Origin of the sequence: Bacillus sp. FJAT-29937 (genome assembly GCF_001509555.1) — a bacterium.
Taxonomy (GTDB): domain Bacteria; phylum Bacillota; class Bacilli; order Bacillales; family Cytobacillaceae; genus Cytobacillus.
Genome location: NZ_LMAS01000008.1, coordinates 170646 through 215365 on the forward strand (window position 1 = coordinate 170646; position 44720 = coordinate 215365).

The following is a 44720-nucleotide window of genomic DNA, read 5'->3' on the forward strand; positions in this document are numbered from 1 at the left end:
GAAGAATATACACGCCAAAATAGAGAAAGGTGAATTTGAGTACGCTCAAATTCACCTTTCTCATTATTTGAAGCTAGTTATGTCCCAGCCTCTTCTATTCGAAAATCTTCCCTGGATTCAATATACCATTTGGATCCAAAACCTGTTTTATATCCTTCATAACATCCAATGCTTCCCCGTGTTGAAGGGACTGGTATTTCTTTTTTCCTAATCCAACCCCATGTTCTCCTGTACAAGTTCCTCCACAAGCCAAAGCATAATGGACGATCTTTTCATTAAATTGATTTGCTCGTTCCATATCTAGAGGATTATCGGTGTCAATTAATACACCTGCGTGAAAGTTTCCATCACCGATGTGACCGATGATGTCACCTTGTAATCCTGATTCATCTATACATTTCCGGGTATATTCAACCGCATCTGCTAGTACGGACAGTGGAACACAAACATCCGTATTCATGACCTGTTTCCCAGGGTTCTCGTGAATGAGCGCATATAAAGAATTATGTCTTACTTCCCATAATTTTGCTCTGCCTAATGAATCAGTTTCAAATTCAAATTCAAAACAGCCAAATTCATTAAATATTTCTTTCGTTAGTTGAACGTCCGATTCGACACTACCTTTAGAACCGTGGAATTCTAGAAAGAGAGAAGCACCCTCTGAATAATTTGTACCATATACTTTATTCATATATTGGATTGTTTCCCCTTCAACCAACTCAACTCTAGCTATCGGAACACCAACGGATAACATGGCGGTAGCAGCTTGAATGGCCTCGTTTACAGATAGGAATGTGGCACGTGCTGCGGTAATGACTTCTGAAATCCCATGAACCTGAAGCGTTAATTCAGAAAAAATACCCAATGTTCCTTCTGAGCCAACAAATAGTTCTGTTAAGTTATATCCAGATGATGATTTTTTCGCTTTTCCGCCAGTTCGAATCACTCGACCATTAGATAGAACGACTTCCAAATCTCTTACATTATCCTTCATCGCACCATATCGAACAGTAGTAGTTCCGCTTGCATTAGTAGAAGCCATTCCTCCTAGTGTAGCATCAGCTCCTGGATCAACTGAAAAAAATAACCCATACTTTCCGAGTTCCTTATTTAATTGCAGTCTTGTAACTCCAGGTTGAACACGAACTAGAAAATCATCTGGATTTACCTCTAGTATTTTATTCATTTCTTGAAGATCTAGAGAGATTCCTCCTTTTAAAGGAATCGCAGCCCCTTCAAGCCCTGATCCCACTCCGAAAGGGGTAACAGGAATTTTATGCTCATTTGCAAATTGCATAATGGTCACAATCTCTTCTGTATTTCTTGGAAAAACGACAACATCAGGAAAGCTTGCTTCATGAAAAGATTCATCTTTACTATGATTTAAACGAACGGTTTCATTTGTACTGATGCGATCATTAGGAACAATTTGTTTTAATTTCTCAGCAAGCGTCATGTTTATCTCCTCACATTATGATACTTCAATCCTAAATTCATATATTCCAACTATTATTTAACCGCTTTAATAGAGTGTAAAAAACGTTCAATTCCATCAAGGCCTTTGACTAAATCTTCCATTGATTGGGCATATGAAATTCGAATATAACCTTCACCAAAATCAGAGAAAGAGCTTCCAGGTATAACCGCAACTTTTTCCTGATCAAGGAGATTCATCGCAAAATCCATTGATGATAGCCCAGTGCTTTTAATCGATGGAAAAATATAAAATGCTCCTTTTGGTTCAATGACATCTAGGCCCATTTCTTTTAGTCTTCTAAAGGCGAGATCTCTTCGATTTTTATACTCATGTTTCATTGCTAATACTTCTTCTGTATATACACCTTGCTTTAATGCCTCAACTGCAGCATATTGGCTAATGGAACTTGGACAAATTGAATTAAAAGAATGTATTTTATAAAATTGATCAATTAAGTAAGACGGAGCAAAAGCAAAACCTATGCGCCAGCCTGTCATAGAATGAGATTTTGAGAGACCGTTAATGATAATCGTTTTATCCTTTAAATTTGGAATAGATCCGATTGAAAAATGCTTTTCATCATAAAGCAGCTCACTATATACTTCATCAGCTACAATAAATATTTTTTTATCTTCTAGCACTTTGCCAATTTCACGCACTTCTTTTTCAGACAAAATCGTTCCAAGCGGATTGCTTGGATAAGGGAGAAGGACACAACGAGTTTTTTCGGTAATATGCTCTTCTATTAACGAGGCAGTTATTTTAAAATCGCTATTTGTTGTATCAACATAGACAGGGATTGCATTACATAACTTGATTAAAGGTTCATACCCAGGATAAATAGGAACAGGTAAGATGACTTCAGATCCTTCTTCAAGAATTGTGCGAAAAGCAAGGTCAAGAGCCTCGCTTGCCCCCGTTGTGACGATGACTTCATCTTCGGGATGGTACGATAAATTATAATTTTCACGAACATAATCACATGCTGCTACACGTAATTCATATAGTCCAGCTGTTTCTGTGTAGGCATTTTGATTTTCAATAATGGCTTTTACTCCAGCCTCTTTTACATATTCGGGGGTAGGGAAATTTGGTTGGCCAAATGTCAAATTTATGATGTCAGGTGAACGATCGACTTTATTTGCAATTTTACGAATACCTGACATTTCGATATCTACTACATTTTTATTTAGAAGATTAATCATTTTTACTCATCCCTTCCGTAATTTGGCTCCTTTTGGATTATGAGGCCTAAGGTGAATTCTTTTAGATCAATAGCTAAAAGGAAAAGTATTTTATAAGAGATAACCACCACCCTTAATTTGTGTTGTTTTATAAGAATTTAAGCTTTAATGCCCCATTTTCCACGAAATTTTGTTTCCTGTATTTATCACTTCATCAATAATTCCCTTTAATGATTCATCTTCCAAATTCGAGATATTCATTTTTATACTGACAGCGCCGATCACCCCGCCGTAATGATTTAATATTGGAGAAGCGATAAAAGATATACCGTCATTTTGCACGTCTTGAACCAATTCATATCCGTCTATTTTTATTCTATTTAATCGTTGAAAAAATGCTGTTCTTTCACCTTCTGGAACGGATTCGTTCACTACTTTTTCTACAAAGTCAGATGGCATATGTGCTAGCATCGTTAGATTAGCTGCACCCTCGTGTAACGGTGTTCTAAGACCTAAATTGTCATGCACTCGAATGGTTTGCTGTATACAGTCAATTCTTTCAATAATGATAGATTCCGTTCCTATTGGCTTGCTCAAATATACGGTTGCTTCAACAGTCCTCATTAAATTTTCTAATTCAGGTCGTAACACGCTGACATAATCAAGCGTGTCGTAAACAATTAAACCGTATTCAAGCCACATATTACCAAGTCCATAAAGCTTACTTTTCGGATCTTGTTGTATCATTTCATGTTTGATCATCGCATTTAGGTTACGATGCATGGAACTGGTGGGAAGTTTACATTCTTTGGCCAGTTCAGTGATAGTAAATTGGTTCGGATAATGTTGAATTAGAACTTTTACTATATGCATGGCGCGATCAATTGATTGCATTTAAATCTCTACCTTTCTATTAGGAAGTAGCATGATGGGGAGACATGATTATAACTTCAAAAGAATGGGGATATCAGAAAATTAGCAATTGACAATAATCTTATTTTTCATTATATTAGAACTAATTCCCGATAGCAAGAATAAAATTCCATTACGCGGAAAGGTTGGGTAAAGGTGATAGAAACTGTGGAATAGCAAAGGGACAGGCGGACCAACATGTCTAACTGCCCTGGTAGTGAGAGTATAGGTAGTTTCGCAATCAATAGATTACTTAATTAGTAGTAGATATGTAGTTTTTTAGAACGCATCACGCCCGGAGGAGGTTATTGCATGGTATTAGGCAATAGTTTATCCATTGTCAATGCTTCAAAGTATTATAAGAGGTTTAAAGCAGTTGACGATGTGAATTTAGAAGTAAATCAAGGGGAGTTTCTTACGATACTAGGTCCCAGTGGATCCGGGAAGACCTCATTACTTAAACTAATTGCTGGATTTGAACAATTAAATCAAGGGGCAATTATATTAAATGATCAAGATATTTCGAAGAGAAAACCGTACGAGAGAGATATCGGGATGTTATTTCAAAATTATGCCCTATTCCCTCATATGACGATTTTTGACAATATAGCTTATCCCCTTCGCCTTCGTAAGGTACCAAAGGCGGAAATCAACGAAAGGGTAGAAGCTGTTCTGAAGCTTGTTCATCTAGAACAATTTGGATCAAGATATCCTGAGCAATTAAGTGGAGGTCAACAACAAAGGGTAGCTTTGGCAAGAGCCATTGTCTTTAACCCGCCACTTCTTCTATTGGATGAGCCGCTGGGAGCACTTGATAAACAATTACGTAAGAAAATGCAATTGGAAATAAAGCATATTCAAGAACAAGTCGGAATCACGACAGTTAGTGTGACACATGATCAGGAAGAAGCATTAACCATGTCAGATAAAATTTGTGTCATGAACAACGGAAGAATCGAACAGGTAGATACTCCTGAAAACTTGTACAAGCGGCCAAAGAATCGCTTTGTAGCTGAATTTATCGGTGAAATTAACCTAATTAAGGGCAATGTTGTGAGCGTGGACGAAGAAAGAGCAAAAGTAAAAGTAAATGATAGTTTTGTAGTAGATGTCGAGATAGATTCTATAGTAAAGAAGAATCATTCGATGCTGATTGCTCTCCGTCCAGAAAATATTCAGATAGCTAAAGAAGAGTCCGAATTTCATAACACGATTAAGGCCAAAGTGATTGAATCTATCTATGTAGGTGAGGCCTTTAATATTAAGACAAGAACGGAAACAGGAGAGGAAATTACTGCAAAAATCCCTGCATATGTCTCAGAATTACCATTAAAAGATAAAGAAATTATTTTAGGATGGAATTATAAAGATGCTTGTCTAATTCATGATGATACACCAGCATAATCAAAAAAATAAAGGATGAAAAAGGGGATATGATTCATGCCAAAGAAAATAGTCGTTTTCCTATTTACTATGTTAGTGGCTGTTATTGTGGCTGGCTGTGGAAACGGGGCAACAAATGGGAAAGAAAGTAAAGAACTAATCGTTGTTGATTGGGGAGGCCCTTATACGGAAATTCACCAGGAAGTTGTATTCAAGCCATTTGAAGAAAAGTATGATGTCAAAGTTAAGGTAGTAACACCGCCTGATGTAGGAAAATTAAAATCGATGGTGGAAAGTGGAAATGTTGAATGGGACGTTGTTAGTGTAGGTGATGATTTTGCCATTAGAGGCGGTAGAGAAGGTCTATTAGAGAAATTAGACTTTGATGTGATTAAAACAGATGGACTTCCTAAAGAGCTTGTCCACGATTATGCAGTGCCTGAGAATACATTTTCAACAGCGATTTCCTTTAACACGGATACATTTCCTGTAGGAAAGCATCCAACAACATGGGCAGAATTTTTTGATACAACAAAGTTTCCAGGTGATCGTGGACTATATAATGATCCAATGTGGACTTTAGAAGCAGCGTTATTAGCTGATGGAGTAGAACCGGAAAATTTATATCCATTAGATGTGGACCGTGCATTTAAAAAGCTTGATGAAATCAAAGATCAAGTGAAGGTTTGGTGGACAGCGGGTGCACAACCACCAGAAATTTTAGCCACAAATCAAGTTCCATTAACGAGTTCTTGGGCTGGCCGTGTGATAGCAGCCAAAACTGATGGGGCACCAGTTGATGTAGATTTCAATCAAGGACTACTTCTATCAAACTCTTGGGCAGTACCTAAAGGAGCACCAAATAAAGACTTAGCAATGAAATTTATTGCCTTTTCTTTAGAACCTGAACAACAAGCAGCTCTTTCCAATAAATACGACAACGCACCTGCTAATGCGAATGCAATAGAGTTGTTAACTGACGAATCAAAAGTCCGATTAGGTTTAGATGACTCCTCAGATAAACTGCAAAAACAGATATATATTAATACTAATTGGTGGGTTGACAACTACGAAAAGGTTAATGAACGCTTTAGAACATGGCTTCTAGAATAAATGGAGGTTGAAATATGATCGAAGTTAAAACTGAGACATGGGTACCTGAAAAACAGGTATCCTTCTCCCGCCGTTTAGCAAGAATATCAGGATTACAATGGCTTCTTTTGATTATCCCATTGGCATATATCTTAATTTTAATGTTCTTTTCGATGATCGACTTCTTTAAACTTAGTTTTTTTAATGCGGATGGATTTACATTAGAGTATATCAAATCCTTTTTTTCTACCCCTGTTTATTTGAAAGTATTATGGCTGACGTTAAAAATTTCCCTGCTTGTTACGGTATTTGCATTAGTAATTGCCTATCCGCTTGCCTATTCATTAGTGATAACAAAGTCAGCACTATGGAAAAAAATTATCTTTTCTGCTGTGTTAATTCCATTTTGGATAAGTTTACTAGTTCGTACATTTGCTTGGACCATTTTACTTCGGAAAAATGGAGTCATTAATATCATTTTAATGAAACTAGGGATCATCGACCAGCCGCTAGAGCTTATTTATAATACGACCGGTGTCGTCATCGCAATGACCCATATTCTTCTTCCATACATGGTTTTAAGTCTCTATTCTGTTATGGCAGGAATTGATCAAAGATTGCTTCAGGCAGCACAAGGGATGGGAGCACGTCCTTGGAAGGCATTTTTTCAAGTCTTTTTCCCCTTATCGATTCCAGGGCTGCTATCTGGTTCTCTATTAGTCTTTGTCATGGGAATTGGATATTTTATTACACCTGCTTTATTGGGCGGACCAAATACAATCATGATTTCGATGTTAATCGAAAGTAATATCAACACAACATTGAATTGGCACTTAGCCTCAGTTCTAGCACTAGTATTATTTGTTGCAACGATCCTTTTACTATTGATTGCTCTTCTGGTAACAGGAAAGAATCCTGTATTGAAGGAGTTGGAATAAAATGTGGCTTAAAATATTGGTAGGCATTATTGTCATTGCTCTAATTTCCCCTATTTTAGTCGTGATTCCGATGTCTTTTTCTTCGGCTAGTTACTTTGAATTTCCAATTCCGGGTTACTCTTTGAAATGGTATCTTAACTTTTTCAATAACGAAGAATGGGTAATAGGGTTAATAAGAAGTCTAGTCATCGCATTTTTCACTGCGATATTATCTACTATCTTAGGAATTATGGCTTCTCTTGCTGTTTCGAGAATAAACTTTTGGGGTAAGAAGCTGTTTATGTCATTGATGGTTGCTCCAATGATCATTCCAGTCATCATTACAGGGGTTGCACTCTATCATTCCTTTGCTCCTCTTAAACTGACGAATAACTTTGTCGGCTTAGTATTAGCCCATACCATTTTAGCAATTCCAATTGTTTTTGTTACAGTAACAGCTAGTTTGAAAGGGATGGACCGTAACCTTGAATTGGCTGCGATGGGGCTAGGCTCAACCCCATTTGGAGCATTCTTTAAAGTTACCCTTCCATTAATTCGACCAGGTGTGCTATCAGGTGCGTTATTTGCCTTTATTATTTCCTTCGATGAAGTTGTTGTCACAATCTTCTTAGGCGGACCAAATACAAAAACATTGCCAATCGCTATGTGGGAAAATCTGCGTATCCAAGTAGATCCAACGATGGCAGCTGTCTCTTCTATTCTAATCGTCATAACGATTGCATTGTTTGGTACAGGGGAACTTATTACAGCACGTAAAGCCCGTAAAGTAAGCAAAAATTTATAGGATTCGAATATTTGCCTAGTTGAGGTGGGGAATCACCGAACTAGGCAATTCTTGAAAAAAAGCTTTTTATTCTCCAAGACACAAATTCAAGAATCTCTTTGGCCAATTTTAATAAGGGAGAATTGTCATGAAAAGATATGTTAATAGAGTTGCAATCATTGGTACTGGTTTTGTTGGTTCAAGCTATGCTTATGCATTAGTGAATCAAGCAATTGCAGAGGAAGTTGTACTAATTGATATGAATCGCGAGAAGGCAGAAGGAGAAGCGATGGACTTAAACCATGGGAAATTGTATTCTTCTTCGCCAACAAAGGTTTGGGCAGGTGATTACAGCGATTGTAAAGATGCGGATATTGTTTGCATAACAGCTGGAGTCAGCCAAAGTGAAGAGGTTACTAGATTTACTGTAGTCGAAAAAAACACTAAGATTGTCAAAACAATTGTAGAACAAGTGATGAATTCCGGGTTCAATGGAATCTTTCTAATTGCGTCAAATCCAGTTGATATCATTACATATGCCACATGGAAATTTTCAGGTCTCCCGAAAGAAAGAGTGATCGGCTCTGGAACTATGCTAGATACAGCGAGATATCTCTTTATGTTGGGTGAGTATTTTAACATCGATTCTAGAAATATAAATGGATATATTATTGGCGAGCATGGTGACTCTCAGCTGCCTGCTTTAAGCACTGCAACAATTGGCGGAAGATCAATCATCGACATTGTAAATGCTGACAGTAAATATTCAATTGAAGATCTTAAACAGATTGCTGTGGATGTACGTGATGCAGCAATTCATGTTGGGGATCGTAAAGGTGCAACCTACTATGGAATTGGTATGTGCTTAGCAAGACTTACAAAAGCAATATTCAAAAACGAGAATGTAATACTGCCTGTATCTGCTTACTTAGATGGCGAATATGGATTTAACGATGTATATGTCGGTGTACCAGCGGTTATTAACAGGCAAGGTTTAAAAAACATTGTTGAATTGAATTTAAATGAAGATGAAAAAGAAAAACTAAATGCTTCCGTTTCAATTTTAAAAAATACGATGGAACCAGTAATCAATAGTTTAATCGCTGAAAAGCAGGTTAAGTAAAATTTGCTTAGAAAACCTATATTTATAGAGATGATGGCAACGAATTATCGTATGACAGTGTAAAATAGCAGTTTAGTATTTTCTTATAGCAGAATTATATTTCAATATACAGAAAAATATTTCGGAGGTATTATTATGTTCAAAAATATTATTGCTAAAAGACCAGCGGAAACGTTAGTGAATGGGTTGACTACTTCTGATCTAGGTAAACCAATATTTGAAAAGGCACTTGTGCAGCATGATGCTTATATTGAAGCCCTTAAAGCATGTGGGGTTGAGATCACAGTTCTTCCGGAAAATAGTGAGTTTCCTGATTCAACTTTTGTCGAGGACACTGCTGTTTTAACAAAGGATTTTGCGGTCGTGACCAATCCCGGAGCAGAAAGCCGCAATAAGGAAATTGTTGAAATGGAACCAGTATTGAAGCGTTTTTATGAAAAATTTTATCATATTGAAGCGCCTGGCACCCTTGAAGGAGGCGACATTTTACAAATTGAGGATCATTTTTATATTGGAGTGTCGACTAGGACTAACTTAGAAGGAGCAGAACAATTAAAGAAAATTCTTGAATTTGAAAACTATAAAGCGACTATCGTAGAGCTAGAGAAGTTTTTCCACCTAAAAACTGGGGTGACCTATATAGGGAATGGCACAGTATTAGTAGCAGGAGAATTTATCAATCATGAAGCATTTAATTCTTATAACAAAATAATCGTACCAGCAGAAGAAGAATACGCGGCAAACTGTATTCGTGTAAATGATTACGTTATCATTCCTTCAGGCTATCCAGAAACGAAGAAAAAAATTGAAGATGCTGGCTATCAAACGATTGAAGTGGACACTTCTGAATTCCGTAAAATAGATGGTGGCCTCAGCTGCTTGTCATTAAGATTCTAATACTAACAATTGTATTTCCATTTCACGATGGAGCCAGGGATAAAAATCCTGTGGCTCCCTTTTCTATGTTTATCCTTAAAGGTTTAATATTTCCATTTTGTCGTTAATCCAAAATTTTGAAACAAAAAAGGAAGGATCTTTTCGATCGCTTTCGTGTATTCTAATTATTGAATTCTTAGTTCCGTATCAAAATCAAAAAAATGGACCTTATTCATATTAAAAGCAAGCCTAATTCTATCTCCGCGTTTAATAATAGCATCTGCATCAAGACGTGCGACAAAGCCTTGACCCTCTAAGCTCGCATTAATCATTAATTCAGCACCAGTTAGCTCGGAACCATCAACTTGAGTCACAATAACGGATCCATTTTCAATGAAAGTAGAATGACGATGAATATGTTCAGGACGAACTCCAAGGATGATATTTTTGCCTAAATAGCCTCTTTCAAGAAGAAGTTTCATTTTTCCTTCAGGTACAGGAAGGATTGTGCTGCCTGCTCTAAATCCATTCTTTTCAAGAACACCAGTGATAAAATTCATCGCGGGAGACCCAATAAATCCTCCTGCAAAAACATTTTCAGGAAGATCATATACCTCTTTAGGGGTTCCGACTTGTTGAATGACTCCATCTTTCATGACAACAATTCTAGTTGCCATCGCCATGGCTTCTGTCTGGTCATGAGTCACATAAATGGTTGTCGTTTGTAATCGCTCGTGCAGTTTGATAATCTCTGAACGCATTTGAACGCGCAGTTTTGCATCGAGATTAGATAACGGCTCGTCCATGAGAAATACCTTGGGATCACGAACAATCGCCCTTCCTAAAGCAACACGCTGACATTGTCCTCCAGATAGAACGTTTGGCTTTTGATCTAAATATGCCTCAATACCAAGAATATGGGCTGCCTCAATTACCCGGCGGTTAATTTCCGCTTTTGAATATTTCCGGCGCTTTAGTCCAAATGCCATATTTTCATAAACGCTCAAATGGGAGTATAATGCGTAATGCTGAAAAACCATTGCCATATCCCGATCCTTTGGAGGGACGTCATTCACCCTTTTTCCATCAATATAAAAATTCCCCTGGGAAATCTCCTCAAGTCCAGCAATCATACGCAAAGTTGTAGATTTTCCACACCCTGAAGGCCCTACGAAAACGATAAACTCCTTATCATAAATAGTAAGGCTAAAATCTTTAACAGCCTTAATTTTATTATTATAGACTTTGGAAATATGCTCGAGTTTTAATTCAGCCATTTTTAAGCCCCTTATGTAAAGATTCATTTCTATTGTAACATTTACATTTAGATCCGATATGCGGCAACTATGAATAAAAAGTCATCAGCTTATTTCAATTATGAAAAATATGGTATAATCGTGGGAAAAGTATTTAGTAAAAACAATCTATTTTTACAATAATCTTATTATTATTCAATCATAATCGAAGGTGCACTTTTCAGAAGGTTCTTGCATTTAATATAATCGATTTATACTAATTTAGCAAAAAAGGGGGAGGAATTATGGCGATCGCATTTCAGAAAAAAGAGGAATGCTTTAAGTTTTTTGATAGCAAGGGAAATCCGATTAAGCGGAAGACTGAGATCCGTTATGATCCGATCACTGGGGAATCATCCCGTTTAATTTATGATTCTGGATTAGTGTTTACACCGCCAGACTACACAGAAATGGCAAAACAAAATGGAGGTGCTAAATGTCCCTTTTGCCAGGAAAACTTATTGAAAATGACTCCGGTTTTTCCGAAAGAAATTATTGAAAATGGGCGAATTATTAAAGGAGAAGCGGTAGGCTTTCCTAATCTGTTTCCTTATAGCAAGCATAACGGAGTTGTTATTTTCTCTGGTCAGCATTATGTTCGCTTGGAGGAATTTACATCTGAAACAATTACGAATGCATTTTTGGCTGCACAGGGTTATTTAACTAGAATAATTGAGTCTGATCCTGAAGCACGCTATGTATCTATTAATTGGAATTATTTACCCTACTCTGGTGGGAGTGTTCTTCACCCTCATATTCAGGTTTGTGCATCAGATTCACCGACAAACTATCAAGCTCTGCTCGAGGAAAAAACAAAAGCCTACGAAGGCATGAAAGACTTATTTACCAATCTTTATGAAACGGAAAAGGCAGTGGGTGAAAGATGGATCGGAGAAAAGGGAAATGTAGCTTGGATGCATGCCTACGCTCCGAAAGGTCAAAATGATTTTGTCGCTATATTTCCCGAAAAATATTCAATAAATGACCTCAAAGATCAAGATTGGACAGATTTTGCAGTTGGATTGAAGGTGATCTTCCAAGCTTTGACAGAACAAGGATTTGCTAGCTTTAACTTGGCATTAAATATTTCGTTAAATGAAGATTTAAAGCAAGCCATTCATGTCCGTCTCATACCGCGTTTTACCGTTGGCATGATGGACACAAGCGACATAAACTTCTATCAGGCCCTCCACCATGAACCGCTTACATACAAAGTCCCAGAAGAGGTAGCAGCTAGAGCCCGAGAAATTTTCAAGAAAAGTATATAATAATATAAAAAGCATGGATGCGAGCGGTTAATAGCCCAAAAGATTCATGCTTTTTTTGTCTGTTATGGCAGACAGAAGTGAATCTTGTCGATTTTTAGCGAAAAAGGGTTATAATAAGTATTATAATTTAATGTGAGGAACTCTAATGAACAAAGAGAAAATAGATTCGTTGCCGCAGCATGAAGAAAAGCGGGCACTTATCGCCTATTTACTATCCTTTTATATCACCTTAGCATTGTATGATATTTTTTATTATTTTCTATATCCCAAGTTTATTTTGCATACTGAACCTGGCCTAATCGGTCCATTTAGCTACTGGAATTATGTAATTTTCATAAGCCTTATTCCGATATCCTATTTATTAGTGAGAAGAAATAAGCTTCATGTAATAAAGTACTTGTATATTCTTGTTTATTTGGGAATGACGGCTTTAGGTGACATAATCATGTTTTTGGGGGAGGCAGGCGAATATCGAAGCGGAAATGTTGCGGAATTAACTTTGCTGTTGTTTTCTCCAATATTTATCAATAAACGATTTTATTGGACGGTGACCATCGTTTCGTTGTTCAGATATTTAATTGTAGGCATTATTATAGGGTCAGCTGATGTTGTTATCCCGATGGCCATTATTAGTATTTTATCCGTTATCGCCTATATTTTCGTGGAACGCTTTTCGTCTTATATTCATGCATTGACTTCCATGCACGAGGAAATGAGGCATAAGGAAAAGCTAGCATTTATTGGACAGATGGCAGCCTCAATAGGACATGAAATAAGGAATCCGCTAGCATCCCTAAAAGGTTTTACTCAGCTGCAAAAAGAAAAGTACGAAGATGACCAACAGTATTTTTCCATTATGGAGCAGGAAATTGACCGAATTAATTCGATCGTAAATGATTTATTGGTCCTTGGTAAACCAAGAGCCGTTCAGTTTCAAAGAAAAAACATCAATGATATTCTTACCTATGTCATTTCTATAACCGAGCAGCTGGCTAGTCAAAAGGGGATATCACTTAAATCAGAGCTTGATGAAAATATCCCTCCAGTTGTTTGTGATGAAAATCAGCTGAAGCAGGCATTTATTAATCTTCTCAAAAATGGTGTTGATTCTATGAGCGATGGAGGCTTGCTAAAGGTGAATTCCCATTATCATGCAGGCAATACATTATCAATCAGCTTTATCGATCAAGGATGTGGAATTGAACCATCCCAAATGGACAGGCTATTTGCTCCATTTTACACGACTAAGTTAGATGGAACCGGTTTAGGGCTTATGGTGACCAAAAAAATAGTAGATGACCACCATGGCCAAATAAAGGTTGAAAGTGAATTGAAAAAAGGAACAAAGGTAGACTTGATATTGCCGGTTGGGCAATAGGAACTATAAATTTTGCCTTAAAAACAAAAGCCTGTGCAGGGAAATTCCATTGCGCAGGCTTTTTGATTTAGTATTTTTTCGTTGGGTGATGACTATATAAAATAAACAGCAAAATGAGCATCACAATATCTAATCTAGCATTGGCGGCAAATTGGAAAAAACCAGCGTGCAAAGTTGGAATCTTTGTTAAAATAATGGCGACAATCATAATTCCTATTAAAGGCAATGTTGCATTTGCTACACTTCTATTTAATAAAATCAAAACGCCGCAGGCTAATTCCACGATGGCTACGATATACATGACTGAAATTGGATAAGGCAGTCCTAAGTTTACAAAATAAGTCCCCATCTCAGGATTAATAAATTTTATTATTCCAGCAATGATGAATACGTAGGCAACAGAATATCGAATTAATTGGTCCGTTGATATGGATTTTTTAATGGCCAACCCCTCCTTTATACAACTGTATGCCGTTTTCCGGACAAACAGTATATGAAAAACTCCGTGTAGTCACAAAATTGTTGGAAGATGTATCGTAGGGTATGAACATGAAGTATGGTACACTTTTTATAATCAGGATCAAAAACAGGGGTGTCAAAATTGAAAACAGTATTAGTCATTGGCGGGGGAATCACTGGATTATCTGCCATATATGAGTTACATAAATGGAAAAAAGCCAATCAATCTGATGTTAGGCTAATTCTTGCAGAGGCGTCTTCAGAACTCGGCGGGAAAATCCGCACGGTTAAAGATCATAGCTTTATTATGGAGGCGGGAGCTGACTCAATAGTCTCGCGGAAAGTTAATACGATGTCATTTATTAAAGAACTTGGTTTAGAAAATGAAGTGGTCTATAATGCATCCGGACGGTCATTTCTTTATACCGAGAATGAGCTTAAGCAGATTCCGGCAGATGCCGTATTTGGAATTCCGACAAGTGTAGAGTCCTTAGCAAAGACTACGCTTGTGTCTGCTGAGGGAAAAGTAGAAGCACTGAAGGATTTATATACAAAAAACGATACATTTACGAAAAATGATTCCATTGGTGATTTCCTGGAATATTTCCTAGGGAAGGAATTAGTTCAAAAGCAAATTGGCCCAGTACTATCAGGTGTATATTCAGGGAAATTAACCGACCTTACAATCGCCTCAACACTTCCATATGTTTTGGACTATAAAAACGAATACGGCAGCATTATTAAAGGGTTTGAAGCGAATAAGGAAAAATTTCAAAGCGGGGGAGGAAAGAAGTTTTTTTCCTTTAAAAGCGGCTTAGGGAAGCTTATTGATGCTTATGAAGAAAAACTTGAGGATGCTGAAATATTAAAAAACACAAAGATAAATAAAATAGAGAAAAGCGGGGAGCGATATCAAGCCCTACTGCATAATCAAGAGGTTATTGAAGCAGATTATGTTGTCCTAAGTATACCGAGTAATGAAGCTCAGAAGTTATTTAATGATTCAGAGCTGGAAAGCAGCTTCTCCCAATTTAGAAATAGCTCCCTCATTAGTGTATATGTTGGTTTTGATGTACCAGATAGTATTCTTCCTGAAGATGGGACAGGCTTTATTACTTCAGATAGTAACGATGTATTATGCAATGCCTGCACATGGACGAGCCGGAAGTGGGAGCACACGTCGAAAACGAAAAGTCTGCTCGTCAGACTTTTTTATAAAAGCAGTATTCCTGAATTTCCTTCATTATCAGAAATGGATAAAGATCAATTGCTCGAAACAGCACTTTCAGATATTCACAAGAGCCTTGGAATCACAGCTAAGCCTGTCACATGCGAGATTACAAAATGGACAGACAGTATGCCGAATTATTTAATCAGCCATCCGCATACAATAGAAAATTTAGAGAAAAAACTGTCAGCATCCTATCCAGGAATCATGCTTGCAGGCTGTTCTTATTACGGTGTGGGTATTCCAGATTGCATTGAAAATGGGTCAAATATAGCAGAGACAATTATTCGTAAACTTCAATAAGATTGGTTTTTAAAAAGAACAGCCTTGGCAGCTGTTCTTTTTTGACCTTACAAAGATGATCTTTCTAATTGAAAGAATTAATGTTCTGTCCGAACAAAGCATAAATTGACAGGATTCCATTTCCTGCTAATGTTAATATGAATTCAAGGGAGTGAGACGATGGCTTGGATTGAATCTATCCAAAAGGCGATAGACTATATGGAGGATCATTTACATGAGGATATTACAATTGATGAGATAGCTAAACAAGCAAATGCCTCAGCATTTCACTTTCAGCGAACTTTCACGATCTTAACAGATATATCTGTTGGTGAATATCTAAGACGAAGGCGACTAACTTTAGCAGCTCAGGACCTTTCCAGAACAAACTGCAAAATTATTGATCTAGCCTATAAATATGGCTACGACACTCCTGAAGCTTTCACAAAGGCATTTCGCCGACAGCATGGTGTTTCACCAACTGAAGCGCGAAAATATATGGGAAAGCTGAAATTCTATGAACGCTTGATCATACAGGTAATTCTGAAAGGAGCAGAACCGATGAAGTATAATGTATTAGAAAGAGATGGTTTTCAGGTGGTTGGCATTAAGAGGGAGTTTTCTATTGTCAATGGGGAAAATTTGTTAGGCATTCCTAAACTGTGGGATGAGGTTCTTAATGATGGAACATGTGAAAAAGTAGCACGTCTGAACAATGGGCAAATCAAAGGAGTGCTAGGTGTGTGTGCTGATAAAATAGGGGATGGGCCATCTGGGGCAATTGATTATTGGGTGGCAGCTGAATACGATGGAAATGCAGCTGAAGGTTTTTTAACATTGGATATTCCAGCTGCCAAATGGGTTGTATTTGAAGTACATGGACCGATGCCTGAGGCGATGCAGAAGACATGGAAGAAAATCTACTCGGAGTGGTTCCCTACAAGCGGCTATGAGCATGCAGAAGGTGTACCACAATTAGAAGTATACCCTGATGATGATGCATCTAGTTCTGATTATTATTCAGAAATCTGGATTCCAGTAAAATAGGGAAGTAAGAGCAGGAGCTATTCACATTTGAAAAGCTCCTGCTCTTATTATTAAGTATTTTGTGTTTGACTTATAGAATAATAATTGATTAAATCATCTAACACAGCATCTAGATCAGCAAAGGTGAATCCAAGCTCTTCTGCCTTACTTGTATTTATAGACCAAGAGCCTTCAAAAGAATAAGGAGAGGCATTTTCCTTCGTTAGTTTATCCGTAATTTTTGCCTTTAGATTTAATTGCGACTCGATTTTCCCTAGCAGTTCCTTTAGTGAAATATCCTTTTTACAGCCAGGATTGATAGGGCCAGTGAAAGAGTATGTCCCTATATCATATAAAAATTGGGCAGCATCATCAGATAAGATAAAGCTATATCTGGCTTCAGGATTGGAAAGGCCAATTTCTTCATTGTTAATGATTTTATCTATATGGAACTTTAGCCTATTTGTAAAGTCGTCCTTGCCGATAACGATTGGAAAACGGACAGCTGCGACCTCGATCTCATTCTGAGAGAATAATAGAGCCTCAGCTGAACGCTTTGCTTCTTGATAGCCGGAATATCCACTATATTCTTCTCTCGGACGTAGCTCAAAAAGAAACTCGTACGGATTAAAATTCTCTTCGATATGATTAACGCCAAAATCATATACAGCTTGTGTCGATGTGAAAATATATCTCTGTACTTTCCCTGTTAAAGCGTCCAATATATATTGTGCTTCCAGAGGGGATTGACATGTTTGGTCATAGACAATATCCCACCTGCGGCCCGCAAGTGCTGCGTCAATCGACTCTTTGTTTCTCCTATCCAATTTTAATCTTTCCACCTGATCTCCAAAGGGGTCCGGTGTTATTCCTCTTGTGGCAATTGTAACCTTACCGCCATTCTGCAAAAGCTTCGTAACTAATTTCTTGCCAAAAAACTGGGTTCCCCCTAGAACTAATACTCTTCTATTCAAGTAGCTACCTCTTTTCTATTATGGATATTAATTAATACTAGATATAATGGAAAATTCCTTCATTTAGTATAAATACATTTTAAGCAATCGTGGAAGGGGATTCTTTATGTTCTTGAGTCTTCTCCTGTAAAACATATAAATTTCGTCCGGCGCCTATGCCAGCTATCATGTAAATAATCGTAATGATAATAAGCAGGATTAACGGAATCGTCCAAGTATGAAAGAGATCAAAAATGAAACCAATCAAAAATGGTCCAAGTGCAGCTAATAAATACCCAACGGATTGCGCCATCCCTGAAAGGTCAGAGGCTTGCTTGGCGTTTGCCGCCCGCAGCCCAATAAGAGTTAGACCGTGGCTAATAGCTGCCCCAAGGGATATACCAAGCATCATAATACAACAGATGAGAAGGGCTTTATTCGTGAAAAATAGTAATCCGAATAAACCAGTTAAACATAGGAGGCCAATGCCAAATGCAATACTTTTTTGGTTTGGAAGCCGATCAGCAAGAATAGGAATAATGATGTTTGCAGGCAACCCGGAAAATTGGAAAATCGTAAGCATCCAGCCTGCAATAGCAATATTAAATCCTTGAGTATGCAAAATTTCAGGAAGCCAGGCAGTAATACTGAAATAAACCATTGATTGCAATCCCATAAAGAGGGTTACCTGCCATGCTATAGATGAAAACCAAATGCGCGAGCCGGATTGTTTTTGTTTGGGGCTATCGAAGGTTGTGTTTTTCACTTTAAGTTGGGGCAGCCAAAAGCCGATAGCGATTAAAATGATTAGTGCCCACATTCCAAGGGCCATTCTCCAGCCTAAGCCAAATGAATCGGCTAGCGGGACGCTAAGACCAGGTGCTAAACCAGCAAAAACTCCCATTGAAAGAGTGTAAATGCCAGTTAATAGCCCAACTTTTCTTGGAAAGGATTGTTTGACAATCCCAGGTAACAGTACATTGCAACCGGCAATTCCTAAACCAATCATAATTGTTCCGGAAAACAGAAGGGGAAGTGTGCTGAAGGAGCGAATGATAATTCCGGAACCCAAAATACATAGCCCAATCATGACACTCATTTCATTTCCAAGCTTTCTTGCGATTCTTGGCACAAAAGGTGATATCAGTCCGAAGGAAATGAGCGGCAAGGTAGTTAGCAACCCTGCTATTCCATTGGAAATTCCTGTTTCATCTCGGATATGCCCTGTTAAAGGACCAATCGAAGTAATCGCTGGTCTGAGAGTAAATGCAACGAAAATTATACCGATCATCAGCAATATATTTTTATTTTTCATTTGAATATTATCCATAGATATTAATTCCCCCAGTATTCAGTACAAAATAGATCCTTCATGGTGTTTCTATTCAGTTGTTGAAAAATCATCAGGAGAATCATTCATGTTTGCATAATTATAGTGAATATTCGGAATTTTGTATAGGGGTAATGTAAAAAAATACCTGTCCTTTATATGGAAGGCTCAGGACAGGTAAAAATTATGCTTAAGAAGCAACAGTCTTATTCATGATGAGGAAAGGTTTCATGCAGATGACACCCGCTCCATTCAATATTTCCACCCAATGGTCACCAAAGTCCTCTAGTGGTGCCCGTTTAATCCAATATTTCTTGTGAATGGTAACAAATGTTGATAGCTTGCCTTTCACAATAAGGTACCCGTCCTTTTGGACAGGTGCCTTATTATTTAGGAAAAATACTGTTCAACTCAACAGTTAATCCAGAAAAAATATATGATTGAGCGGCTTCATTTTGTTTAAATGTGATGTTATTGCTAATATTTTTGTCTTCAAATAGGTAAATGGAAATCTCCCTGTTTAGCGGATTAACAATCCAGTACTCTTTTACCCCGCATGACATATAGAGATCGAGCTTTTTTATCATGTCTTTTCTTCTTGTGCTTTCTGATAAGATCTCGACAACAAGATCGGGAACTCCTTTATAATAATCATTGTCATCAAGCTTCTCTTCAAGATCACAAATAACCATCATATCAGGCTGAACGATGCTTTTATTATCAGGACTTCGTTTGAGTTCAATATCATATGGAGCTACAAAAGGTGTACACTTCTTCCCTTTAAAACAATTATAAAAAATCCCAAATAGTTCAGTCAACGTAACCTGGTGAACCGTTCTTGGTGAAGCAAGTAAAAAGATTTCACCGTCAATATATTCGTATCGTTCCTCACTTACTTTCGTCAGATTCAAAAATTCATCAAAGCTTGCCTTTTTGCCATCATAACTATATTCGGTTAATTTCTCCTGTACGGTCATAACGGTTGTCTCATTCTTGGAATCTGTTGCAGTAAGCCTGGCGATGGGGGTACCATTTCGAGTGATGATAATGTCCTCTTTTGCTGCAAGCATTAAATATTTTCCAAAATTATTTTGTAGCTCCGTTGAATTAATAATCATAAAGACACCTCCTGCATTAGCTAAAATAGCTATATTAGCTAATTAAATTATAGGGTGCTGGAACATAAATGGCAAATGGCTGCAATCAATAATTAGTTTGATGCGCAATTTTCCAATTAAAAAAGTCTGCCTAGTTTATTGACAAACTAAACAGACTTTTGATTATACTGATAAAAACCTTATTCTAAATTGCCTTAATAAAACGAGTATGATGATTTCCATTATTATGGTTGTTATAGCACTCAATCCGATAACATAAAAGCCCGCAGATTCATCAACATTCATAAAAAACGGAACAGCTGCCAATGAAATAAGACTTCCGATGACATATATATAAATTCCTTTATTGGCACTTTTCGCAAATAGCATGAATCCTTCCTTCTCTGCCAATTCTATTAATCCAAGGATCGTATAGTAAACCATGAATAAATGAAGAATTCCATGTACCGTTGAAATGGCCAACACGAATAGTGTCATGTTGGACAGACTGAATTCATCCATTGGAATCGGTGGTCCTTGAAAAATGGTCACTAAAGATAACAATGCCAAGCAGATTGAAAGTCCTTTTGCTTTTGAAAAATTCGAAGAGTAGGCCAGTAGCTGGTTTAAACTAGAAACGACAATTAAATAGCCAATAATATCGGGCAGTATATCGATAATTATGATATTAATATCAATTAAAACGATGATTAGTCCCCAAAAGACTTTGTTGATTGAAGAGGGGATAATAGTCATTCATTTGTTCCCTCCTTAACAATCTCCCTTAATTCCTTCTCACCAAGATATGGCTGATACGAAATGGAGAAATAATCAGTAAATGGGGACCCTTTAGTCTCTTTTCCTTGCAATGCTGTACGAATCTCATAGTAGTTAAACCGGCGTGAGTCATTATGCTGAAAAGAAAATTGATATTTAATAGAAAGTAGATCATCTTTTTTCATCATAATTGGAAAAAGATCATAGGATAGGGACTTTCCATTATCATTAATAATCTCCGGGACTTCCCGATTCAAATGCTGCTGAACCTCTACTTGATTGCTGTTAAGCTTTAAAGTAAGGGCGGATGCCAATTCTTCCGCATATGGAATTTTCAAATCGGTAATGTTGACATCTTGATCAGCTTTTAATATGTGAAACCCGGTGTTATCACTGGAGCTGCCAGAGCTTTGAAATTGTAATACACGATCATTCCACTTATAAAATGTAATTTCCCCAATATCCATTGTCAGACTATCGCCATTTGATAGGTGAGCTTTGACTTGATTAAAGCTAAAGGAATTTTCATCAATATTTGTTAAAAATCGTTCATTTACCTCAAAAGAAAATGTTTTTACTTGATAATGACGATACTTAGGACCAAATTGAGGTCCTTTTGAATAAAATTCACCCTCTATTCCAGGAATCGTGAGCCATTGAATGTCCATCGTATCATTCCGATTCGCAATATAATGTAAATGGATGATGTGTCCTTGGCTGGACGGAACATAATAATAATGCTTTAACATAATCGGCTTTTGAAGCTGGCTAGAGACAAAAAATGCATAATTTCCAAGTAAACTCACAATGACCAAAGCGATCCCAGCATAAAGCAAGGATTTATTCATTTTCATCGCCTTTTCCTTTCAAACATGACATTATATATTGTATATTCCATTTTATTTGAAGTTTTCCTATTCTGAAAGTATTTTGTTCATCGAAATAACCCTAATCATATATAAAGGTGGTAAAATACATGTGCTTAATTCTATTTGCTTATAGAGTACATCCTGAATATAGGCTGATTGTGGCAGCAAACCGAGATGAATTTTATGGACGTCCGACGGCACTTGCATATTATTGGGAGGATCATCCAAACATACTTGCTGGCAGGGATTTAGAAAAGATGGGCACTTGGATGGGTGTTACAACTTCCGGCAGATTTGCAGCATTAACGAATTATCGGGATCCGAAAGAAACAGTGGAAGGCAAGCGATCACGAGGGGAGATGGTGGCAGGATTTTTACAAGGCAGAGATACTCCCTTTGAATATATGAAAAAAGCAGCTGCAGATGCCAACAACTATCCAGGCTATAATCTATTAGCAGATGATGGTGAAAATTTATATTACTATTCAAATATCGAAAATGAAATCAAAAAGCTTTCCCCAGGGATTTATGGAGTTAGCAACCATTTATTAAATACGGAGTGGCCAAAGGTGAAGCGGGGGAAAGAAGGATTAGCGGCAATTATTAAAGGAAAAAATGAGGAACTTTCCTCTGACCTGTTTAAACTTCTGCAAAACGCAGATCAAGCCCCAGATGAATTCCTCCCTAACACGGGTGTTCCCATCGAATGGGAAAGGATGCTTTCCCCATTATTTATCCAAAGTGAAGGATATGGGACAAGAAGCTCGACTGTGCTATTCATGAAAGATGATAAAATCGACTTCATTGAACGTGTATATTCAGTAGACTCATTCAGCAACAATAGATTTGAAATAAAAATTTCTTAAGAAGATGTTGAATTGTAAAAAAACTTTATTATGCTAAAGTCTTTATGTTGTATGTTCGCTAAAAAAAAGGTAAGATGAAAAATAAAAAGTTTATCAGCTATGGAGGAATCACTATGAACAATCAAATTAAAGTAGGCATTGTTGGGTATGGAAACCTTGGCCGTGGTGTGTTAGCTGCCATTAATCAATGCCCAGATATGGAACTGGTTAGTATTTTTACAAGAAGATCACCTGAAAGTATTCAAGTTAAAGATGTGCAGGTATTACATATCTCCGAAGCTGAAAATTACAAAGATAAAATCGATGTAATGATTTTATGTGGCGGTTCGGCGACTGACCTGCCCGAACAGGGACCTCAGTTCGCACAAATGTTTAATACGGTTGACAGCTATGATACACATGCAAAAATTCCAGCGTATTTCGATTCAGTTGATCAAGCTGCTAAAGAAAGCGGAAAAACAAGTATTATTTCTGTTGGATGGGACCCAGGTCTGTTCTCTATTAATCGTTTAATGGCCGAAGCAATCTTACCCGTTGGTGAAAATTATACGTTCTGGGGAAAAGGTGTCAGCCAAGGGCATTCAGATGCTGTCCGCAGAGTTGAAGGTGTAAAAGGAGCCGTACAATATACTGTTCCGATTGAAGAAGCAGTTGAAAAAGTAAGAAGCGGGGAAAACCCGAAGCTTACAACTGCTGAAAAGCATTTGCGGGTTTGCTATGTCGTGGCAGAAGAAGGCTATGATCAAGCGAAAATAGAAGAAACGATTAAAACAATGCCAAATTATTTTGCTGACTATATTACAGAGGTGCATTTCATTACTGAAGAAGAGCTTCAGGCTAATCACTCCAAGCTTCCACACGGGGGATTCGTGATCCGTGGCGGAAAGACAGGGGAAAATAATAAACAAATCATTGAATTCTCACTAAATCTTGATAGCAACCCAGAATTTACTTCTAGCGTGTTAGTGGCGTATGCACGTGCTGCTTACCGTTTAAATAAAGAAGGGCAAGCTGGAGCGAAATCTGTTTTTGAAGTAGCGCCAGTTTACCTATCTCCAAAGACAGCTGAGGAGTTAAGAAGAGATCTATTATAAGTAAGGGCCGTTCCCGATAAACAGATGTCATGTAAATTATGGCATCTGTTTTCTTTTATCAAAATTAACAAAATATATTGTGAAATTAAAATAAAAAGTGTAAAATTACACTATACCATTCTGGGGGGAAGTGTCAATTTTGGCTAGAAAGCTAGGGATTCTGATTTTATATTTCGGTATTATTCCATTTGGACTGTCACTTTTTTCGATTCCGCTATTGAGTGTTGGAATCGAAAGTATCATGATTTCTACCCTTATTCCGCTAATAATAGGGGGCGCAGCCTTTGGGGTTATCGCTGCAAAAAAACTAAATCAGCCAAATGAATCGATATCGCTCTATTTGATGCCACTCCTTTATACTGGGGTTCTATGGGCAATATTTATGATTATTAGCCACGGATTTTACGGTGCGGATATATGGTTTTATTTTGGCATTTCTCATATTGCATTCGCCCCGATTTTTTTAATAGGATCATTTATGGGAGTCGGAAGTCTGTTGCTTTGGGCGCCTTTGGCATATGAGCTTTCGTATATTCTTGCCTTTAAGATTACTTTACTTGTTAGAAAAGAACGCCTAATTAATAAAAGAAAGCAGTGGCTAACAATACTTGCGGTCATGATTATTGCTTTTGGAACAGGTGCTGCGATTCAGATGCAGCGCAGTAAGACGGTATTGCCATCGTATGGCTTTAATTACGGAGGAGGCTACTCTAGTACCGATTTAACACCCTATTCTGTGACGAATCCTAATCATAAACTTCCTCAGCTTCAAGAAGAATCAACATTTGTGATTGAGGACCGTAATCAAATGCCCATTTTAGACGGGGCTGAAGCGGCTTATCCTGTTTACTCAGCTTTTGCTAATGCGACCTATAAAAATATTGCTAACATTAACTATGGTGAAGAAATTGTCACCTTTACAAACACGATTTATGCTTATGAAAGATTGCTTTCAGGTGAAATCGACATCTATTTTGGTGCAGAGCCATCGAAATCCCAAGCTTTAATGGCGAAGAAAGCAGGCAAAGAGCTTGTAATGACCCCGATTGGCAAGGAGGCATTTGTGTTCTTCGTCAATCCAGATAATAAAGTTCAGAGCCTAAGTGTTTCTGAGATTCAAGGAATCTATTCTGGAAAAATAACGAATTGGTCTGATTTGAACGGACGAAATGATAGAATAGTTGCCTTTCAGCGGCCGGAAAACTCAGGTAGCCAAACCTTATTAGAGAAAATTATGGGAGATACCCCGATAATGACGCCGCTCAAAGAGGAGGTTCCTCGGGGGATGGGCGGAATTATGGAACAGGTCGCTGACTATCGAAATTATAAGAATGCGATTGGCTTCTCATTTCGTTTTTTCGCTACTGGCATGAATCCTAATCCAGATATTAAGCTGATTGCCATTGAAGGAATAGAACCAAACCCAGAAAATATATCGACTAGCAAATATCCCTTTACTGCTTCCCTTTATGCGATCACATTAAAGGATAATTCGAAGCCGACAGTCGATCCTTTCTTAAATTGGATGAAAGGACCACAAGGGCAAGAAATTGTTGAACAAATTGGTTATATTAAGCTCCCGGAAAATTAACGATAAAAAAGATGCCATTTGCAAATAAGCGGCATCTTTTTTTATAATGCTTTATTGACCTCTTTTCATAAGCTGCAAATCTATATAAAGTTGGCATTTTAAATTAAAATCATCCAAATCAAGCCCGGTTAGCTCAGAAATCTGCTTAATTCTGTATTTCAACGTATTAATATGGATGAAAAGCTGGTCAGATGTTTGTTTGAGCCGGCAATTATTATATAAATACACTTCTAATGTGTTTAATAAATCCGTTTGGCTTTCTTGGTCTTTTCTTTGCAAAATCTCCAATTCTTCGTTTCTATAATTCATCTGATCGTTTTGTCTTGAGATCGTTTCAAGGTAATGAAAAACTCCAAGCTTTTTATATTCGAAAATTTGCTGAGCGGATCCAAGAAATTTTGCTGCATTTATTACTTCAAGAGCATCTTTATAGCTTTGATTGATTTTTTGAATGGAAGTATGTGGACGGCCAATCCCCGCATAAATAGGCTGATTTTTAAATTGGCTTAATACAGTATTAGTTAATTCGTTGGCTCTTTCAGACAATTGTCCAGCATGATCTGAGTTGCTGCCCATTACGACAATAATCTTTAGCTGATCACAAAAAAGATGAGTGGGGTTTTTGAGAGCGTTGGCGAATAACCGAACGGTCTCTGTCAGCTCATCAAAAACTACTTCATCATTATGGCCGATTGTAAAGACTAGAATAACAGAGAAATTGGCAATAATGATGTTTTTATTGGCTGCCTCCCACTTTATTTGATTTTCAGATTGGTAAGAATCTTGCAGAATTTTCTTGAAAAATAGATCCTTTTCTTCATCTTTCTTTCGCTTTTCCTGCATTTTCTTATAAAGGAGCTTGCCAATATGTAAAGACACATCAGATAAAAATTGGAGCTCATGATCAGTAAGCAAGTTATTAACTTCCTGAATCCAAATAAACCCGAGAATTTTATTTTTATGTTTTACACTTAAAACGACACGCTGATTTAAGCCAATATCTTTAATCTCCTTGACACGAAATGGTTTCGTTTCCGTTTTCAGCTTTTCCACAATTCCTTCATCCATGAATTTTTCCAGAATTGAAATGGGCCAACGCTTGGAAAAGATAGTTTCCTGGTTGGCCTTATCAAATTGTTCGATATAAAAAGAGCTGTATGCTAGTAAAGAAAATTGCTCATTCTCGATCACAACAGGCTTTTTCAAATAGGAACTAATTAAATCTGTAATTTCATCAATATCTGTTAATGTAAATATTTTATCGATTGGCTGATGCATACGGCTGCTCCTCTCCATAAAAATTACTGCGAATCTATTCAAGTTTTAATATATATGTAAAATTAAAAACCTTAGATTCTATCATACTTTCAATAGGTTTATATGTATATAGATTATTCGAGAGGAAATGGAGAAATAAAAAAATCAATCGGCAATATACCGATTGATTCCATTAAAGTTAAAACATTTCTGAAGTTGTTTTTGCCTGCATATGAAGAAGAAGGTAATCAGGGCCGCCTGCCTTTGAGTCCGTTCCAGACATGTTGAAGCCTCCGAATGGCTGGTAGCCAACGATCGCACCTGTGCAGCCGCGGTTAAAGTAAAGGTTACCTACATGGAAATCTTCACGTGCTTTTTCCATGTTTTCACGGTTATTGGTAATAACCGCACCAGTTAAACCGTACTCTGTGTTGTTCGCAATTTCGATTGCCTCATCGAAGTTCTTTGCTTTAGTGAAGCCAACGACTGGGCCAAAAATTTCTTCCTTCATGATGCGTGCTTCAGGAGAAAGATCTGCAAAGACTGTTGGTTTAATGAAGTAGCCTTTAGAATCGTCTCCTTCGCCGCCTGTCATCAGTTTTCCTTCTTGCTTGCCAATTTCGATGTAGCTCGTGATTTTATCGAATGCACTTTGGTCAATAACTGTTGCCATGAAGTTAGTTGGATCTGTTGGATCTCCTTGTGTAAGCTCATTCGTTAATTCTACTACACGGTTTAAAACTTGGTCATATACGTCTTCTACAATAACTGCACGTGAGCATGCAGAGCATTTTTGACCAGAGAAGCCAAAAGCTGATTTCACGATTGATTGAGCGGCTAATTCTAAGTCAGCTTCCTTATCAACTACAATTGTATCTTTCCCGCCCATTTCAGCAATTAGGCGTTTCATCCAAATTTGACCCTTGTTAACTTTTGAAGCACGTTCGAAAATACGAAGACCGACATCACGAGACCCGGTGAAGGAAATGAAGCGTGTCTTCGGATGATCAACTAAGTAATCACCGACTTCAGCGCCGCTTCCAGGAACAAAGTTTAGAACGCCTGCAGGAAGTCCGGCCTCTTCCATTACCTCTACGAACTTAGCAGCTACAATAGGTGTAGTAGAAGCAGGTTTTAATAGAACAGTGTTTCCGGTTACGATTGCTGCAACTGTTGTTCCAGCCATGATTGCAAATGGGAAGTTCCATGGAGAGATAATAATGCCAACTCCCAGTGGAATATAATCATAGCGGTTGTATTCACCAGGACGGCTTTCGACAGGAACACCATCTTTGATTCGCAGCATTTGACGAGCATAGTATTCTAGGAAATCAATTGCTTCAGCTGTATCTGCGTCAGCTTCATTCCAAGGCTTACCAGCTTCTTTTGTCAGAAGGGCAGAGAATTCATGCTTGCGGCGGCGAATAATCGCAGCTGCTTTGAATAATACGTCTGCACGTACTTCAGGCTTTACTTTTTTCCACGATTCGAATGCTGTAACAGCTGCCTGCATTGCTTTTTCAGCAAGATCCTGACTAGCCTTAGAAACACTTCCGATCACTTCCTGCTTATTGGCTGGATTATATGAAACTATCTTACTATCAGTTGTTACTTTTTCGCCGCCGATTACAAGTGGGTAGTCTTGGCCAAGGTAGCCTTCAACATATTGGATAGCTTCTAAATAAGCGTTTTTATTTTCTTCAATTGAGAAATCAGTAAATGGTTCGTGTTTGTATGGGATCATTTTTTTCGCTCCTTTAGTTACTTGAGATGTATTCTTAGTTTTTTACCATGCCTTTGAAAGCAAAAGCAATATTAGCTGGTCTTTCGGCTAATCTTCTCATAAAGTAGCCGTACCAATCTAAGCCATAAGGTACATACACACGGAATTTATAGCCTTGCTTCACTAAATCAAGCTGTGTTTTATTTCTCATTCCGTAAAGCATTTGGAATTCGAAAAGGTCATTTGGGATGTTATGCTCTTTGGCAAGATTTTTCGTATACTCGATGATTTGATCATCATGTGAAGCAATCGCCGTATAATTGCCGCTTAATAAGCTTTGCTTAATTAGCTTCTTATAATTCTCATCCACGTCATTCTTCTCAGGATAGGCAACATCCGCCGATTCTTTATAGGCACCTTTTACAAGACGGAGGAATGGCTGATAGACGCTAAGATCTTTCAAGTCCTGCTCAGTACGGTATAAATAGGCTTGAAGAACCGTGCTGACACAGCTGTATTTTTCTCTTAACTGTTTGAAAATATCAATCGTTGCCTGGCATCGAGGCACATCTTCCATATCGATGGTCACCATGATTTGATGTTTCTCAGCTGTATCGAGAATTTTAGTCATATTCTTCATAACTAAATCATGATTAATATCAAGTCCTAATGACGTCATTTTGAGTGATACTTGCGAATCCAGCTTTTCCTTGCTAATCGTTTCGATCGTACGAATACATTCTTCCGTACGTTCATTTGCAACCTCAACTGAATTGACGAATTCTCCTAAATGGTCGACTGTTACAGAGAGGCCTTGGCTATTTAATTTTCTGATAAATTCAATTGAACTTGGAAAGTCCAGTCCGCCAATCAGTTTCCCTTGTGCAAACTTTCCTCCTCTTTTTTGAGCGATTTTATTAAGAAGATCGTTCTTAGAAAGAAATAAGAAAAAGTCCCTTGTCAATGCTTCCACTAATATAAACACCTCCGAAATTGCAGTAAATGCTAGGTATTTCTTCTATTAACTAAATTCTACAATTCTGTGACAATGATCTACAATGTTAGTGTAATACAATTATTTGATTGTTCTTTTGTTGCTTTTGGACAAAAAGTTTATTATTTAAATATTCCGCAAAAAGAGATATGATAAGATTAACGATTATTATTTAGGGATTCGAAGTATTGTATAGATATAGTTCAAACACTTGAAAACAGCTTTGGAGGAAAACGAATGTTAAAGGTATTATCCTATTTAAAACCATACCGGATAGCGGTGGCTATTGCGCTTGCCTTAACGCTGACAGAGCTTGCCGTGGAACTTATTCAGCCACTGTTCATGGCAAAGATTATTGACGAAGGTATTTTAAAAAGTGATTTATCTGTTGTTCTTAAATGGGGAAGCATCATGCTTGTATTTTCACTAATTTCCTTAGCGGCAGGTGTCCTCAATTCCTTTTATGCTGCTCATACAAGCCAAAGCTTTGGATTTGTTGTACGGAAAAGCCTCTTTGACAAGGTGCAATCCTTTTCCTTTGCCAACTTTAATCTATTTCCAGCATCATCTCTTATTACGAGGATGACAAATGATATTACCCAAGTTCAAAATACACTATTTATGAGTCTGCGTATTATGCTTCGGGCTCCATTGATGATTATTGGCGGGCTTATCATGGCATTTTTCGTCAATGTGAAGCTGGCGCTCATCTTATTCATTGTCGTTCCTTTTTTATTTATTTTTCTAAAGTGGCTCATGAGCATTGGGGGATCTTTATTCAAAACGGTCCAGGAAAAATTGGACTCCGTGAATGGTGTCATGCGAGAAACATTAACAGGTATTAGGCTAATCAAGGCTTTTATTAGGAGGAAGCATGAAGTAAAACGTTTTACAAATGCAAATGAGGATTTAAAGGATCAAACGATTAAGGCATTAAGATTAATGGAAATTACGATGCCTGTGCTATTGATTATCATGAATATCTCGATTATAGGTGTGCTCTGGTTTGGAAGCATCCAGGTGAATAGCGGCGGAGTTAAGGTAGGGGAAGTGGTTGCTATTGTTAACTATGCGACTAGAATTACCGGAGCCTTCTCGATTTTTTCCTTTATTATTATGGCCTTTTCCCGTGCCCGTGCGTCTTCCAATCGAATTGTTGAAGTTCTTGAAGCAGAGGTGGACCTTTCTGATCAGGAGGATGCCGATTCAACTTTCTATGTAAAAGAAGGGAAGGTTGAATTTAAACATGTTGCCTTTCAATACCCAGATACAGAAACACCAGCACTTACGAATATTACGTTTACTGTTAACCCTGGACAAACGGTTGCAATATTAGGGGCAACCGGTTCAGGAAAAACTTCTCTATTCCAGCTAATTCCAAGGCTATATGATGTTACTGATGGGGAGGTTTTGATTGATGGAATCAATGTCCGTGAGATGAAAATGGAAAATTTGCGCAGGAAAATTGGATTTGTTCCACAGGAAGCCGTGCTGTTTACTGGTACAGTAAAAGAAAATATTGCATGGGGAAAAGAAAATGCCTCAATGGATGAAATTATTGAAGCAGCAATAGACGCGCAAATCTACGAGACCATAAAAGGATTTCCTAATATGTTTGAAGCGAAGCTTGGGCAAAAGGGAGTGAATCTTTCAGGGGGGCAAAAGCAGAGACTATCCATTGCGAGGGCCCTAGTTAGGAAGCCCAAAATTCTTCTTCTAGACGACAGTACAAGTGCTTTAGATAGGAGAACTGAGGAAAAATTGCTTGAAGCTTTAAAGAAATATACATGCACGACCCTTATAATCACACAAAAAATTAGCACAGCGATGGAGGCAGACCGAATTTTACTTCTGGAGGAAGGGAAGCTTCTAGCAGAGGGAACACATGAATCATTGTTAAAGAAATCTCCGCTCTACCTGGAAATATTCCGATCTCAATTGAGAGAGGAGAGAAGAAATTATGCTTAATGAGATGAAAAAACCGTTTCAATATAAGAAAAATCCTTCTTTAAATGAAAAAACACATGAAAAAGCAAAGGTAAGCCAAAAAACTAAATCAAGAAACTACAAGCAAACAATAAAGAGAATCTGGCATTTTCTTTCCTATAATAAAGGTTTATTATATCTAGTTCTTTTAATGGTTCTTATTAGTTCATTTTTAGGGCTGCTAGGTCCCTTTTTAGTTGGAATGGCCATAGATAAATATATTGTGACTAATAGCAGTGATGGCTTTATTACACTTCTTATTGGACTGGCGGGAATTTACGCTGCATATTCACTTTCCCTTTGGTTTCAAAATTATTGGATGATTGGTATTGCCCAAAATACAGTCTATGAAATGAGGACAAAGCTTTTCAAGCATTTGCATAAGCTGCCGATTCCCTTCTTTGATAAGCGACAGCATGGAGAGTTGATGAGCCGAATTACAAATGATATTGAAAATGTCAGCTCTACCTTAAACAGCTCAGTCATTCAGATTTTTTCAAGCCTACTTACCCTTATTGGGACAGTGTCAGTTATGCTTTGGCTAAGTCCTCTCTTGACTTTGCTCACCTTAACGATTGTTCCACTTATGTTTTTGGGGATGAAATGGATTACGAAGCGGACAGGTGTATTATTTAAAGAGCAGCAAAGAAATCTAGGTGAACTGAATGGATTTATTGAGGAAACCATATCTGGGCAAAGAATAATTAAAACTTTTTCCCAGGAACAGAAGGTAATTGATGAGTTTGTTGAAAAAGCAGAGAGGCTAAGGGGTGCGGGATATTGGGCACAGACATATTCAGGTTTTATTCCAAAACTGATGAACTTCCTTAACAATCTTAGCTTTGCAATTATCGCAGGCATAGGCGGTATCTTTGCTTTAAAAGGGCTGATTTCCATCGGAGCCATCGTCATTTTTGCAGAATACTCCCGCCAGTTTACCCGTCCTTTAAATGACTTAGCCAACCAGTTTAATACACTTCTGTCAGCAATTGCTGGAGCAGAAAGAGTATTTGATATTCTTGATGAAGAAGTTGAATCGCAAAATGACAGCGGGCTGCGGGAAATCTCAAATGTAAGCGGAGAGGTTGAATTTCGCGATGTAAGCTTTTCGTATGAAGAGGAAGGGAACACAGTAAGAAATATTAATCTTCATGTTTTTCCAGGTGAGACCGCTGCATTTGTTGGACCTACAGGTGCAGGCAAAACAACGATGATTAACCTTTTATCTCGTTTTTACGAGGTAGATAGCGGCAGTATTCTTATCGATGGGCAGCCAATTTCGGATATAAAGAAAGAAAGCTTGCGAAAGCATATGGGGTATGTATTGCAGGATTCCTTTTTGTTTCAAGGTACGGTTATGGAGAACATTCGCTACGGAAGGCTTGAAGCAACTGACGAGGAAGTAGTCAAAGCAGCTCAAATGGCAAATGCTCATGCTTTTATTATGAAACTGCCTAATCAATATAACACATTATTAAGCCAAGACGGAAATGGCATTAGTCAGGGGCAAAAGCAGTTATTATCCATTGCAAGGGCATTTCTCGCCAACCCGTTAATTCTTATTTTAGACGAGGCTACAAGCAGTATTGATACGATAACAGAATTGAAAATTCAAGACGCATTACTGGAGTTAATGAAGGGCAGAACAAGCTTCGTTATTGCACACCGCTTAAATACAATCCAAAATGCAGATCGAATTTTTGTACTTCATGAAGGAGAATTAATTGAAGAGGGGACGCACAAGACACTGCTTAAGCAAAAGGGCTTTTATTATCAATTGCATGGACAGACAGAGGAAAAAGCAAACGTCTGAAGATGGAAGGGCATGATTAATTGTTTCGATTTTTCATGCCTTTTTTCATTTGAGGCTTACAATATTGTAATTTTGTATCCACTGTTTATTAACAACAAAAATCCAATAATCACAAACAATCTACATACTTATCCACATTATCCACAGAAAAAGGTGAAATAACCAAAACCATTGATATAAAAGGATTTTTGGAATATTACCCACATAACTCACAATGCTGTGTACAACTGCATGTTCAAACATTAGTCATAATTGAATTTATATTTGTGAAAGATTAGTGAAAGCCATTGGCAAAAGATGAAAAAAGGATTATATTAAAAGTGTAGAAAGAAAGTGAAAAATTTCACAAAGTGGATTGCTTCCTTTCTAGAATAAAGCTGGCCGGCTTACCATTAATGTAAATGAAAAATTTTTTTAACAAACTATGTGAACTAATTCACAAATAATCATATTCATTAGGAGAGGATTATTATGAAATGGTGGAAAACTCCGCAAGCAGCGATTGCATGGACAGTGTTAAGAGTTTGGTTAGGAATTCAGTGGATTGAAGCAGGGTGGGGAAAAGTAACAGGCGGTTTTGAAGCTGGTGGATTTATACAGGGAGCCATTGCAAAAGCGGGAGGCGATCACCCGGCTGTACAAGGCTGGTACGCAGCATTTTTAGAAAACTTTGCTGCACCGAACGCAGATTTATTCAGTACACTAGTAGCTTATGGTGAAGTTCTAGTAGGAATTGGACTTATACTTGGAGCAGCAACTATTCCGGCACTTATTGCAGGCGCATTTATGAACCTTAACTTCTTACTAGCAGGAACAACAAGCACAAATCCTATCCTTTATACTCTTGCCATTATACTACTATTCACAGGTAGCGGTGCTTATTTCTGGGGCGTAGACAGAATTGCGATTCCATACGTTAAAAACCTTTTAGGAAAAGGCGGAAATACAACTGAAAAACAAACAGCTTAATGGTAAAATCAGAAAGCAGCAAGGAGTCGATCCTCGCTGCTTTTCTAATTATGATTTTCTTTTCTTACCTTTTACTCTTTGATTCGCAGCATTGGCACGAGCTTGGGCCTCAAGATCTGCCTGATCGGCTAGCTCTTGTGAGAATTCCTCGTCGATGCCATCAGATTTCATGTTTTTTGGTACTTGTGGAAGTGAAGCTTTATTTTTGTCTCGAGATCTTTGTCCGCGTGAACGGCCCATTGCAAAAACCCCTTTCAACAATAAAGTACGGAAACCAAAGTTGCTTCCGTTTTTTATTGTTAACCATATTGCCAAAAATATAGTTGGGAATTAATGCTTTGTATGTCTGTCTACATAACCGCCAGCCCGGTCAGCCATTTTGAATTCGCGGGAGTAAAGAACCTCCTGTGTTGCTGATAAAGATCGTTTCTTCTTATCCTTTGTTTTCTTATCCAACTTGATCATCCTTTCAAAAAATAAGATTAAAAATTCACACCATCCTTATTTTTCCCTTAAGAGAAAAGTTTGATACTTATCTTTTGTAGATATCTGCTAAAGCTTCATGTAAATGATTGAAGAGGAAGGAATATCCATTTGATATCAGCTTTTCAGGAACCACATTTTGTCCTTCAAGTACGAGTATGCTCATTTCACCTAACAAAGCCTTTAAAGCAAATTCTGGTGCAGGAATCCAATGGGGACGTTGCATTGACTTTCCGAGAATTTGCCCGAATTCTTTCATTCTTAATGGACTAGGTGCGGTAAAATTAACAGGGCCCTCAATTTTTTTGTTATCCATACAAAAAATAATACCTTTCACAACATCTTTTAGGTGGATCCAAGAAACCCATTGTTCACCAGATCCGACAGTTCCGCCGGCAAAAAGTTTATATGGAAGTGCGATTCTTGGAAGAGCGCCATCAGCCCGGTCAAGAATAATGCCAAAACGGCAGCAAACGGTACGAATCCCTAACTCCTTTGCGTTCAGTGCTTCCATCTCCCATTTCTGTACAGTAGTTGAAAGGAAGTCCGCTCCCTTTTCTGAAGAGTCCTCGGTAAAAGTATTTGTAAGTGAAGTGCCATAATATCCAATAGCACTGGCATTTATTAAAATTTGTGGCTTTTTATTCAATTGCTTTATAATTCTCATTACTTCTCTTGTTGCAGAAATCCGGCTGTCCAGAATTCTCTTCTTTCGAGTTTCTGTCCATCTCCCGCTATTTATGGATTCGCCTGCAAGATTTATAAAACCATCCATCCCGTCTAATTCTTCTTCTGGAGCATCACCATTATTTAGCCATGAGATATATGTAATCTTTTCAGTGTTATTTCTATTCCTTGCATCTCTCGTTAAAATAAAAATTTCATGTCCGTTCTTAACTAATTCCTTTGCCAATGCACCACCAACAAAGCCAGTTCCGCCAGTCAATGCAATCTTCATGGATCTTTCCTCCGTTTAATTTATCTTTTTCATTACATGTTCTCTATATATTTCTTAAATCCTTTTTCAAATATGGTACATTAAAGACGAGGTGATAAATATGCCTACCATTACGAAAATTTCTGTCCAGGAAAAAAATAAAGATCGTTATAATATTTTTTTGGATGACAAATATGCCTTTAGTGTAGATGAGGATGTAATCATTAAGCATAGCCTGAAAAAGGGTATGGAGCTGGATGCATTTTCTTTATCTGAAATTGCTTATCAGGACGACATTCGTAAAGCATATAATAGAGCTATCCAATATTTATCAAAAAGAATGAGATCGGAAAAAGAAGTGCGTCAATATTTAGCTGAGAAAGATGTTGACGAAATGATTATTCGGGAAGTCATCCATAAATTATATGAGTACCGATTTTTAGATGATAAAGAGTTTGCTATCGCTTTTGTTCGTACGGCAATGAATACTACTGACAAAGGGTCAAGAATCATTCGTGGGGAACTGCGAGAAAAGGGCATATCTGAAGACTTGATCGATTTAGCTATGAAAGAATATTCTTTTGAAGAAGAATTCGAGGCAGCCCTTAAGCTCAGTGAAAAATTTGTACAAAAGAATTCTCGGGACTCCTTCAGGGTGATGAAGAGAAAGCTTGAACAGATGCTTTATAGAAAAGGCTATTCAATGGAAATGATTCAAGCAGCCATTGCCGAAACTGATATGGACAAGGGCGAGGATCTTGAAATGGCGGCACTTCGTTCGCATGCCGAAAAAGCACATCGGAAATTTTCTACTCTAAGTGATTTTGAGTATGAGCAAAAAATGAAACAGACACTGTATCGTAAAGGGTTTTCTATTGAATTGATCGAGCAAATGATAGAAGAACTAAAGGAATAATCATAATAAAATCTAAGGGGCAGCATTTTCCCTTTTCTAATTGTTAGATTTTCAATATACTTTAGTTTGGAGATTAGAAAAGGTGCATGACAGAAAGGTGAATACAATGCAGGAAAAAAGATATAGCGAGATGACAACGTATGAACTGCAGCAGGAAATAGCAAAGCTAAATGAAATGGCAAGAAAAGCTGAACAAATGGGAATCGTCAATGAGTATGCTGTGCTAGAAAGAAAGGCAGTAATGGCAAAAGCCTATTTGTTAAATCCTGATGATTTTAAAGCGGGGGAGATTTACGAAATTGAAGGAGATCCTGGCGCTTATTTTAAAATTGATTATATGAACGGTGTATTTGCCTGGGGGTTTCGTTTGAAAGGCAGTGAAGGGGAAGAGGCCCTTCCTATTTCCATGCTGAAAAAAAGCTGAGAGAGGAAATTTTCCTCTCTCAATTCAGCTATGATCTTTTCCTTGTTTCCGCCTCTAATATGACGAGGTTTTGAGTAAGTTGAGTTTCGCCGTTAATTTGAGAATAGGCATGTTTTGGACGGAAATTTGGTGCTTTAATTTTTGAGTTAAAGAAATTCTTTGGTTTTGCCATTATACAGCCTCCTCAATTAATTAGAATTCTGGTGTGTCACTGTCACGGTTTGAAGATGCTCTCATTCTTTCTTGGGGCTGTGTATTAATGGTTCCATCCGCTCTTGTAGAAGCATACTCTGCTTTCGCACGGGGCTCTCCGCCAAATTTATTCTTGATTTGGTTTGGGAAATTTCTTGCTTTATTGCGCACCATTCAAAAAACGCCTCCTGACAAGGGATGTAAAGAACGTGAAAAACAAATGCGATTGGCAAATGCTCATCACGTAATGATAGTATTAGCTTTTCACTAAACTGTATGATGGTCTTTTATTGGAAAGAGGTCATGAAAATGAATGAGTATCAAAAGAGATTGTTTGAAAGGCTTCTTGAGAAAAATATCTCCCTTTCAGCCAGTCTTGCCCAAACTTGGGTTGAGTTGCTTTGGGACGATTTCGAAACAACCTATGCAAAAGCAGGCAGGAAATATCAAGGCAGTGAAATGACTGAAAAGGTTGTTAGTCAATGGATTGAACACTACGGTGATAAGCTACATGAATTTGTTGCCGAAAATCCGAAGTATAAACACTTATTGGAGCAGGACCCTAGGAAGCTGCATTAAAAAATATCTGGCTATTAGAGCCAGATATTTTCATTAACCGGGGATAATATCCAGTTTTTTACGGAGTTTCTCTTCACTGAAAATCCATCCCGTATAAGAAGTAATGATTTCTAATTCCAGATTCAGCTGCACAACGGCTACGAAAGGGTAATAATCATTGCTTCGATAACGAAGATCGATGAACCGAACTTCATAATAATCATCATATTCGTCAATTTCCCATCGATATACGGGAGAAAAGGATAAAAAGGCCGATAGGTTTTTATCTTTTTTAGCAGCCTCTAATACTGGCGTTTCAGGTACAGGAACCCGGTTAAATTGATCAATAATTTTCACTTCATGATTTTCCGCGCGTCCGACAAAAAATTGATGCTTATTCATGACAGCGATCCGCCATTTATTGAATTTCATTGTTGGGGCAATAATGATCTCATTTGCATCAGGAATCATTCTTTTTACCTCATTATAAACTTTCTTTTGAGCCCTAAATCGAAGTATATAATAGAAAATCAACAGGACATAAATGGGCAGAAATGTATATCCCGGATGCGCACCAAATGCCCATATTAAAATGCCAACGATATGAATTCCAAATATATATGGATCAAATGTATTAATAACCCCTAATGCAACCCATTTTGAAGAAAATGGCCTTAAAGCTTGAGTTCCATAAGCATTGAAAATATCAACAAAAACGTGAAGAAAAACAGCGATAAACGTCCAAATCCAAAGATGGAGTAAATTCGCTCCTGGAAAGAAAGGGTAGATGACAGTAATAAGGGCTAATGGCCAAAGGAGAACAGCAGGAATAGAATGAGTAATCCCGCGATGATTGCGTATATAGACAGCATTGTTTCTCAGTTTTAACACTGTGTCAATATCGGGGATCTGCGAACCGATAATGGCTCCAATCATAACACTCGTTGTCGTAGCTGAATTTTCGGCAACAACTGGATCAAGAGTAGCGATACCAGCTAAAGCCAGACCCATCACTATATGTGTGCCTGTATCCAAGAGGAAAACCTCCTTTTTATAAAAATCATTATAAGGCAAATTTTATTATGTTTTTGCTTGTTTCACCACAAAAAGATGTTAAATTTATAAAAGTTGACGCGAAAAGGTAAAGATTTTGTTTACATTCAAAGAATGCAATTTCCTAGAAATGTGTGTCAAATATTTAAGCATACGTCTATATATTTTTCCCATTATAACATTTGTTAATCCTTTTTAAAGGATTGTACTATTTTTTTACAATATTTTGGAGGAGAAAAATTGAACAAAAATCAATTAGAAGAACTTAAACATATAGATATAAACACCTTTCAGCATGATTTAATCAGCTGGTTTCAGGCTGAACAAAGAGACCTGCCGTGGAGAATGGACAAGGACCCTTATAAGGTTTGGGTTTCAGAAATTATGCTTCAGCAAACACGGGTTGACACGGTCATCCCCTATTTTAACCGGTTTATCGAACAGTTTCCGACAACTAAAGCGTTGGCTGAGGCTGAGGAAGATAAGGTGCTGAAGGCTTGGGAAGGATTGGGCTATTATTCCCGGGCAAGAAATCTTCAATCGGCAGTCAGGGAAGTGGAGGAAAAATACGGCGGTAAGGTTCCTGACAATCAAAAGGAAATTTCTTCGTTAAAAGGGATAGGACCTTACACAGCAGGAGCTATTCTTAGCATCGCTTACGGAATTCCAGAACCAGCTGTGGATGGAAATGTCATGCGGGTTTTATCAAGAATTTTATCAATTTGGGAGGATATTGCTAAGGCATCGTCAAGGAAAGTTTTTGAAGAAGCAGTAAGAAAGCTCATCTCTCATGAAAATCCGTCCCATTTTAATCAAGCTTTGATGGAGCTCGGGGCCTTAATCTGTACTCCTACGTCACCAAAGTGTTTATTATGTCCGGTTCGTGAGCATTGCCACGCTTTCCACGCAGAAACCCAAACGGAGCTTCCTATTAAAACGAAAAATAAAAAACATCGGCATGTCCGTATTGCAGCAGCCGTTCTGACAAATGAGGAAGGTCGAATTCTTATTCATAAAAGGGATGATCAAGGGCTGTTGGCGAATCTATGGGAGTTTCCTAATGCAGAAATACTCTTGCCCTATGAACATGAAGCTAAACAGTTAGTAGAAGTAGTGAAGCAACAATTTCAAGCTGGCGTTCAAGTTAACGAGATGATTGGGCAGATTGAGCATGTTTTCTCCCATTTGACGTGGAATATTAATGCCTATAAAGGCAAGTTGCTTACATTTGATAAAGAAACAGATCATTTGAAGCTCGTTACGCTGGAGGAAATGGAACAGTATGCCTTTTCTGTTTCTCATCAGAAAATATTTAAGCAATTTATGGAATCAATGACAGACACCTTAATGTAGAAGGTTCCTGTGGTAATAAATAGCGTTCATATTGACGAACTCAATGTGAACGCTATTAATATTCTCAGCAGCAAAAATTATCTTAGCTATCATGACTTCTTCGTATTTTTTAATCCCCCGCGATTTTGGATTTCCTCCATAATTTCCCTTTGGATTGTTTGACCCTCCGCATTTAAGTACGGGACAATTTGCTGGAAGGAATGGTGAAAATAATTTAGCTCCTGATCTTCCCAATCTGTTTTGGACATCATAGACAGCTCAGTCATGTCTCGGCCGTTATACATAATCCTCTTCCTTTCATCTTTCATATTTAATATTGTTCTGATCTCAATTGCTACATATACATGAAAAAGATAAAATGGGCATTAGAAGAATTTGGCGGCATGTAAGTGAATATTTTCAAATGACTGCCTTTATGATGAAAGGAATTGGGACAATGGCACAAAAAGTAGCATTAGTAACTGGGAGCAGCAGGGGAATAGGAAAAGCAACAGCGATCAGATTGGCAAAGGATGGCTATGATATTGTCATTAATTATGCAAGAAGCAAATCAGCTGCAATGGAAACAGCTGCAGAAATTGAAGCATTAGGAAGAAAGGCTTTCATTGTAAAGGCAAATGTCGGTGATGTAGAGAAGATAAAGAAATTATTTCAGGAGATTGATGAAGAATTTGGCAGATTAGATGTATTTGTAAACAATGCGGCTTCAGGGGTTTTGCGCCCCGCCATGGAGCTTGAAGAAACTCACTGGGACTGGACGATGAATATAAACAGCAAGGCTTTATTATTTTGTGCCCAAGAGGCGGCAAAGCTTATGGAAAGAAACGGAGGCGGCAAAATTGTCAGCATCAGCTCCTTAGGCTCCATTCGCTATTTGGAAAACTATACAACTGTTGGTGTTTCAAAGGCTGCATTAGAAGCATTAACCAGATATTTAGCTGTCGAGCTTGCCGTTAAAAATATTACGGTAAATGCAGTATCAGGCGGAGCAGTAGATACAGAGGCACTTACACATTTTCCAAATCGAGAAGAACTTCTAGCAGAAGCAAGAAAGAAAACACCTGCAGGGAGAATGGTTGAAATTGAGGATATGGTGAATGCGGTTATGTTCTTATTAAGTGATCAATCTAGCATGATTCGCGGTCAGACCATTATTGTTGATGGGGGAATATCTTTACTCGTTTGATTTTGATTAACAGAAAGGATCGGCCATTTTTCTGGATTGCCGCAGTTTTTTAAAAATCTAGGATAATTTCTCTGCGCTTGGATAAATTAAAGAGCGTGGAGGTGATAATCATGGCAAAACAACCAAACCAAACGCAAGCTGGAACAAATATTCAAGAAGTTAGACAACAAAACGCTCAATCAGCAGGTGCTGGAGCAGCAGGAGCTCAGGGCCAATTCGGTACAGAATTTGCTAGCGAAACGAATGCTCAAGAGGTTAGACAACAAAACCAACAAGCTGAAGCTCGCAAAGCACAAAACTCTGGCCGTCAAAGCCGCTAATACTTACATGGAAGGCGCTCTTCATTCGAAGGGGTGCCTTCTTTTTTGCTTGTTGGCTGCAATTTAAGTCTATTTGTTAGAGCTTGCGGATATAATGCTCTAGTATGGCGGTACTTTGATTTATTTCAGTCCTTCTTTTTCGACAAAACTTCTATCCAATCAACAGAAGTAGTCAAAGGAAAGACAAAGTTATAAGCGAATACATACAAAGACAAATAAATGGGACGGTGAAACAGACTAATGAAAAACTTTAACCATTTAGTATCCGAACAAATGCAAACGATGGAAAAGCTTCTATTTCTTCAAAGTGAACTCGAACGCTGTGAAGAAATAGAAGAGGAGCTTAATGCTCTCCAGGAAGAAACTGAGCTTGAAAGTCTTCAAATCGAAATTGCGAATTTGCGAAAAGAGCTTAAAGACATACATCAGCTGTTCGAAACGCAAACAGAAGAAGTCATTCAATCTTATCAGGATATGAAAGTAACCGTTTAATACTAATGAAATCGCAGCAAAAATAAGATATAAATCCCATATATTGTTTTTCTTTCAGCCATTGACGATTTTCAATGGCTCTTTGTTTTAAATTTCTTCTTAAACCGTTATAATAATAGAAAAAAGTATTCGTTCTTTGTTGCCTTTAATCATTTATAAAATTTATTGGAGACATGAGTGGGATTAATTATTGAAAAATAAAAGAGCTTCGTGCAAATGATCTTCTTTTCTCACCGCTCATCTCCCGACAGCAGGAGGACAAGCACAGTCTTGTCGCTCTAAATTTGGATAGGTTGCAAAGCCCGGGATTTATTGAAAGTAGGGGAAAATGAATGGCCGTACCCAGAGAAGGAGAACCAGTACAAATTCATAGCTATAAACATAATGGGCACATTCATCGCGTCTGGGAGGAAACAACTGTTTTAAAAGGAACACAAAATTTGGTTATTGGCGGAAATGACCGAACTGTTGTAACGGAATCGGACGGAAGAACATGGATTACGAGGGAACCAGCCATATGTTATTTTCATTCACAATATTGGTTTAATGTCATTGGAATGATTCGCGAGGATGGGATTTATTATTACTGCAATATTAGTTCTCCCTTTATTTTTGATGGGGAAGCAGTGAAATATATTGATTATGACCTGGATATTAAGGTTTTTCCAGACATGACCTTCAATCTGCTTGATGAGGATGAATATGAGAGGCATCGTCAGGAAATGAATTATCCCGAGCCAATCGATCATATTTTAAAATCCAATGTCGATCAATTAATTCATTGGATTCGTCAAAGAAAAGGTCCGTTTGCTCCCGATTTTATTGATATTTGGTATGAAAGATATCTTACCTACAGACGCTAAGGAAAATGAATGGAAAGCACTAATTGTCACGCCTGTTGACCGACGAATCAACAGGTTTTTATATGTTTTTAAAAGGTTAGAGGGGGAAACAAATTGGACAGCATCCGGCGTTATATGCATTTTGTTAAGCCATATCGCCTGCAGATTTTCATCACGCTCATCATTGGAATCATTAAGTTTGCGATTCCCCTATTAATTCCATTACTAATCAAATATGTTATTGATGATATTGTAGGAAGTCCAGACTTGAGCAGTGCTGATAAGACAGGCAGTTTAATCAAAATAATGGGCATTATGATTGTTGTTTTTGTCATTGTTCGTCCGCCGATTGAGTATTACCGGCAATATTTTGCCCAATGGGTAGCGAGCAAAATTTTGTACGATATTCGTGATAGACTTTTCACACATATACAAAAGCTAAGCTTTAAATATTATGCCAACACGAGAGCTGGCGAGGTCATTTCAAGAGTGATTAACGATGTAGAACAAACAAAGACATTCGTTATTACTGGTTTAATGAATTTATGGCTAGATATTGCTACTATACTCATTGCCGTAGCAATCATGATGAAAATGGATTTTACCTTAACGATCGTTTCATTAATTCTTTTTCCGTTTTATGGGTTTTCTGTAAGATACTTTTTCGGAAACTTAAGAATGCTGACAAGAGCGCGATCACAAGCATTGGCTGAGGTGCAAGGCTATCTGCACGAACGGGTTCAGGGAATGGCTGTGATAAAAAGCTTTGCCATTGAAGATTATGAGCAAACGCAGTTCGATAAACAAAATGATAATTTTCTTACGAAAGCGATTGATCATACAAAATGGAATGCGAAGGCATTTGCTGTTGTTAACACCATTACAGATATTGCCCCGTTACTTGTCATCGGCTACTCCGCCTACCAGGTCATTCAAGGGAATTTATCTACAGGAACAATGATGGCATTTATTGCTTACATTGATCGGTTATATAATCCACTCAGAAGACTTGTTAATTCATCAACAACATTAACTCAATCCATTGCCTCTATGGACAGGGTATTTGAATTAATAGATGAAAAATATGATATTGATGACACTCCGAATGCTGTGGAATGCAAGGCAGTTAAAGGCGATATTGATTTTGAACAAGTGAGCTTTGCTTATGATGAAAAGGAAGATCTTGTTCTTAAAAATATTAGTTTGAATGTGAAAAAAGGGGAGACCATCGCTCTTGTAGGGATGAGCGGGGGAGGAAAGTCTTCATTAGTAGGGTTGATTCCGAGGTTTTATGATGTAACAGAGGGAAAAATTCTTCTAGACGGAAAAGATATACGTTCATTTAAAGTTCGCACCTTACGGGATAAAATCGGAATGGTTCTTCAGGATAATATCCTTTTCAGTGAGTCGGTCAAAACAAATATTTTGTTAGGAAAGCCGGATGCTTCGGATGAAGAGGTAATCGAAGCTGCGAAGGCTGCGAATGCACATGAATTCATTATGAATCTTCCAAATGGCTATGATACCAGAGTTGGAGAACGCGGCGTCAAGCTCTCAGGGGGGCAGAAGCAGCGCGTGGCAATTGCGAGGATCTTCCTCAAAAATCCGCCAATCTTAATTTTGGATGAAGCCACTTCGGCATTGGATTTAGAGAGCGAGCATTTAATACAGGAAGCACTGGAAGACCTTGCTAAGGACCGAACAACCTTTATCGTTGCCCACAGACTGTCAACCATCACACATGCAGACCGAATTATCTTAATTGAGCATGGTGAGATTTCCGAAGTCGGCAGCCATGATGAACTAATGAAATTACAAGGCAATTATTATAAGCTTTTTCAAGTGCAACAGCTTGAAAGTTAAAAAAAGAGGGTGGGACAAAACCCTCCTCTGAAATAAAAAGCCAGTGGAATTTTACACCAAGTAAAATTTCACTGGCTTTGCTTATTTTTTTTCAATAA

The 44720-nt window shown here is 37.8% G+C and carries 46 protein-coding genes; 25 read left to right on the top strand and 21 right to left on the bottom strand.

What is annotated here, in order from left to right:
* Positions 1 to 94: 94 nt before the first annotated feature.
* From AR328_RS17385 to AR328_RS17395, 3 genes are all read right to left on the bottom strand, one after another.
* Positions 95 to 1456, bottom strand: a complete 1362-nt coding sequence (locus tag AR328_RS17385; protein WP_066298768.1) for an FAD-binding oxidoreductase — start codon at positions 1454 to 1456, stop codon at positions 95 to 97.
* A gap of 53 nt (positions 1457 to 1509) precedes the next feature.
* Positions 1510 to 2682, bottom strand: coding sequence for an aminotransferase A (locus tag AR328_RS17390; RefSeq protein WP_066298770.1), 1173 nt, complete (start codon positions 2680 to 2682; stop codon positions 1510 to 1512).
* A gap of 144 nt (positions 2683 to 2826) precedes the next feature.
* Positions 2827 to 3555 (bottom strand): IclR family transcriptional regulator, encoded by a 729-nt coding sequence (locus AR328_RS17395; protein ID WP_066298772.1) that lies wholly within the window; start codon positions 3553 to 3555, stop codon positions 2827 to 2829.
* A 330-nt stretch (positions 3556 to 3885) separates the two neighbouring features.
* On the opposite strand from AR328_RS17395, the gene AR328_RS17400 reads away from it, so the two are divergent.
* The 6 genes from AR328_RS17400 (at position 3886) to AR328_RS17425 (ending at position 9769) form a co-directional block, all read left to right on the top strand.
* Positions 3886 to 4977 (top strand): ABC transporter ATP-binding protein, encoded by a 1092-nt coding sequence (locus tag AR328_RS17400; RefSeq protein WP_066298774.1) that lies wholly within the window; start codon positions 3886 to 3888, stop codon positions 4975 to 4977.
* 36 nt (positions 4978 to 5013) lie between these two features.
* Complete coding sequence (locus AR328_RS17405; protein ID WP_066298776.1) at positions 5014 to 6069, top strand: ABC transporter substrate-binding protein; 1056 nt, start codon at positions 5014 to 5016, stop codon at positions 6067 to 6069.
* Between the two features lie 14 nt (positions 6070 to 6083).
* Positions 6084 to 6986, top strand: coding sequence for an ABC transporter permease (locus AR328_RS17410; protein WP_066298785.1), 903 nt, complete (start codon positions 6084 to 6086; stop codon positions 6984 to 6986).
* A 1-nt stretch (position 6987) separates the two neighbouring features.
* Positions 6988 to 7770, top strand: a complete 783-nt coding sequence (locus AR328_RS17415; RefSeq protein ID WP_066298791.1) for an ABC transporter permease — start codon at positions 6988 to 6990, stop codon at positions 7768 to 7770.
* Positions 7771 to 7897: 127 nt separating this feature from the next.
* Complete coding sequence (locus AR328_RS17420) at positions 7898 to 8872, top strand: L-lactate dehydrogenase (RefSeq protein WP_066298795.1); 975 nt, start codon at positions 7898 to 7900, stop codon at positions 8870 to 8872.
* A 135-nt stretch (positions 8873 to 9007) separates the two neighbouring features.
* Positions 9008 to 9769 (top strand): dimethylarginine dimethylaminohydrolase family protein, encoded by a 762-nt coding sequence (locus AR328_RS17425; protein ID WP_066298802.1) that lies wholly within the window; start codon positions 9008 to 9010, stop codon positions 9767 to 9769.
* A gap of 164 nt (positions 9770 to 9933) precedes the next feature.
* Here the strand turns inward: AR328_RS17425 and AR328_RS17430 are convergent, their stop codons facing one another.
* On the bottom strand, positions 9934 to 11025 hold the full coding sequence (locus AR328_RS17430) for an ABC transporter ATP-binding protein (RefSeq protein WP_066298804.1): 1092 nt from the start codon (positions 11023 to 11025) through the stop codon (positions 9934 to 9936).
* A gap of 263 nt (positions 11026 to 11288) precedes the next feature.
* Between AR328_RS17430 and AR328_RS17435 the strand changes: the two genes are divergently transcribed.
* The gene (locus tag AR328_RS17435) at positions 11289 to 12311 is read left to right on the top strand and encodes a hypothetical protein (protein ID WP_066298806.1); all 1023 of its coding nucleotides are present in this window, start codon (positions 11289 to 11291) and stop codon (positions 12309 to 12311) included.
* Between the two features lie 145 nt (positions 12312 to 12456).
* Positions 12457 to 13689, top strand: a complete 1233-nt coding sequence (locus AR328_RS17440) for an ATP-binding protein (RefSeq protein WP_066298807.1) — start codon at positions 12457 to 12459, stop codon at positions 13687 to 13689.
* Positions 13690 to 13756: 67 nt separating this feature from the next.
* Here the strand turns inward: AR328_RS17440 and AR328_RS17445 are convergent, their stop codons facing one another.
* Positions 13757 to 14137 carry a DoxX family protein gene (locus tag AR328_RS17445; protein WP_231734982.1) on the bottom strand — a complete coding sequence of 127 codons (381 nt, stop codon included), beginning with the start codon at positions 14135 to 14137 and terminating at the stop codon, positions 13757 to 13759.
* Positions 14138 to 14290: 153 nt separating this feature from the next.
* Here AR328_RS17445 and hemG point away from each other — a divergent pair, with 153 nt between their 5' ends.
* On the top strand, positions 14291 to 15679 hold the full coding sequence (gene hemG / locus AR328_RS17450) for a protoporphyrinogen oxidase (RefSeq protein WP_066298812.1): 1389 nt from the start codon (positions 14291 to 14293) through the stop codon (positions 15677 to 15679).
* Positions 15680 to 15838: 159 nt separating this feature from the next.
* Entirely contained in the window at positions 15839 to 16705 is an 867-nt protein-coding gene (locus tag AR328_RS17455; RefSeq protein WP_066298820.1) for an AraC family transcriptional regulator, read from the top strand.
* Positions 16706 to 16755: 50 nt separating this feature from the next.
* Here AR328_RS17455 and AR328_RS17460 read toward each other — a convergent pair whose 3' ends face one another.
* The 6 genes from AR328_RS17460 to AR328_RS17480 all read right to left on the bottom strand — a co-directional run bounded on the left by AR328_RS17460 (position 16756) and on the right by AR328_RS17480 (position 21695).
* Positions 16756 to 17658, bottom strand: coding sequence for an NAD-dependent epimerase/dehydratase family protein (locus AR328_RS17460; protein WP_066298821.1), 903 nt, complete (start codon positions 17656 to 17658; stop codon positions 16756 to 16758).
* Between the two features lie 79 nt (positions 17659 to 17737).
* Positions 17738 to 18967: a CynX/NimT family MFS transporter gene (locus AR328_RS17465; protein ID WP_066298822.1), complete on the bottom strand. Its 1230-nt coding sequence runs from the start codon at positions 18965 to 18967 to the stop codon at positions 17738 to 17740.
* A 190-nt stretch (positions 18968 to 19157) separates the two neighbouring features.
* The gene (locus tag AR328_RS22675; RefSeq protein WP_156422735.1) at positions 19158 to 19319 is read right to left on the bottom strand and encodes a hypothetical protein; all 162 of its coding nucleotides are present in this window, start codon (positions 19317 to 19319) and stop codon (positions 19158 to 19160) included.
* Positions 19320 to 19353: 34 nt separating this feature from the next.
* Positions 19354 to 20085, bottom strand: coding sequence for a type II toxin-antitoxin system prevent-host-death family antitoxin (locus AR328_RS17470; RefSeq protein WP_066298828.1), 732 nt, complete (start codon positions 20083 to 20085; stop codon positions 19354 to 19356).
* A gap of 162 nt (positions 20086 to 20247) precedes the next feature.
* The gene (locus AR328_RS17475) at positions 20248 to 20820 is read right to left on the bottom strand and encodes a hypothetical protein (protein WP_066298833.1); all 573 of its coding nucleotides are present in this window, start codon (positions 20818 to 20820) and stop codon (positions 20248 to 20250) included.
* Positions 20817 to 21695 carry a hypothetical protein gene (locus AR328_RS17480; protein WP_066298835.1) on the bottom strand — a complete coding sequence of 293 codons (879 nt, stop codon included), beginning with the start codon at positions 21693 to 21695 and terminating at the stop codon, positions 20817 to 20819. Before AR328_RS17480 ends, AR328_RS17475 begins: the two co-directional genes overlap by 4 nt.
* A gap of 122 nt (positions 21696 to 21817) precedes the next feature.
* Between AR328_RS17480 and AR328_RS17485 the strand changes: the two genes are divergently transcribed.
* The 3 genes from AR328_RS17485 to AR328_RS17495 all read left to right on the top strand — a co-directional run bounded on the left by AR328_RS17485 (position 21818) and on the right by AR328_RS17495 (position 25261).
* Positions 21818 to 22576, top strand: a complete 759-nt coding sequence (locus AR328_RS17485; protein WP_066298837.1) for an NRDE family protein — start codon at positions 21818 to 21820, stop codon at positions 22574 to 22576.
* Positions 22577 to 22689: 113 nt separating this feature from the next.
* Positions 22690 to 23670, top strand: coding sequence for a diaminopimelate dehydrogenase (locus AR328_RS17490; RefSeq protein ID WP_066298844.1), 981 nt, complete (start codon positions 22690 to 22692; stop codon positions 23668 to 23670).
* 139 nt (positions 23671 to 23809) lie between these two features.
* Positions 23810 to 25261: a PstS family phosphate ABC transporter substrate-binding protein gene (locus AR328_RS17495; protein WP_066298846.1), complete on the top strand. Its 1452-nt coding sequence runs from the start codon at positions 23810 to 23812 to the stop codon at positions 25259 to 25261.
* 51 nt (positions 25262 to 25312) lie between these two features.
* On the opposite strand, the gene AR328_RS17500 is transcribed toward AR328_RS17495, so the two are convergent.
* From AR328_RS17500 to AR328_RS17510, 3 genes are all read right to left on the bottom strand, one after another.
* Positions 25313 to 26539, bottom strand: a complete 1227-nt coding sequence (locus AR328_RS17500) for a PucR family transcriptional regulator (RefSeq protein ID WP_066298852.1) — start codon at positions 26537 to 26539, stop codon at positions 25313 to 25315.
* Positions 26540 to 26717: 178 nt separating this feature from the next.
* Positions 26718 to 28262, bottom strand: a complete 1545-nt coding sequence (gene pruA, locus AR328_RS17505) for an L-glutamate gamma-semialdehyde dehydrogenase (protein WP_066298854.1) — start codon at positions 28260 to 28262, stop codon at positions 26718 to 26720.
* A 34-nt stretch (positions 28263 to 28296) separates the two neighbouring features.
* Entirely contained in the window at positions 28297 to 29214 is a 918-nt protein-coding gene (locus AR328_RS17510; protein ID WP_066298856.1) for a proline dehydrogenase family protein, read from the bottom strand.
* Between the two features lie 258 nt (positions 29215 to 29472).
* Here AR328_RS17510 and AR328_RS17515 point away from each other — a divergent pair, with 258 nt between their 5' ends.
* The 3 genes from AR328_RS17515 (at position 29473) to AR328_RS17525 (ending at position 34003) form a co-directional block, all read left to right on the top strand.
* Positions 29473 to 31203 (top strand): ABC transporter ATP-binding protein, encoded by a 1731-nt coding sequence (locus AR328_RS17515; protein WP_066298858.1) that lies wholly within the window; start codon positions 29473 to 29475, stop codon positions 31201 to 31203.
* The gene (locus tag AR328_RS17520) at positions 31196 to 33034 is read left to right on the top strand and encodes an ABC transporter ATP-binding protein (RefSeq protein ID WP_066298860.1); all 1839 of its coding nucleotides are present in this window, start codon (positions 31196 to 31198) and stop codon (positions 33032 to 33034) included. Before AR328_RS17515 ends, AR328_RS17520 begins: the two co-directional genes overlap by 8 nt.
* Positions 33035 to 33505: 471 nt before the next feature.
* Positions 33506 to 34003: a DoxX family protein gene (locus AR328_RS17525; protein WP_066298867.1), complete on the top strand. Its 498-nt coding sequence runs from the start codon at positions 33506 to 33508 to the stop codon at positions 34001 to 34003.
* Between the two features lie 48 nt (positions 34004 to 34051).
* Here the strand turns inward: AR328_RS17525 and AR328_RS17530 are convergent, their stop codons facing one another.
* The 3 genes from AR328_RS17530 to AR328_RS17535 form a co-directional block, all read right to left on the bottom strand.
* Entirely contained in the window at positions 34052 to 34243 is a 192-nt protein-coding gene (locus AR328_RS17530; protein ID WP_066298870.1) for a YfhD family protein, read from the bottom strand.
* A 90-nt stretch (positions 34244 to 34333) separates the two neighbouring features.
* Positions 34334 to 34468 carry a YfhE family protein gene (locus AR328_RS22350; RefSeq protein WP_082677293.1) on the bottom strand — a complete coding sequence of 45 codons (135 nt, stop codon included), beginning with the start codon at positions 34466 to 34468 and terminating at the stop codon, positions 34334 to 34336.
* Between the two features lie 67 nt (positions 34469 to 34535).
* Positions 34536 to 35444: a TIGR01777 family oxidoreductase gene (locus AR328_RS17535; RefSeq protein WP_066298873.1), complete on the bottom strand. Its 909-nt coding sequence runs from the start codon at positions 35442 to 35444 to the stop codon at positions 34536 to 34538.
* 100 nt (positions 35445 to 35544) lie between these two features.
* Here AR328_RS17535 and recX point away from each other — a divergent pair, with 100 nt between their 5' ends.
* The gene (gene recX / locus AR328_RS17540) at positions 35545 to 36339 is read left to right on the top strand and encodes a recombination regulator RecX (RefSeq protein WP_066298876.1); all 795 of its coding nucleotides are present in this window, start codon (positions 35545 to 35547) and stop codon (positions 36337 to 36339) included.
* A gap of 106 nt (positions 36340 to 36445) precedes the next feature.
* On the top strand, positions 36446 to 36763 hold the full coding sequence (locus tag AR328_RS17545) for a YfhH family protein (RefSeq protein WP_066298975.1): 318 nt from the start codon (positions 36446 to 36448) through the stop codon (positions 36761 to 36763).
* 28 nt (positions 36764 to 36791) lie between these two features.
* Here the strand turns inward: AR328_RS17545 and AR328_RS22355 are convergent, their stop codons facing one another.
* A complete protein-coding gene (locus AR328_RS22355) occupies positions 36792 to 36935 on the bottom strand; it encodes a YpzG family protein (RefSeq protein WP_082677294.1) in 144 nt (47 codons plus the stop codon).
* Between the two features lie 20 nt (positions 36936 to 36955).
* The gene (locus tag AR328_RS17550) at positions 36956 to 37126 is read right to left on the bottom strand and encodes a small, acid-soluble spore protein K (RefSeq protein ID WP_066298977.1); all 171 of its coding nucleotides are present in this window, start codon (positions 37124 to 37126) and stop codon (positions 36956 to 36958) included.
* A 138-nt stretch (positions 37127 to 37264) separates the two neighbouring features.
* On the opposite strand from AR328_RS17550, the gene AR328_RS17555 reads away from it, so the two are divergent.
* On the top strand, positions 37265 to 37534 hold the full coding sequence (locus AR328_RS17555; protein WP_066298878.1) for a YfhJ family protein: 270 nt from the start codon (positions 37265 to 37267) through the stop codon (positions 37532 to 37534).
* 33 nt (positions 37535 to 37567) lie between these two features.
* Here AR328_RS17555 and AR328_RS17560 read toward each other — a convergent pair whose 3' ends face one another.
* Positions 37568 to 38548, bottom strand: coding sequence for a metal-dependent hydrolase (locus AR328_RS17560; RefSeq protein WP_066298880.1), 981 nt, complete (start codon positions 38546 to 38548; stop codon positions 37568 to 37570).
* Positions 38549 to 38806: 258 nt separating this feature from the next.
* Here AR328_RS17560 and mutY point away from each other — a divergent pair, with 258 nt between their 5' ends.
* On the top strand, positions 38807 to 39919 hold the full coding sequence (gene mutY, locus AR328_RS17565) for an A/G-specific adenine glycosylase (RefSeq protein WP_082677295.1): 1113 nt from the start codon (positions 38807 to 38809) through the stop codon (positions 39917 to 39919).
* Between the two features lie 89 nt (positions 39920 to 40008).
* Here the strand turns inward: mutY and AR328_RS17570 are convergent, their stop codons facing one another.
* Positions 40009 to 40203 carry a hypothetical protein gene (locus AR328_RS17570; protein WP_066298884.1) on the bottom strand — a complete coding sequence of 65 codons (195 nt, stop codon included), beginning with the start codon at positions 40201 to 40203 and terminating at the stop codon, positions 40009 to 40011.
* A gap of 152 nt (positions 40204 to 40355) precedes the next feature.
* On the opposite strand from AR328_RS17570, the gene fabL reads away from it, so the two are divergent.
* The 5 genes from fabL to AR328_RS17595 all read left to right on the top strand — a co-directional run bounded on the left by fabL (position 40356) and on the right by AR328_RS17595 (position 44622).
* Positions 40356 to 41105, top strand: coding sequence for an enoyl-[acyl-carrier-protein] reductase FabL (fabL, locus tag AR328_RS17575; RefSeq protein ID WP_066298987.1), 750 nt, complete (start codon positions 40356 to 40358; stop codon positions 41103 to 41105).
* Positions 41106 to 41215: 110 nt separating this feature from the next.
* Positions 41216 to 41425 (top strand): gamma-type small acid-soluble spore protein, encoded by a 210-nt coding sequence (locus AR328_RS17580; RefSeq protein ID WP_066298886.1) that lies wholly within the window; start codon positions 41216 to 41218, stop codon positions 41423 to 41425.
* Positions 41426 to 41665: 240 nt separating this feature from the next.
* Entirely contained in the window at positions 41666 to 41917 is a 252-nt protein-coding gene (locus AR328_RS17585) for a YgaB family protein (protein ID WP_066298888.1), read from the top strand.
* A gap of 332 nt (positions 41918 to 42249) precedes the next feature.
* Positions 42250 to 42780, top strand: a complete 531-nt coding sequence (ntdP, locus tag AR328_RS17590; RefSeq protein ID WP_066298890.1) for a nucleoside tri-diphosphate phosphatase — start codon at positions 42250 to 42252, stop codon at positions 42778 to 42780.
* 93 nt (positions 42781 to 42873) lie between these two features.
* The gene (locus tag AR328_RS17595) at positions 42874 to 44622 is read left to right on the top strand and encodes an ABC transporter ATP-binding protein (RefSeq protein WP_066298893.1); all 1749 of its coding nucleotides are present in this window, start codon (positions 42874 to 42876) and stop codon (positions 44620 to 44622) included.
* Positions 44623 to 44720: the final 98 nt, after the last annotated feature.

Excerpts from the sequence above, each read along its gene's own strand:
- AR328_RS17385 (WP_066298768.1), bottom strand. The coding sequence starts at position 1,456 with ATGACGCTTGCTGAGAAATTAAAACAAATTGTTCCTAATGATCGCATC.
- AR328_RS17390 (WP_066298770.1), bottom strand. The coding sequence starts at position 2,682 with ATGATTAATCTTCTAAATAAAAATGTAGTAGATATCGAAATGTCAGGT.
- AR328_RS17395 (WP_066298772.1), bottom strand. The coding sequence starts at position 3,555 with ATGCAATCAATTGATCGCGCCATGCATATAGTAAAAGTTCTAATTCAA.
- AR328_RS17400 (WP_066298774.1), top strand. The coding sequence starts at position 3,886 with ATGGTATTAGGCAATAGTTTATCCATTGTCAATGCTTCAAAGTATTAT.
- AR328_RS17405 (WP_066298776.1), top strand. The coding sequence starts at position 5,014 with ATGCCAAAGAAAATAGTCGTTTTCCTATTTACTATGTTAGTGGCTGTT.
- AR328_RS17410 (WP_066298785.1), top strand. The coding sequence starts at position 6,084 with ATGATCGAAGTTAAAACTGAGACATGGGTACCTGAAAAACAGGTATCC.
- AR328_RS17415 (WP_066298791.1), top strand. The coding sequence starts at position 6,988 with ATGTGGCTTAAAATATTGGTAGGCATTATTGTCATTGCTCTAATTTCC.
- AR328_RS17420 (WP_066298795.1), top strand. The coding sequence starts at position 7,898 with ATGAAAAGATATGTTAATAGAGTTGCAATCATTGGTACTGGTTTTGTT.
- AR328_RS17425 (WP_066298802.1), top strand. The coding sequence starts at position 9,008 with ATGTTCAAAAATATTATTGCTAAAAGACCAGCGGAAACGTTAGTGAAT.
- AR328_RS17430 (WP_066298804.1), bottom strand. The coding sequence starts at position 11,025 with ATGGCTGAATTAAAACTCGAGCATATTTCCAAAGTCTATAATAATAAA.
- AR328_RS17435 (WP_066298806.1), top strand. The coding sequence starts at position 11,289 with ATGGCGATCGCATTTCAGAAAAAAGAGGAATGCTTTAAGTTTTTTGAT.
- AR328_RS17440 (WP_066298807.1), top strand. The coding sequence starts at position 12,457 with ATGAACAAAGAGAAAATAGATTCGTTGCCGCAGCATGAAGAAAAGCGG.
- AR328_RS17455 (WP_066298820.1), top strand. The coding sequence starts at position 15,839 with ATGGCTTGGATTGAATCTATCCAAAAGGCGATAGACTATATGGAGGAT.
- AR328_RS17465 (WP_066298822.1), bottom strand. The coding sequence starts at position 18,967 with ATGGATAATATTCAAATGAAAAATAAAAATATATTGCTGATGATCGGT.
- AR328_RS17470 (WP_066298828.1), bottom strand. The coding sequence starts at position 20,085 with ATGATTATTAATTCAACGGAGCTACAAAATAATTTTGGAAAATATTTA.
- AR328_RS17475 (WP_066298833.1), bottom strand. The coding sequence starts at position 20,820 with ATGACTATTATCCCCTCTTCAATCAACAAAGTCTTTTGGGGACTAATC.
- AR328_RS17480 (WP_066298835.1), bottom strand. The coding sequence starts at position 21,695 with ATGAAAATGAATAAATCCTTGCTTTATGCTGGGATCGCTTTGGTCATT.
- AR328_RS17485 (WP_066298837.1), top strand. The coding sequence starts at position 21,818 with ATGTGCTTAATTCTATTTGCTTATAGAGTACATCCTGAATATAGGCTG.
- AR328_RS17490 (WP_066298844.1), top strand. The coding sequence starts at position 22,690 with ATGAACAATCAAATTAAAGTAGGCATTGTTGGGTATGGAAACCTTGGC.
- AR328_RS17500 (WP_066298852.1), bottom strand. The coding sequence starts at position 26,539 with ATGCATCAGCCAATCGATAAAATATTTACATTAACAGATATTGATGAA.
- pruA (WP_066298854.1), bottom strand. The coding sequence starts at position 28,262 with ATGATCCCATACAAACACGAACCATTTACTGATTTCTCAATTGAAGAA.
- AR328_RS17515 (WP_066298858.1), top strand. The coding sequence starts at position 29,473 with ATGTTAAAGGTATTATCCTATTTAAAACCATACCGGATAGCGGTGGCT.
- AR328_RS17520 (WP_066298860.1), top strand. The coding sequence starts at position 31,196 with ATGCTTAATGAGATGAAAAAACCGTTTCAATATAAGAAAAATCCTTCT.
- AR328_RS17525 (WP_066298867.1), top strand. The coding sequence starts at position 33,506 with ATGAAATGGTGGAAAACTCCGCAAGCAGCGATTGCATGGACAGTGTTA.
- AR328_RS17530 (WP_066298870.1), bottom strand. The coding sequence starts at position 34,243 with ATGGGCCGTTCACGCGGACAAAGATCTCGAGACAAAAATAAAGCTTCA.
- AR328_RS22350 (WP_082677293.1), bottom strand. The coding sequence starts at position 34,468 with ATGATCAAGTTGGATAAGAAAACAAAGGATAAGAAGAAACGATCTTTA.
- AR328_RS17535 (WP_066298873.1), bottom strand. The coding sequence starts at position 35,444 with ATGAAGATTGCATTGACTGGCGGAACTGGCTTTGTTGGTGGTGCATTG.
- recX (WP_066298876.1), top strand. The coding sequence starts at position 35,545 with ATGCCTACCATTACGAAAATTTCTGTCCAGGAAAAAAATAAAGATCGT.
- AR328_RS17545 (WP_066298975.1), top strand. The coding sequence starts at position 36,446 with ATGCAGGAAAAAAGATATAGCGAGATGACAACGTATGAACTGCAGCAG.
- AR328_RS22355 (WP_082677294.1), bottom strand. The coding sequence starts at position 36,935 with ATGGCAAAACCAAAGAATTTCTTTAACTCAAAAATTAAAGCACCAAAT.
- AR328_RS17555 (WP_066298878.1), top strand. The coding sequence starts at position 37,265 with ATGAATGAGTATCAAAAGAGATTGTTTGAAAGGCTTCTTGAGAAAAAT.
- AR328_RS17570 (WP_066298884.1), bottom strand. The coding sequence starts at position 40,203 with ATGTATAACGGCCGAGACATGACTGAGCTGTCTATGATGTCCAAAACA.
- fabL (WP_066298987.1), top strand. The coding sequence starts at position 40,356 with ATGGCACAAAAAGTAGCATTAGTAACTGGGAGCAGCAGGGGAATAGGA.
- AR328_RS17580 (WP_066298886.1), top strand. The coding sequence starts at position 41,216 with ATGGCAAAACAACCAAACCAAACGCAAGCTGGAACAAATATTCAAGAA.
- AR328_RS17585 (WP_066298888.1), top strand. The coding sequence starts at position 41,666 with ATGAAAAACTTTAACCATTTAGTATCCGAACAAATGCAAACGATGGAA.
- ntdP (WP_066298890.1), top strand. The coding sequence starts at position 42,250 with ATGGCCGTACCCAGAGAAGGAGAACCAGTACAAATTCATAGCTATAAA.